This window comes from Actinoplanes sp. 13, assembly GCF_056134165.1.
This window is the reverse complement of the sequence record NZ_JBVYOQ010000019.1, coordinates 57,672-113,431: the sequence shown is the minus strand read 5'-3', so window position 1 is coordinate 113,431 and position 55,760 is coordinate 57,672. Positions and strand designations below refer to the sequence as shown.

At 71.8% G+C, this 55,760-nt stretch carries 58 protein-coding genes, 1 pseudogene and 1 riboswitch (2 of these 60 cut by a window edge); of the genes and pseudogenes, 26 read left to right on the top strand and 33 right to left on the bottom strand.

From position 1 onward, the window contains the following. The 13 genes from AC0NH5_RS29905 to AC0NH5_RS29845 all read right to left on the bottom strand — a co-directional run. Positions 1-741, bottom strand: partial view of a Gfo/Idh/MocA family protein gene (locus AC0NH5_RS29905; RefSeq protein ID WP_474410064.1) — the 5' portion only. Its footprint begins 450 nt before the window's first position; 741 of the gene's 1,191 nt are visible here — the first part of the coding sequence; its start codon is at positions 739-741; its stop codon lies beyond the left edge, outside the window. Between the two features lie 9 nt (positions 742-750). Beyond that, positions 751-1,788, bottom strand: a complete 1,038-nt coding sequence (locus tag AC0NH5_RS29900; RefSeq protein WP_474410062.1) for a substrate-binding domain-containing protein — start codon at positions 1,786-1,788, stop codon at positions 751-753. A 21-nt stretch (positions 1,789-1,809) separates the two neighbouring features. Further along, entirely contained in the window at positions 1,810-2,820 is a 1,011-nt protein-coding gene (locus tag AC0NH5_RS29895) for an ABC transporter permease (protein ID WP_474410061.1), read from the bottom strand. Then, positions 2,817-4,319: a sugar ABC transporter ATP-binding protein gene (locus tag AC0NH5_RS29890; RefSeq protein WP_474410155.1), complete on the bottom strand. Its 1,503-nt coding sequence runs from the start codon at positions 4,317-4,319 to the stop codon at positions 2,817-2,819. Before AC0NH5_RS29890 ends, AC0NH5_RS29895 begins: the two co-directional genes overlap by 4 nt. A 197-nt stretch (positions 4,320-4,516) precedes the next feature. Next, complete coding sequence (locus AC0NH5_RS29885) at positions 4,517-5,737, bottom strand: ROK family transcriptional regulator (protein ID WP_474410060.1); 1,221 nt, start codon at positions 5,735-5,737, stop codon at positions 4,517-4,519. A 299-nt stretch (positions 5,738-6,036) separates the two neighbouring features. Then, a complete protein-coding gene (locus tag AC0NH5_RS29880) occupies positions 6,037-7,185 on the bottom strand; it encodes a YihY/virulence factor BrkB family protein (protein ID WP_474410058.1) in 1,149 nt (382 codons plus the stop codon). 169 nt (positions 7,186-7,354) lie between these two features. After that, entirely contained in the window at positions 7,355-8,164 is an 810-nt protein-coding gene (locus AC0NH5_RS29875; protein ID WP_474410057.1) for an ABC transporter permease, read from the bottom strand. A 1-nt stretch (position 8,165) separates the two neighbouring features. Beyond that, complete coding sequence (locus AC0NH5_RS29870; protein ID WP_474410055.1) at positions 8,166-8,924, bottom strand: ABC transporter permease; 759 nt, start codon at positions 8,922-8,924, stop codon at positions 8,166-8,168. After that, entirely contained in the window at positions 8,924-9,892 is a 969-nt protein-coding gene (locus AC0NH5_RS29865) for an ABC transporter ATP-binding protein (protein WP_474410054.1), read from the bottom strand. The genes AC0NH5_RS29870 and AC0NH5_RS29865 overlap by 1 nt, the downstream gene beginning before the upstream one ends. A gap of 35 nt (positions 9,893-9,927) precedes the next feature. After that, positions 9,928-10,455 carry a hypothetical protein gene (locus AC0NH5_RS29860; RefSeq protein ID WP_474410053.1) on the bottom strand — a complete coding sequence of 176 codons (528 nt, stop codon included), beginning with the start codon at positions 10,453-10,455 and terminating at the stop codon, positions 9,928-9,930. Next, entirely contained in the window at positions 10,452-12,317 is a 1,866-nt protein-coding gene (gene dnaG / locus AC0NH5_RS29855) for a DNA primase (RefSeq protein ID WP_474410051.1), read from the bottom strand. Before dnaG ends, AC0NH5_RS29860 begins: the two co-directional genes overlap by 4 nt. A gap of 45 nt (positions 12,318-12,362) precedes the next feature. Next, positions 12,363-13,577 carry a deoxyguanosinetriphosphate triphosphohydrolase gene (locus AC0NH5_RS29850; protein WP_474410049.1) on the bottom strand — a complete coding sequence of 405 codons (1,215 nt, stop codon included), beginning with the start codon at positions 13,575-13,577 and terminating at the stop codon, positions 12,363-12,365. 10 nt (positions 13,578-13,587) lie between these two features. After that, the gene (locus AC0NH5_RS29845; protein WP_474410048.1) at positions 13,588-13,944 is read right to left on the bottom strand and encodes a VOC family protein; all 357 of its coding nucleotides are present in this window, start codon (positions 13,942-13,944) and stop codon (positions 13,588-13,590) included. A 117-nt stretch (positions 13,945-14,061) separates the two neighbouring features. Between AC0NH5_RS29845 and AC0NH5_RS29840 the strand changes: the two genes are divergently transcribed. The 8 genes from AC0NH5_RS29840 (at position 14,062) to AC0NH5_RS29805 (ending at position 21,391) form a co-directional block, all read left to right on the top strand. Next, positions 14,062-14,604 (top strand): DUF4388 domain-containing protein, encoded by a 543-nt coding sequence (locus AC0NH5_RS29840; protein WP_474410047.1) that lies wholly within the window; start codon positions 14,062-14,064, stop codon positions 14,602-14,604. Positions 14,605-14,746: 142 nt separating this feature from the next. Then, on the top strand, positions 14,747-15,094 hold the full coding sequence (locus AC0NH5_RS29835; RefSeq protein ID WP_474410046.1) for a roadblock/LC7 domain-containing protein: 348 nt from the start codon (positions 14,747-14,749) through the stop codon (positions 15,092-15,094). A 31-nt stretch (positions 15,095-15,125) separates the two neighbouring features. Continuing rightward, positions 15,126-16,151: a DUF4388 domain-containing protein gene (locus AC0NH5_RS29830; RefSeq protein WP_474410044.1), complete on the top strand. Its 1,026-nt coding sequence runs from the start codon at positions 15,126-15,128 to the stop codon at positions 16,149-16,151. A 38-nt stretch (positions 16,152-16,189) separates the two neighbouring features. Then, a complete protein-coding gene (locus AC0NH5_RS29825; protein ID WP_474410042.1) occupies positions 16,190-16,684 on the top strand; it encodes a roadblock/LC7 domain-containing protein in 495 nt (164 codons plus the stop codon). Between the two features lie 155 nt (positions 16,685-16,839). Then, positions 16,840-17,211: a hypothetical protein gene (locus AC0NH5_RS29820; protein ID WP_043526192.1), complete on the top strand. Its 372-nt coding sequence runs from the start codon at positions 16,840-16,842 to the stop codon at positions 17,209-17,211. 229 nt (positions 17,212-17,440) lie between these two features. Beyond that, complete coding sequence (locus tag AC0NH5_RS29815; protein WP_474410040.1) at positions 17,441-19,066, top strand: family 43 glycosylhydrolase; 1,626 nt, start codon at positions 17,441-17,443, stop codon at positions 19,064-19,066. 75 nt (positions 19,067-19,141) lie between these two features. Further along, positions 19,142-20,215: a DUF2786 domain-containing protein gene (locus AC0NH5_RS29810; protein WP_474410039.1), complete on the top strand. Its 1,074-nt coding sequence runs from the start codon at positions 19,142-19,144 to the stop codon at positions 20,213-20,215. A gap of 81 nt (positions 20,216-20,296) precedes the next feature. Next, positions 20,297-21,391, top strand: a complete 1,095-nt coding sequence (locus AC0NH5_RS29805; protein WP_474410038.1) for an MFS transporter — start codon at positions 20,297-20,299, stop codon at positions 21,389-21,391. A gap of 17 nt (positions 21,392-21,408) precedes the next feature. Here AC0NH5_RS29805 and AC0NH5_RS29800 read toward each other — a convergent pair whose 3' ends face one another. After that, a complete protein-coding gene (locus AC0NH5_RS29800) occupies positions 21,409-22,371 on the bottom strand; it encodes a class-II aminoacyl-tRNA synthetase family protein (protein WP_474410037.1) in 963 nt (320 codons plus the stop codon). A gap of 33 nt (positions 22,372-22,404) precedes the next feature. Next, on the bottom strand, positions 22,405-23,523 hold the full coding sequence (dusB, locus tag AC0NH5_RS29795; protein ID WP_474410152.1) for a tRNA dihydrouridine synthase DusB: 1,119 nt from the start codon (positions 23,521-23,523) through the stop codon (positions 22,405-22,407). Between the two features lie 145 nt (positions 23,524-23,668). Here dusB and AC0NH5_RS29790 point away from each other — a divergent pair, with 145 nt between their 5' ends. Continuing rightward, on the top strand, positions 23,669-24,172 hold the full coding sequence (locus tag AC0NH5_RS29790) for an XdhC family protein (protein ID WP_474410035.1): 504 nt from the start codon (positions 23,669-23,671) through the stop codon (positions 24,170-24,172). Between the two features lie 80 nt (positions 24,173-24,252). Here AC0NH5_RS29790 and AC0NH5_RS29785 read toward each other — a convergent pair whose 3' ends face one another. The 3 genes from AC0NH5_RS29785 to AC0NH5_RS29775 form a co-directional block, all read right to left on the bottom strand. Continuing rightward, positions 24,253-25,632 carry a glycine--tRNA ligase gene (locus AC0NH5_RS29785; protein ID WP_474410033.1) on the bottom strand — a complete coding sequence of 460 codons (1,380 nt, stop codon included), beginning with the start codon at positions 25,630-25,632 and terminating at the stop codon, positions 24,253-24,255. A 68-nt stretch (positions 25,633-25,700) separates the two neighbouring features. Then, positions 25,701-26,246, bottom strand: a complete 546-nt coding sequence (locus tag AC0NH5_RS29780) for a hypothetical protein (RefSeq protein ID WP_474410032.1) — start codon at positions 26,244-26,246, stop codon at positions 25,701-25,703. A 16-nt stretch (positions 26,247-26,262) separates the two neighbouring features. Continuing rightward, positions 26,263-26,604: an antibiotic biosynthesis monooxygenase family protein gene (locus AC0NH5_RS29775; RefSeq protein ID WP_474410031.1), complete on the bottom strand. Its 342-nt coding sequence runs from the start codon at positions 26,602-26,604 to the stop codon at positions 26,263-26,265. 34 nt (positions 26,605-26,638) lie between these two features. On the opposite strand from AC0NH5_RS29775, the gene AC0NH5_RS29770 reads away from it, so the two are divergent. From AC0NH5_RS29770 to AC0NH5_RS29740, 7 genes are all read left to right on the top strand, one after another. After that, positions 26,639-26,893, top strand: coding sequence for a DUF6703 family protein (locus AC0NH5_RS29770; protein ID WP_474410028.1), 255 nt, complete (start codon positions 26,639-26,641; stop codon positions 26,891-26,893). A 61-nt stretch (positions 26,894-26,954) separates the two neighbouring features. Beyond that, entirely contained in the window at positions 26,955-27,884 is a 930-nt protein-coding gene (locus AC0NH5_RS29765; protein WP_474410026.1) for a metal ABC transporter substrate-binding protein, read from the top strand. A gap of 85 nt (positions 27,885-27,969) precedes the next feature. Beyond that, a complete protein-coding gene (locus tag AC0NH5_RS29760) occupies positions 27,970-28,758 on the top strand; it encodes a metal ABC transporter ATP-binding protein (RefSeq protein ID WP_474410024.1) in 789 nt (262 codons plus the stop codon). Continuing rightward, positions 28,758-29,636, top strand: coding sequence for a metal ABC transporter permease (locus AC0NH5_RS29755; RefSeq protein WP_474410022.1), 879 nt, complete (start codon positions 28,758-28,760; stop codon positions 29,634-29,636). Before AC0NH5_RS29760 ends, AC0NH5_RS29755 begins: the two co-directional genes overlap by 1 nt. Further along, on the top strand, positions 29,633-29,932 hold the full coding sequence (locus AC0NH5_RS29750; RefSeq protein WP_474410021.1) for an ArsR/SmtB family transcription factor: 300 nt from the start codon (positions 29,633-29,635) through the stop codon (positions 29,930-29,932). Before AC0NH5_RS29755 ends, AC0NH5_RS29750 begins: the two co-directional genes overlap by 4 nt. Beyond that, positions 29,929-30,342 carry a Fur family transcriptional regulator gene (locus AC0NH5_RS29745; RefSeq protein WP_474410019.1) on the top strand — a complete coding sequence of 138 codons (414 nt, stop codon included), beginning with the start codon at positions 29,929-29,931 and terminating at the stop codon, positions 30,340-30,342. Before AC0NH5_RS29750 ends, AC0NH5_RS29745 begins: the two co-directional genes overlap by 4 nt. A 16-nt stretch (positions 30,343-30,358) precedes the next feature. After that, positions 30,359-30,964, top strand: a complete 606-nt coding sequence (locus AC0NH5_RS29740; RefSeq protein WP_474410017.1) for a hypothetical protein — start codon at positions 30,359-30,361, stop codon at positions 30,962-30,964. On the opposite strand, the gene AC0NH5_RS29735 is transcribed toward AC0NH5_RS29740, so the two are convergent. Both AC0NH5_RS29735 and AC0NH5_RS29730 read right to left on the bottom strand, forming a co-directional pair. Continuing rightward, positions 30,933-31,496, bottom strand: coding sequence for a DUF6328 family protein (locus AC0NH5_RS29735; RefSeq protein WP_474410016.1), 564 nt, complete (start codon positions 31,494-31,496; stop codon positions 30,933-30,935). The two genes, AC0NH5_RS29740 and AC0NH5_RS29735, sit on opposite strands and share 32 nt — an antisense overlap. A 30-nt stretch (positions 31,497-31,526) precedes the next feature. Then, the gene (locus tag AC0NH5_RS29730; RefSeq protein ID WP_474410014.1) at positions 31,527-32,339 is read right to left on the bottom strand and encodes an alpha/beta fold hydrolase; all 813 of its coding nucleotides are present in this window, start codon (positions 32,337-32,339) and stop codon (positions 31,527-31,529) included. Positions 32,340-32,468: 129 nt separating this feature from the next. Continuing rightward, positions 32,469-32,573, top strand: a riboswitch (TPP riboswitch). A 70-nt stretch (positions 32,574-32,643) separates the two neighbouring features. Between AC0NH5_RS29730 and AC0NH5_RS29725 the strand changes: the two genes are divergently transcribed. From AC0NH5_RS29725 to AC0NH5_RS29690, 8 genes are all read left to right on the top strand, one after another. Further along, positions 32,644-33,234 (top strand): ECF transporter S component, encoded by a 591-nt coding sequence (locus AC0NH5_RS29725; protein WP_474410012.1) that lies wholly within the window; start codon positions 32,644-32,646, stop codon positions 33,232-33,234. Between the two features lies 1 nt (position 33,235). After that, positions 33,236-34,726, top strand: a complete 1,491-nt coding sequence (locus tag AC0NH5_RS29720) for an ABC transporter ATP-binding protein (protein WP_474410011.1) — start codon at positions 33,236-33,238, stop codon at positions 34,724-34,726. Between the two features lie 2 nt (positions 34,727-34,728). After that, positions 34,729-35,526, top strand: coding sequence for an energy-coupling factor transporter transmembrane component T family protein (locus AC0NH5_RS29715; RefSeq protein WP_474410150.1), 798 nt, complete (start codon positions 34,729-34,731; stop codon positions 35,524-35,526). A 73-nt stretch (positions 35,527-35,599) separates the two neighbouring features. Continuing rightward, complete coding sequence (locus AC0NH5_RS29710; RefSeq protein ID WP_474410009.1) at positions 35,600-37,309, top strand: histidinol-phosphatase; 1,710 nt, start codon at positions 35,600-35,602, stop codon at positions 37,307-37,309. Further along, positions 37,306-37,821, top strand: coding sequence for a hypothetical protein (locus tag AC0NH5_RS29705; protein WP_474410008.1), 516 nt, complete (start codon positions 37,306-37,308; stop codon positions 37,819-37,821). Before AC0NH5_RS29710 ends, AC0NH5_RS29705 begins: the two co-directional genes overlap by 4 nt. Positions 37,822-37,845: 24 nt before the next feature. After that, positions 37,846-38,775 carry a 5,10-methylenetetrahydrofolate reductase gene (locus AC0NH5_RS29700; protein ID WP_474410006.1) on the top strand — a complete coding sequence of 310 codons (930 nt, stop codon included), beginning with the start codon at positions 37,846-37,848 and terminating at the stop codon, positions 38,773-38,775. 252 nt (positions 38,776-39,027) lie between these two features. Beyond that, positions 39,028-39,324: an MTH1187 family thiamine-binding protein gene (locus AC0NH5_RS29695; RefSeq protein ID WP_474410004.1), complete on the top strand. Its 297-nt coding sequence runs from the start codon at positions 39,028-39,030 to the stop codon at positions 39,322-39,324. Further along, entirely contained in the window at positions 39,321-39,995 is a 675-nt protein-coding gene (locus tag AC0NH5_RS29690; protein WP_474410003.1) for an HAD family hydrolase, read from the top strand. The genes AC0NH5_RS29695 and AC0NH5_RS29690 overlap by 4 nt, the downstream gene beginning before the upstream one ends. A gap of 512 nt (positions 39,996-40,507) precedes the next feature. On the opposite strand, the gene AC0NH5_RS29685 is transcribed toward AC0NH5_RS29690, so the two are convergent. Both AC0NH5_RS29685 and recO read right to left on the bottom strand, forming a co-directional pair. Continuing rightward, positions 40,508-41,290: an isoprenyl transferase gene (locus tag AC0NH5_RS29685; RefSeq protein WP_474410002.1), complete on the bottom strand. Its 783-nt coding sequence runs from the start codon at positions 41,288-41,290 to the stop codon at positions 40,508-40,510. Further along, complete coding sequence (gene recO / locus AC0NH5_RS29680; protein WP_474410000.1) at positions 41,287-42,063, bottom strand: DNA repair protein RecO; 777 nt, start codon at positions 42,061-42,063, stop codon at positions 41,287-41,289. The genes AC0NH5_RS29685 and recO overlap by 4 nt, the downstream gene beginning before the upstream one ends. A gap of 107 nt (positions 42,064-42,170) precedes the next feature. On the opposite strand from recO, the gene AC0NH5_RS29675 reads away from it, so the two are divergent. Continuing rightward, entirely contained in the window at positions 42,171-42,941 is a 771-nt protein-coding gene (locus AC0NH5_RS29675; RefSeq protein WP_474409999.1) for a DUF4097 family beta strand repeat-containing protein, read from the top strand. Here the strand turns inward: AC0NH5_RS29675 and AC0NH5_RS29670 are convergent. The 8 genes and pseudogenes from AC0NH5_RS29670 to AC0NH5_RS29635 form a co-directional block, all read right to left on the bottom strand. Next, entirely contained in the window at positions 42,928-43,968 is a 1,041-nt protein-coding gene (locus AC0NH5_RS29670; protein ID WP_474409998.1) for an acyltransferase family protein, read from the bottom strand. The two genes, AC0NH5_RS29675 and AC0NH5_RS29670, sit on opposite strands and share 14 nt — an antisense overlap. An 83-nt stretch (positions 43,969-44,051) precedes the next feature. Then, positions 44,052-44,924 (bottom strand): annotated as a pseudogene (gene era, locus AC0NH5_RS29665) (GTPase Era); the annotation flags it as partial. 491 nt (positions 44,925-45,415) lie between these two features. Further along, positions 45,416-45,799 carry a cytidine deaminase gene (locus tag AC0NH5_RS29660; RefSeq protein WP_474409996.1) on the bottom strand — a complete coding sequence of 128 codons (384 nt, stop codon included), beginning with the start codon at positions 45,797-45,799 and terminating at the stop codon, positions 45,416-45,418. Continuing rightward, entirely contained in the window at positions 45,792-47,207 is a 1,416-nt protein-coding gene (locus AC0NH5_RS29655) for a hemolysin family protein (protein ID WP_474409995.1), read from the bottom strand. Before AC0NH5_RS29655 ends, AC0NH5_RS29660 begins: the two co-directional genes overlap by 8 nt. A 2-nt stretch (positions 47,208-47,209) precedes the next feature. Beyond that, positions 47,210-47,680, bottom strand: coding sequence for an rRNA maturation RNase YbeY (ybeY, locus tag AC0NH5_RS29650; RefSeq protein ID WP_474409994.1), 471 nt, complete (start codon positions 47,678-47,680; stop codon positions 47,210-47,212). A gap of 23 nt (positions 47,681-47,703) precedes the next feature. Beyond that, on the bottom strand, positions 47,704-48,780 hold the full coding sequence (locus AC0NH5_RS29645) for a PhoH family protein (RefSeq protein WP_474409993.1): 1,077 nt from the start codon (positions 48,778-48,780) through the stop codon (positions 47,704-47,706). Positions 48,781-48,928: 148 nt separating this feature from the next. After that, entirely contained in the window at positions 48,929-50,332 is a 1,404-nt protein-coding gene (locus AC0NH5_RS29640) for a serine hydrolase domain-containing protein (protein ID WP_474409992.1), read from the bottom strand. Next, positions 50,329-50,676, bottom strand: coding sequence for an HIT domain-containing protein (locus AC0NH5_RS29635; protein ID WP_474409990.1), 348 nt, complete (start codon positions 50,674-50,676; stop codon positions 50,329-50,331). Before AC0NH5_RS29635 ends, AC0NH5_RS29640 begins: the two co-directional genes overlap by 4 nt. 69 nt (positions 50,677-50,745) lie before the next feature. Between AC0NH5_RS29635 and AC0NH5_RS29630 the strand changes: the two genes are divergently transcribed. After that, positions 50,746-53,124 carry a beta-glucosidase gene (locus AC0NH5_RS29630; RefSeq protein ID WP_474409989.1) on the top strand — a complete coding sequence of 793 codons (2,379 nt, stop codon included), beginning with the start codon at positions 50,746-50,748 and terminating at the stop codon, positions 53,122-53,124. A 257-nt stretch (positions 53,125-53,381) separates the two neighbouring features. Here AC0NH5_RS29630 and AC0NH5_RS29625 read toward each other — a convergent pair whose 3' ends face one another. The 3 genes from AC0NH5_RS29625 to hrcA all read right to left on the bottom strand — a co-directional run. Beyond that, positions 53,382-54,116: a 16S rRNA (uracil(1498)-N(3))-methyltransferase gene (locus AC0NH5_RS29625; protein WP_474409987.1), complete on the bottom strand. Its 735-nt coding sequence runs from the start codon at positions 54,114-54,116 to the stop codon at positions 53,382-53,384. Between the two features lie 407 nt (positions 54,117-54,523). Beyond that, on the bottom strand, positions 54,524-55,660 hold the full coding sequence (gene dnaJ / locus AC0NH5_RS29620) for a molecular chaperone DnaJ (RefSeq protein WP_474409985.1): 1,137 nt from the start codon (positions 55,658-55,660) through the stop codon (positions 54,524-54,526). 34 nt (positions 55,661-55,694) lie between these two features. Further along, a protein-coding gene (gene hrcA / locus AC0NH5_RS29615) for a heat-inducible transcriptional repressor HrcA (protein WP_474409984.1) crosses the window boundary here: on the bottom strand, positions 55,695-55,760 show its 3' end. The gene runs 957 nt beyond the window's last position; 66 of the gene's 1,023 nt are visible here — the last part of the coding sequence; its start codon lies off the right edge, out of view; the stop codon is at positions 55,695-55,697.

Genomic DNA, 55,760 nt, shown 5'->3' with positions numbered 1-55,760 from the left:
GTCGACCGTGACCTCCCCGACCGTGGCGCCGTTGGCCGCGGCGGAGAGCCCGGACGACGCCGACGGCAGCGGCCGGGTCCGGATGAACGTCTCGGTCAGTGCCGACACAGCGGTGATCGACTGGCCGGTCACGAACTGGGTGAGGTCGACGATGTGCGCACCGATGTCACCCAGGGCGCCCGAGCCGGCGATCTCCTTGCGCAGCCGCCAGACCAGCGGGAACTGCGGATCGACGATCCAGTCCTGGAGGTAGGCGGCTCGCACGTGACGGATCGTCCCGATCCGCCCGGACGCGACCAGGTCCCGCATCAGGGCCACGGCCGGCACCCGCCGGTAGTTGTAACCGCACATCGCGCGTACACCCTGAGTTTTCGCCTTGGCCGCGGCCGCCGCCATCTCCCGCGCCTCGGCCACCGAGTTGGCCAGGGGTTTCTCGCAGAGGACGTGCTTGCCGGCGGCAAGCGCGGCCAGCGCGATCTCAGCGTGGGTGTCACCCGGCGTGCAGATGTCCACCAGATCGATCTCGTCACTGTCCACCACCGACCGCCAGTCGGTGGTGTGCCCGGCCCAGCCGAGCTTCGCGGCCGCCTCCGCCACCTGATCGGCGGAGCGGCCGCACACCACCGACATGCCGGCGTTGAGCGGCAGGTCGAAGACGCGGTTGACGGTGCGCCAGGCCTGCGAGTGCGCGGCCCCCATGAACGCGTAGCCGACCATGCCGACTCGCAGGTCCTGCGACATGTTGTCCCCTTAGAAGCCGAGCTTGCTGTACTGGGCGGCGTTCTCCTTGGTGATCGTCTCGGAGGCGAGCATGATCTCCTTGGGCACCTGGAGCTCGACCAGGTCGCTCATCCCCTTGCCCTGGGCGATCAGCCGAGCCAGCGAGATCGCCGAGGAGGCCATCGACGGGCTGTACGTCACGGTTGCCTTCAGGACGGTGTCGTCCTTGACGATCCCGTCGATCGCGGCCTTCGAGCCGGCGCCGCCGACCATGAAGAACTCGCTGCGGTTCGCCTGACTGATCGCGGCCAGCACGCCGACGCCCTGGTCGTCGTCGTGGTTCCAGAGCGCGTCCATCCTGGGCAGCGCCTGGAGGAGGTCGGTGGCAGCCGCCTGACCGCCGTTGACGGTGAAGTCGGCGGCCCGGCGGTTGGCGACCTTGAAACCGTAGACCGCGAGCGCCGCCTTGAAGCCCGCGGAGCGTTCCTGGGTGAGCTCCAGCGAGTCGATGCCGGCGATCTCACCGATGATCGGACTGGCCACACCCTTGGCCTTGAGCTGCTCGCCGATGTAGGAGCCGGCGGCCAGCCCCATGCCGTAGTTGTCGCCCTTGAGCTGCAACCGGAACGCGTCCTGCGACGGGAAGGCGCGGTCCAGGTTGACCACCGGGATGCCGGCCCGCATGGCCTCCTCGGCGGCCGAGTTCAGCTCCTTGCCGTCGTGCGGCAGCATCACGATGATGGTCGGCTTCTCGGCGATCATCGTGGCGACCGCGGCACGTTGGGCGGCCGCGTCGGCACCCGCCTCGGTGATCTTGAGTTCGACGTCCGAGTACTGCGCGGCCTGGGCCTTCGCGTTGTTGGTGATCGCGGCGATCCAGCCGTGGTCGGCGGCGGGTGCGGAGAACCCGATCACGACCTTCTCGCCGGGGGCGGCGTTCTGGTTGCTCGCGTTCGTGTTGACCTGGGCGTTGTTGGAGGTGTCGTTGCTGGTGCAGGCGGTCAGCAGGGCGCCGGTGCCGACGGCAGCGCCGCCGAACAGAACGCGCCTACGGGACAATGAGGACATTATTGCTCCCGTCTCAGGTTTCTAGCGCTTGAAAAGTTGGGTGAGCGAGGAGAAGCGGAACTGCTGGATCAGGACGGCGGTGACGATGATGCCGCCCTTGACCATGTTCTGGACCTCCGTGGGGAGGTTGTTGATCGCGAACAGGTTGGTGATGGTGGAGAAGACAAGCACGCCGAGGACGGCGCCGACGATCGTGCCGCGACCGCCACTGAGCAGGGTGCCGCCGATGATCGCCGCGGCGATGGCGTCGAGCTCGTAGAGGTTCGCCGTGCCGGCCTGCGCGCTCGTTGCCTGCGAGGTCAGCATGATCGCCGCGATGCCGCAGCAGAGTCCGGAGAGGACGTAGAGCAGCAGCGAGTGCCGCTTGACGTTGATGCCGGCCAGCCGGGCGGCTTCCGGGTTGCCGCCGACCGCGACGGTGCGCCGGCCGAACGTGGTCCGGTTCAGCAGCACCCAGCCGGCCACCGCGACCAGCGCGAAGAGGATCACCAGCAGCGGGATGCCGAGGATCCGCGTGGTGGCGATTCCGTTGATCGTCTCGTTGGTGGAAATCTGCGTCTGCTTGCCGGAGATCTGCGCGGCGAGACCCCGGGCGGCCACCAGCATGGCGAGCGTCGCGATGAACGGGACGAGCCTGCCGTACGCGATGAACAGCCCGTTGACCAGGCCGACAGCCATGCCGACGATGATCGCGGTGAAGATCATGCCGGCGGCGCCGAAGCTCTGGGTGGCCACCGTGGTGCACCACACGCCGGCCAGCGCGATGATCGCCCCGACCGAGAGGTCGATGCCACCACCGATGATCACGAAGGTCATTCCGACCGTGACCACGCCGATCGCCGACGCCTGCTGCAGGATCGTCAGGATGTTGTTGCGGACCCAGGACGGGTCGCCGTACAGCTCCGGGCGCGTGGCTATCCCGATGATGATCAGGACCACGAGGACGCCGACCAGGCCCAGATTGCGGATGGTCCCCTCGTCGAGACGCCGGACCTCGCGCTTCTTCTCGGTACGCAGCGTTTCTGTGATCATGCCGGCTCTCCTTCCAGCAGCGACCCCGCCATGACGAGGTTGAGGACGGTGTCCTCGTCGATCTCCTCGGCCGGGGCTTCGTGAATGAGCCGGCCCTCCCGCATCACCAGCACCCGGTCCGCCAGCCCCAGCACCTCGGGCACCTCGCTGGAGACCAGCAGCACGCCCACGCCGTTCTCGGCGAGACCACGGATCACCTGGTAGAGCTCGGCCCGGGCGCCGACGTCCACGCCCCGGGTCGGCTCGTCGAGCAACAGCAGCCGGGTGCCGCCCAGCAGCCACCGCCCGACCACGACCTTCTGCTGGTTGCCGCCGGACAGGGTGCGCACCGGGCGGACCACCCCGCGCGGCCGCAGCTCCAGCGACTCCGCGGTCTTGTCGGCCGCGGCCCGTTCCCCGCCGGCGTCGGTGAACCCGGCCTTGGCGAACCGGGAGAAGGTCGCCAGCGTCATGTTCTTGTAGATCGGCTCGTCCAGCAGCAGCGCCTGACTCTTGCGCTCCTCGGGCGCCATGCCCATCCCGGCGCGCACCGCCGCCTGGACGCTGCGGATCGCCCGGCCCGCGACGGTGACCGTCCCGGAGTCCGGCCGGCGGGCGCCGAAGATCGTCTCCATCAGCTCGGAGCGACCGGAGCCGACCAGTCCCGCGATGCCCACGATCTCGCCGGGGCGCACCGTCAGGCTCACCTCGGCGAACTCACCGGCCCGGGTCAGGTCGTCGACCACGAGCAGCGGCTCGGCCTCGGCGGTGGGCCGGCGGGGCGGGAACACGTACTCGATGGAACGGCCGGTCATCCGGCTGACCAGCTCGCGGGTCGGTGTGGTGCGGGCCGGCAGGTTGGCCGCCGTGGTGCGCCCGTCCTTCAGCACCGTCACCCGGTCGCCGATGTCACGGATCTCGTCCAGCCGGTGCGAGATGTAGATGACCGCGATCCCCTGCGCGGTCAGCTCCCGGATGATCCGGAACAGGTTGTCCACCTCGTCGTGGGCCAGCACCGCGCTCGGCTCGTCCATCACGATCAGGCCGGCGTCGTGGGAGAGGGCGCGGGCCATGCTGACCACCTGCTTGGCGGCGGCGGGCAGACTCCGCACGGCCCGGCGCGGGGAGATCTCGGCATGGCCGAGCCGGGTCAGGATCTCCTTCGTCCTGTACGCCGTGTCGCGGCGCCGGGTGAAGCCGGCGCGGCTCGGCTCGTGACCGAGGAAGGCGTTCTCCGCGACCGAGAGGTCGTCGACCAGGTCGAGCTCCTGATAGATGGTGGCGATGCCGGCCCGCATCGCGGCCTGGGGCGTCGCCGGAGCGAACGGCTCACCCCGCCAGGTGATCTCGCCCGCGTCGGCGTGGTGCACACCGGCCAGGATCTTGATGAGCGTGGACTTGCCGGCGCCGTTCTGGCCGAGGAGACAGTGCACCTCACCGGCGCGCACCTCCAGCCGGACGCCGTCGAGGGCGCGGACGCCGGGGAACTCCTTGACCACGTCGTGCAGGCGAAGGACGATCTCGCCCTCCGGACGGGTGGCGCCGTCGCCGGCCGGACTGGTCACTTCCTGCTCCTCCGGCTGGACGTCATGGCGAGGCGACTCCGGGCGGACGCCGTCACGGGACTCCTCCGGGCGGAGGTCGTCACGGGGCTCCTCCGGGCCGAGGTGGTCGCGGGACTCCTCCGGGCGGAGGTTGTCGCGGGGCTCCGGGGTGGTCATGACGCCTGCTCGAAGGCCGCGTCGCTGGCGAGCACCGCCGCGCCGGTCACGCCGGCGCGGCTGCCCAGCTCGGACAGGACGACCGGGAGGTTGCCGGTGGCCAGCGGCAGCGAGCGACGGTAGACCACGCTGCGGATCTCGGCCAGCAGCACGTGCCCGAGCTGCGCCAACCCACCCCCGATGACGATCATCGACGGGTTGGCGAACGAGACCAGCGTCGCGAGCACACCGCCGACCCGCCGGCCGCCGTCGCGGATCAGGCGGATGCAGGTGAGGTCGCCCTCGGCGGCACCGTCCGCGACGTCCTTCGCGGTGATCATCGGCTCCGCGTCGGCCCGCACGGAGCGGTGGGAGCGGGCCGGCCGAGCGGCGGCGAGCCGGGCGGCCAGCGCGGGCGACTCACCGGACCGGGCCGCGGCGAGCGCGTCCCGGGACAGGGCGGCACCGCTGAACAGCGCCTCCAGGCAGCCCGAGTTGCCGCACGAGCAGGCCGGGCCACCCGCCTCGACCTGGATGTGCCCGATGTCGCCGGCGCATCCGTCCACTCCCCGGAAGACCGCACCGGCCAGGTGGATGCCGCAGCCCACACCGGTCCCGATCTTCACGAAGAGGAAGTCGTCGACGGAGTGTGCGACTCCGCCGTGCCGCTCGCCGATGGCCATTATGTTGACGTCGTTGTCCACCACCGCGGGGCAGCCGTGCTCCCGGGCGAGCAGCTCGCGCACCGGGTAGCGATCCCAGCCGGGCATGATCGGCGGTGACACCGGCACCCCGTCACGGAAGCTCACCGGACCCGGGACGCCGATCCCGACCGAGTGGAGACGGTCGTAGACCCCGTCGATGCGGGCCTTGGCCAGCAGGTCGTTGACCCGCTGCAGGGTGGGCCGCGGACCGGACCGGATGTCGGCGCCCTCCCGGTAGGCCGCGAGGGGCTCCAGCCTGCCGTTCGTCACCTCGACGTCGATCGAGGTGGCGCCCAGGTCGACCGCGGCGAACCGCAGCTCGGGGTGCAGCTCGACCAAGGTGGACCGGCGGCCACCGCGGGAGGCCGCCATCCCGGCCTCGGCGATCAGCTCGGCGGCCACCAGGCGCTCCACCTCGGCGAGCAGCCGGGGGCGGCTCAGCTCGAGGCGGTCACCCAGCTCGGCCCGGGAGACCGGGCCCTCGTCCCGCAGGAGGCGCAGGATCCGCTGGTGGGGTGCATCGGTCAGGAACAACGAACACCTCCGATGAGTGGTGCCCGTCACAGTAAGCTAGTTCCGTCTTCGAGGTCCATACCTTCTGCATGATCAAAAGAAACTTTTGCATAACGAGCCGAAAGTTTGGTCGACACAAAGCTCCGGAAGGCAGGCCGAAGCGATCGGCCCGGCACGTAACCCGGCCCGGTCGCCGAACCGGACCGCAGGCCCCGCGGCACGGACTTCGGTAACTGCCACACCCGGCGAACGCCGGCTGGGCAAACAGAAAGCCGCTCCATCCCCCAAGGGATGGAGCGGCTTCGCGGGGAGCCGGGGCGTCAGTTCTGACTGAGGCCGTGCTCGCTGCCCTTCTTCAGCTTGCGGGAGTCCCGCAGCTCGAGGAACGGCTCGTCGTCGGCCGGGTGACCGGCCGCGATCGCCCGGCCGCGCTCCAGCTCCGCGTCCAGCTCGGCGCCGAGCATGATGGCGATGTTGGAGATCCAGAGCCAGACCAGGAAGGCGATGACACCACCGAGAGCGCCGTACGTCTTGTTGTAGTTGGCGAAGTTCGCCAGGTAGAGCGCGAACGCCGCGGAGGCCGCCACCCACAGCACGACGGCGAAGATGCCGCCCGGGCTGACCCAGCGGAAGCCACCGGTCTTCGCGTTCGGCGAGGCCCAGTAGAGCACCGCGAACATCAGGCTGACCAGCATCACCAGGACCGGCCACTTGGCGATGTTCCAGGTCGTGACGGCGGCCTCGCCGAGACCGATCCGGTCACCGACCACCTGGGCGATGTCACCGGTGAAGATGACGATGGCGGCGGAGGCGACCAGCATCACGCCGACCAGCGCGGTGACGCCGACCCGGATCGGCAGCGTCTTCCAGACCGGCCGGCCCTCGGGAACGTCGTAGATCGCGTTCGACGCGCGCATGAACGCGGCGATGTAACCGGACGCCGACCAGAAGGCGACGGCCAGACCGATGATCGCGGCGAGCCCGGCGGTGCTCTGGTTCTGCACCTGGTTGAGCACAGTGTCGACCATGCTGCGCAGCTGTTCGTTCGGGGCGATCTCGCCGACGGCGTCGCGGACCGCGGCCTGGCCGTCGGTGCCGACCATGCCGAGCAGTGAGACCAGCACGATCACGGCGGGGAAGATCGACAGCACGCCGTAGTAGGTCAGCGCGGCCGCCCAGTCCGAGATGTTGTCCTCGGAAAACTGCTTGAAGGTGCGCTTCACGGCGGCAAGGATTCCCTTGCCTTTCAGCTGGGCCGGGCTGTCCGGACCGGCGTCCGGGCCCGGCGCCGACAGCTCGGGGTCCCGGTCCTCGCCGGTGCGGGTGGTCGCCGCCGCTTCCGTGTCGTAGTCGGAGGCGCCGGTGCGCCGCGCCTTGTCGGCGTCGGTGCCGGCCTTTTCGGTGCCGACGGCTGAACCCCCCGACGAGTGGCGGGTCGGCTCTTCATCGGACTTGTGCCCGAGTCTCATCGCGGGACTCCCTTCCAGTGAGGCAACAGCACCCGGTCGTTCGGCACCGCGATCCCTGCTGACGTGCGGGAACAACCTTCTGACCTGATGCCCGCCCACGACGCCGCCTAACCTCTTTCTCCGGCAAGGCGGCCCGATCGGGACGTCAGGCCGGAAAAAGTCCCCTCGGTCAGCGGCAGAGCAGCCGCTCCATCCGGCGGCCGGCGATCGTCAGGCCCACCGCCACGAGCACAGCCAGGTAGACCACGTCGAGCACCTGCACCCACCCCAGCGTCCCGGTGGTGATCCCACGGATCAGGTCCACCGAGCGGTAGAGCGGGGTGACCTCGACCAGCCAGCGCAGCACCGCGGGATAGGCCGTGGCCGGCACGAAGGTCCCGGAGAACAGGAAGAGCGCGAACTGCGCCGACCCGATCAGGTCGAAGTCCTGCCAGCTGCGGATCAGCGTGGACACGGTCATGCCGAGCGCCCCGAACGCGAAGCCCACCAGGATCGTCGCCGGGAAGGCGGCCAGCGCGCGCCCGGCGGTGGTCAGGTCCATCCACACCATGATCACCAGGAACGCGGCCGAATAGATGCTGCCGCGGATCATCGCCCAGGCCAGCTCCCCCAGAGCGATCTCGATCGGCCGGATCGGCGTGGCCAGCATGCCGTCGTACAGCCGCATGAACTTCATCTTGCCGAAGAAGTTGAAGGTGGTCTCGGACAGCGCCCCGCTCATGGCCGAGGCCGCGAGCATCGCCGGGGCGACGAACTGCGCGTAGCCCACCACCGCGCCGCCGGGCAGGATGATGTCGCCGATCAGCGCGCCCACCCCGACCCCGATCGAGAAGAGGTAGAGCACCGGCTCCAGGAAGCCGCCCAGCATGACCAACCAGTACGCCGAGCCGAGCGCGACCACGTTGCGCTCGGCCACCGAGGCGGACCGCCGGGTGGCGCCCGAGAACGCGACCCGTTTCGCCAGACGCAGCGTCAGCACGTCACACCACCAGCCGCTTGCGGAATCGCCGGACCGTCAGGAGCCACCCCACCGCGGCCCACGCCGTCAGATAGAGCAGCTGCCAGAGCCCGTCGAGCCCCGGCCAGACGCCGAGCGTGGCGGCCCGGGACAGATCCACCCCGTGCCAGAGCGGCAGCGCCCAGGCGATCCAGCGCAACACGCCGGGCAGCGACTCGATCGGGAAGAACACCCCGGAGAACAGCGACATCGGCAGCACCGCGAACCGCATCAGGATGGCCAGATAGCTGTCGCTGGTGACACTCGCGCTGTATGCCATCACGGGGCCGGCGACGGCCAGCCCGGTCAGCGCGGCGATCGGCAGCACCGCGACCGCCCAGACCGAGTGCAGGGTGCCGAAGGCGGCGGCGATCAGCAGGAAGGCGCCGACGCTGAGCAGCACCCGGAAGACCATGAACGCCAGGTGCCCGGTCACGATGTCGACGACCCGCAGCGGCGCCGCGGCCTGCGCGAAATAAACTTTCAGCCACTCGAAGTAGCTCAGCACCGGCCAGGTGGACTCGCCGATCGCGGTCTGCACCGCGGTGGAGGCGATCAGGCCCGGGACGATCCAGTCCAGGTAGGGCACGCCGGCCACGCCACCGGTGACGTAGGCGCCCACCCCCAGCCCGAAGCCGAGCATGGTGAGCAGCGGCAGCACCAGCGTGGAGAGCGCGCTGGCCCGCCAGGTCCGCCGGTAGTTGACCAGGTGATATTCCAGGACGTAGGCAGAGGCTGCCATCAGTCCACCAGCGTCCGGCCGGTGAGGTGCAGGAACACGTCCTCCAGGCTGCTGCGCCGGACCAGCGCGGCAGCCGGGCTCAGCGACCGCCGGTGCACCTCGGCGAGAGCCGCGTCGCCGTCGGAGACATAGAGCAGGACCCGGTCGGGCAGCACCTCGACGCGCTCGGCGATCCCGTCCAGCTTCTCCGCATAGGCGCCCTGATCGTCGGTGGTGAAGCGCAGCTCCACCACCTCACGCGTGGAGTGCCGCTCGATCAGCTCGCGCGGCGACCCCTCGGCGGCAATCCGCCCGCCGTCCATCACCACGAGCCGGTCGCAGAGCTGCTCGGCCTCGTCCATGTAGTGGGTGGTCAACACCAGCGTCACGCCCTGCTGCTTGAGCCGGAACAGCCGCTCCCAGACCAGGTGCCGGGCCTGCGGGTCGAGGCCGGTGGTCGGCTCGTCGAGCAGCACGATGTCGGGCTCGTTGACCAGCGCACGGGCGATCGTCAGCCGCCGTTTCATGCCGCCGGAGAGCGGCTCCACCTTGCTGTCGGCGCGCTCGCCGAGCTGCACGAAGTCGAGCAGCTCGGCGGCGCGGGCCCGGGCCACCTTGCGCGGGATGCCAAAGAACCGGGCGTAGGTCGTCAGGTTCTCCCGGACGGAGAGCTCGACGTCCAGGTTGTCCAGCTGGGGGCAGACCCCGAGCCGGGCCCGGATGCGCGGGCCGTCGCGCCGCGGATCCATGCCGAGGATGGTCAGCACCCCGTCGGTCGGCGGCGAGACACAGCCGATCATCCGCATGGTCGAGCTCTTGCCGGCGCCGTTGGGCCCGAGGAAGCCGAACGCCTCGCCGGCCCGCACGTCGACGTCGATGCCGTCGACCGCGGTGAAGTCGCCGAACCGCTTGACCAACCCGCGCGCATGAATGAGCGAGCCTTCAGTCCGGTCAGGGGCGGTGGCGGGGTGGTTGGAAGGGGAACTCACGACTCGACCCTACGGAGGGGGTACGACAGGTTTTCTCAATCGCTGGGCGACGTGGCCGCCTGCGCCGCCGCGACCAGCTCGTCGGTCGCCTCGACCACCTCGGTCTGCGTCACCGGCGTCCCGGAGTCGTAACGGACCGCCCAGCTCAACCCGTTGCGCCCGGCCACCCGGCGGCCGACCACCCGGACCGCGCCGTCGGGCAGCAGGTGGTGCGTCGTGTAGGCCACCGAACGGGTGACCCGGGTGCGCACCTGATCCGGCACCTCCCCCGGCTCGAGCAGGAGGTAGGAGCTGACCGGCCCGTCCACCAGCACGGCGTAGCCTTCCCGCACCTCGGCCACCTCGGCCGGCGTGATCCGCAGCTCCCGCCCGGACCAGGCGACCTTGTGGATCTCGTGCCAACCGAGCCGCGCGGTCGCCCCGGGCAGCCACAGCCCGTGGTTGGTGACCACGACCACGGCCGGTGACGACTCGACCGGGCACCACGCGAGCACCCGTTCCTCGGCCTCCAGCGGAGGACGTGCCTCCACGGGGAGACGGGGACGCCGACGGAAAAGCTTCACAATCCACCTGCCGCCTGTTCACGCAGGGCACGAGCCTGCTGTTCCAGCGAGAAGAGCTCACCGGCGAGCGCGAGGTACTGATCCTTGTGCGCCACCGGGTTGAGCCGCTGCACCTTGGACTTGAGATCGCGGATCCGGGTGGTCAGCGCGCCCCCCTGCAACCGGGCCAGGGTGATCTGCACATACCGCGGATCGACCGCCCCGTCGACGTAGAGCGGCTCCACCGCCAGCTCACTGACCAGCGCCTGCCCGCCGAAGTCGGCACACGAGTCGCGTACCTTCTCGATCCAGACCGCGCCGCCGGTGGCCGAGGCCGCGCCACCGGCCTGGGCGACCGCCTCGCGAACCGCCTGCAGCACCGGGTCACCGTAGTTCTCCGCCCCGAGCGCATCGAACATCGGGCCGGCCAGCACCGGCTCCTGCAGGGCCAGCTTCAACGACTCCCGCTCGACCAGGCGCTGCGGCGAGTCGGCGGCCCCCTGCGGGCCACGTCGCTGCGGCGGGCCCGAATCCGACCCGCGCACGGCGTTGTTCACGGCACGCTGCACCGGCTCCAGGTCCATGCCGAGGTCGCCGGCGAGCTTTCTCGCGTACTCCGGGCGCTTCTCCCGGTCCTTGATCTTGGCGACCAGCGGCGCCGCCCGGCGCATCGCCTCCACCCGGCCCTCGACGGTGTCCAGGTCGAAGCGGGAGATGACCTGCCGCAGCGCGAAGTCGACGAGCGGCTCCCGGCCGGCGATCATGTCGCGTACCGCCAGGTCGCCGCGGGCCAGCCGCAGCTCGCACGGGTCCATGTTGTCCGGTGAGACCGCGATGAAGGTACGCCCGACGAAGCGCTGATCCTCCTCGAAGGCCCGCAGCGCCGCCTTCTGCCCGGCCGCGTCCCCGTCGAAGGTGTAGATGATCTCGCCGGTGAAGCTGTCGCTGTCCATCAGCAGGCGCCGCAGCACCTGGATGTGATCCACGCCGAACGCTGTCCCGCAGGTCGCCACCGCGGTCGGCTCCCCCGCCTCGTGGCAGGCCATCACGTCGGTGTAGCCCTCCACGATCACCGCCCGCCCGCGCTTGGCGATCTCCCGCTTGGCGTGGTCGATGCCGTAGAGCACGTGCGACTTCTTGTAGATCGGCGTCTCCGGCGTGTTCAGGTATTTCGGGCCGTCGTCGTCGTCGAACAGCTTGCGCGCGCCGAACCCGATCACGTCACCGCTGAGGTCCCGGATCGGCCACAGCAGCCGCCGCCGGAACCGGTCGATCAGCGAACCGGACCGGGCCGGCTTGGAGAGGCCGGCCGCGGTCAGCTCTTCCGCGGTGAACCCCTTCAGCCGCAGGTGCTTGCTGAGCGCATCCCAGCTGTCCGGGGCGAACCCGCACCCGTACTTCTCGGCCGCGTCCCGGCCGAAGCCCCGCTCGGCCAGGAACTCGCGGGCCTTGCGCGCGTCCGGCGAACCCAGCTGATCGCGGTAGAAGTCGACGGCAGCGGTGTGCGCGGCCAGCAGGCGCTGCCGCTGCCCGGCCTGCGGGCGCGGCGTGACCGGCCCGCCGGTGTCGGTGTCGTACCGCAGCTGGAGGCCGGCCTTGCCGGCGAGCCGCTCGACCGACTCGATGAACGACAGATGCTCGGCGTCCATGAGGAACTTGATGGCGTCGCCGCCCTGGCCACAGCCGTGACAGAAGTAGACATTTCGGGCAGGTGAGACGTTGAACGACGGCGTCTTCTCGTCGTGGAAGGGGCACAGCCCCTTCAGGTTGCCGCCGCCGGCCGACCGCAGCGTCACCGTCTCGCTGATCACGTCGACGATCGAGCTCCGGTCACGGACCAGCGCGATGTCCTCGTCCTTGACCCTGCCCGCCACGGCATACATCCTGCCTCGCGCCGGCCGGGAGCCGCCAGCAGGGTGCCATCCGGCTCAGCGCCGCGGCGCGACCAGCGATCGGTGCCAGGCCACCGCGGCGGGATCGGTCAGGGACGCGACCTGGTCGATCACCACGCGCAGCGCCGCGGCGTCGTCGGCTGCCGCCGCATGCTGCGGCCGGAAGAGCGGATCCAACCTCTCCGGGGTACGCGTCAGCGCCTCCACCAGCTCCATCAGGATCACGCGCTGCTGGTCGTACCAGTGCTCGGCGGCCCGGCTGCGCATCACGTAACGCAGCGCCATGCCCTTGAGCAGCGCGCACTGGACCCGGACCGTGCGCGGGACCACCAGGTCGGCGTCGTACCGGCGCATCGGGTCGGTGCCGAACCGGCTGTGGGTGGCGCCCACCGCGGAGGATACGAACCGGCCGGTCAGCACGCTGGTCATCCGTTTGAGCGCGACCTGCGCCGGATAGCTGTTGTCGTAATCGGCGACCGCGGCCACCGCCGGGTCGGCCAGCAGCTGGTCGAGGACCGCACCGAGCTCGTCGGCCGGCTCCTCGGAATAGGTGGCGGCCACGTCGGCGCAGAGCGCGGCCCGCTCGCCGGCGTCGTCGAGCAGCGGCCGCAGGCTGAGGTAGCCGCCGTGCACCCCGTCCTCGACGTCGTGCACGGAGTACGCCACGTCGTCCGCCCAGTCCATCACCTGGGCCTCCAGGCATCGGCGCTCGTCGGGGCGGGACTCGCGCAGCCACTCGAAGACCGGCCGGTCGTCCGGGTAGACGCCGAACTTGCGGTACCCCGGCTTGCGGAACCACGGGTACTTCGAGCAGGCGTCCAGCGAGGCCCGGGTGAGGTTCAGGCCGGCGCCCGGCACCTTCGCCTCCAGCCGGGTGAGCACCCGCAGGGTCTGCGCGTTGCCCTCGAAGCCGCCGCACGCCTGGGAGACGGCGTCCAGGGCGGCTTCGCCGTTGTGCCCGAACGGCGGGTGGCCGAGGTCGTGGGCGAGACCGGCGACGTCCACCACGTCCGGGTCGCAGCCGAGCCGGGCGCCCATCTCGCGGGAGATCTGGGCGACCTCCAGCGAATGGGTCAGCCGGGTCCGCAGGAAGTCGTCCGACCCGGCGGTGTGCACCTGGGTCTTGGCCGCCAGCCGGCGGAACCCGGCCGAGTGCAGCACCCTGGCCCGGTCCCGCTGGTACGGCGTACGCCCGTACCCGCTGTCCTTGGCGGGCTCGGAGGCCCACCGCTGGGCGTCCGCGGCCGTCATGATCCCTAGGTTAGAGGGGACGAGAGCTCAGGACGCAGAACTCGTTGCCCTCCGGGTCGGCGAGCACCACCCAGGGGACGTCGTCGCCCTGACCGATGTCGGCCGGCCGGGCGCCCATCCCGACCAACCGCTCCACCTCGGCCTCCTGGTCGTCCGGCCGCAGGTCGATGTGCAGCCGGTTCTTGACCACCCGGGGGTCGGTGCCGATGCCGAACAGCAGCCCCGGCAGCTCGCCGGGGGTGCGGCGGATCTCCACCTCGTCGTCCGCCTCGTGCACGATCACGTAGTCGAGCGCCTCGGCCCACCACCGGGCCAGGCGACCCGGGTCCTCGGCGTCCACCACGATCTGCTCCCACCGGCTCGGCATGCGACCCCCTGCATCGATAGATGACGATGACGGTACGCGAACCCGGGCGGGTGACCCGGGCGGACGGCGCACCGGCCGTGCGACGGCCCGGCTCGACGGTCGCCCCAGCATGCGTTCGTGATTCCTGGTTCACCGGCGACCGCGTCGATGCGGCGCCTGCTCACCGAGCTGGGCGAGTCGAGCCGGACCGGCGCGCTGCACGTCGGTGGTACCCCGGGCGGGGTCTTCTATCTCATCGCCGGCCGCATCACGTACGCCGAGACGCCGGCCCGCCCCGGGCTCGGCGAACGCCTGATCGGCTCCGGCCGGCTCTCTCCGGAAGGCTGGCGGGCCGCGTACCGCGAGGGGCGCGGGGCGCACCGGGTCGGCCGGGTCCTGGTCCGCGACGGCCGGCTCGGGCAGAACGAGCTGGCGCTGCGCGTGCTGGCGGTGATCACCGACGCCACCCACGCGCTGCTCCAGCAGGAGCACGCCCCGGCCCGTTTCGTGCCCGGCGAACGGCACTGGCTGGGCCCGCCGGCCGGGGTCGAGCTGGGCCCACTCGGGCACCTGAGCGCCGCCCGGCTGCGGGCGGTGCCCGGCCTGCGCCGCCCGGAAAGCCGGCTGCCCGTGTCCGCCGGGGCCACGCGACGGGATCGACCGCCGCCGACCGGACCATGACGCACAGCCCGTGCGACTTCCCCGCTGAGTGTCACCGGAGGATGGCCCACGGTGGCGACACGGGAGAACGGGCGTCACCGAGGCAACGACGGAAGCGCTGAGGAGTGAAGTGCCCGGCGTCGATCACTGTCTACAGGAGGCCATGACGATCCCCGGCGCGGTCGGGGCCAGCATCGTCGACTACACCACCGGGTTCCCGGTCGCGACGACCGGGGCCGCGCCCAACGAGGACCACGAGGCCGCCGCGGCCGGCACGGCCGAGGTGGTCCAGGCCGCGAACAGCCGGTCGCTGTTCGTCTCGGCCGTACCGCACGACCTGCTCGAAGACCTGATCATCACCACGGCCGGGGGCTACCACCTCCTGCGGCTCGTCCGGACCGAGTTCGACAGCCGGCTGGTGCTCTACGTGTGGCTGGACCGGGTGCGCGGCAACCTCGCCGTCGCCCGCCGCATGATGCAGCGCCTCGCCGACGAACTGATCACCACCTGATCACCACCCGCGAAGAGATGGAGTTGCTGAGGTGGCCACCTCGAAGACGCCCGCACCCGGGAGCCTGCTGACGCAGGTCTCCGGTGAGCGGCAGACCGGAGCGCTGGTGGTGGGTGGCCACCCCGGCGGCGCGGTCTACGTCTTCGAGGGCCGGGTCATCTACGCCGAGTCGCCGGCCGCGCCGGGCGTGGGCGAGCTGCTCACCTCGTCCGGGCGGCTGGCCGGGCGCACCTGGCAGAACGCGCTGGACATCGGCACCTCCACGGCCCGGGTCGGCCGGCTGCTGGTCGAGCAGGGCCATCTCACCCAGGGCGAACTGGAGCTCTGCGTGCTGGGCGCGACCTACGACGCGGCGTACTTCGCGCTGGCCGAGCCCGGCCCGGTCGAGTTCCTGCCCGGCGCGACACACTGGATCGGCACGGTCGTGCACATCGACGCGGCCGCGATCAACCGGGAGGTCCGGCGCCGGGCCCGGCTGCTCGCCGAGATCCACCCGAACCCGCGGATCGACACCGCGCCGGTCGCCCCGGTCACCCGGGCGCCGCGGGAGCGGGTGATCCTCAGCGCGCTGCAGTGGGAGCTGCTGGTGCACGCCGACGGCCAGCGCACCCCGGCCGACCTCGCCCTGCTGCTGGGCCGCGCGGGCTTCGCGACGATCCAGGAGCTGCGGCGCCTCGCGGCGCTGGGTCTCATCGAGACACCTGAGGTACGCGCGAACGACACCGCCGACGTGGTCCGGCTGCCGCATCCACGAGGCGACGCCGTGCCGCTCGTCGGGCCGGTGACGGACGGCGGTGACGCTCCGGGCGTACCCGTCATCAGTGGTCCGGAAGTCACGACGGCCCGGACCACGCCGCTCAACAGTGACCCGCCGGTGGCGCCGGCCGCCACCGGGGAGAGCAACGCGGGGGTGTTCCGGCCGCCCCGGCTGGCCCGCCGCAAACCCGGCGCGAAGCTGCCGAAGGACCTGGCGGCCGCCGACAACCCGCCGGTGCACCAGGGCACCGACGAGGTTCTGCTCAAACGCATACGCACCGCGCTGAGGGCACTGCGGTGACGCGCGCACCCCCGACCACGCGAAGGAGCGAGGAACCGATGACGGTGGATCCGGCGGTACTGGAGGAGCTCAGCCGCCTGCGCAGCAAGGTGCCGGAACTCTCCGGGAGCGTGCTCGCCACCGCCGACGGTCTGGTCGTGGCGCACGACTCGCACGGCCTGGAACCGGACACGCTGGCCGCGCTGGCCGCGGCGCACCTGGCCCTGGCCCGGCGGTTCGCGCACGCCGTCGATCACGGTGAGCTGCGGGAGTCGGTGGTGGAGTGCGACGGCGGCTACATCACGTCGTACACCGCCGGGCCGAACGCGCTGCTGACCGTGGTCACCTCCGGCGACGCCAACCTCGCCATGGTGCACCTCGAGGCGCGCCGCTGCGTACGCCGCCTGGTCCGCATCCTGGCCCTGGCCTCGGCGCCGCCGCAGCACCTGCGGCCGGAGATCCCCACGCAGGCCGGCCCGTCGACGCCGCTGGCCCGGCGGACCCCGATGGCCACGCTGCCGGACATGGCCCGTCGCCGCCAGGCGACCGGCTGACCGGCTGTTACGCAACCCCGACCCGCGGCCCCGGCCGCACCGCGCGGCCCAGCCGCATCGAAGGAAGGCGTGGCACCCGCCGCGCCGCACCAAGCGCCGCTGTCCGCCGAAGGGCCGCGGGCTGCCATCCCACCGCAACGGAGGAACGAAATCCCATGCCTGACATGGACACCGCACTCAAAGAGATCATGGAGATCGACGGCTGCATCGGCGTCGCCCTCGTGGACCACACCAGCGGCATGGCCCTGGGCACCCTGGGCGGCGGGAAGGACCTCGACCTGACGGTCGCCGCCGCCGGCAACACCGACGTGGTGCGGGCGAAGCTGCGCGCGATGGAGATGCTCAACCTCTCCGAGAAGATCGAGGACATCCTGATCACGCTGGACACGCAGTACCACATGATCCGGCCTCTCACGAGCCGGTCCGGCAAGGGCCTGTTCCTCTATGTGGCGCTGCGCCGGGACCGGGCCAACCTCGCGATGTCCCGGCACCAGCTGCGCCGCATCGAGAACGACCTCGACGTCTGAGCCCGGCTCGGCAGGCGTGATCCGCCACCCCCTGGCGGGGAGGGCAGGCACCGCCCTCCCCGCCCCGCCTGCCCCGCGAAACTCGGCAGATCTGAAGTGAGGCTTGGGCAGCTTGCCCCTTGCCGTCACATCGAGGCCCGTGCATGCTGTCTTTGCAGCGCTGCAAAGACAGCCTCCCAAGATCGGCGCGTAAGCGCCGGGCCGCACGCGCCTACCCGTAAGGACCCGAGTGAACCTGCCCCGGTGGAGACGTTGCGCGGCCCTCGTCGCCGCGGCCCTGATGGCCCTGACCCCGACCGCACCGGCCCGGGCCGCGGAGCAGACGGGTGGGGACCGGGTGAACCCCGACCCGATCGCCCACGACCCGACGGTGATCAGGCAGGGCCGGTACTACTACGAGATCATCACCGGGGACAGCGCCACCCGCACCTACCTGCCTGTCCGCCGCTCCACCGACCTGATCCACTGGACGTCGGCCGGCACGGTCTTCACCACGCCCCCGGCCTGGGTCGTCGACGAGCTCGGCACCACCCCCGCCGACTTCTGGGCGCCGGACATCACCTATCTCGACGGCGAGTTCCACCTCTACTACGCCGCCTCCGCGTTCGGCACCAACAACTCGGTGATCGGCCTGGCCACCACGAAGTCCCTGGCCCACCCCGACTGGGTGGACCGCGGCATGGTGCTGCGCACCCGCACCGGCGACACCGTCAACGCGATCGACCCGGACGTCAGCTTCGACCGGTCCGGCCGGCCCTGGTTGTCGTACGGCTCGTTCTGGGACGGCCTGCGGATCCGCCCGCTCGACCCGGGGACCGGCCTGACCGGGGACACCGAGCACCGGCTCGCCTCCCGAGGCGGCGGCGCGCTGGAGGGCCCGTCGATCACCCACCACGGCGGTTGGTACTACCTGTTCCTCAGCTTCGACTTCTGCTGCCGGGGCGTCGACAGCGACTACCGCGTCATGGTGGGCCGCTCCCGCTCCATCACCGGCCCGTACGCCGACCGCGACGGCGTGCCGCTGCTCCAGGGCGGCGGCACGCAACTGCTCGCCGGCTACAACGGGTTCGCCGGGCCGGGGCACGGGGACGTCTACGGCGATCTGTTCGTGCATCACTACTACGACGCCGCGGACGGCGGCGCCCCCAAGGGCTCGGTGCGCCGGATCTCCTGGGTGGACGGGTGGCCGAGGCTCTCCGACCCGCTCAGCGGCAACCGCGGCTCCGGGCACGGCCCGGCCCCGATGCGGCTGATCCACCGGGACAGCGGCGCCGCCCTGGCGAACACCTCCTGCGGTCACGAGGGCGCCGACATCACGCTGGCCACCGTCGCACCGGACGACCTGTGTCAGCAGTGGCGCCTCGACCCGCGCGGCAACGGCCTGGTCAGCCTGACCAACCGGCAGAGCAACAAGGTCGCCGAGGTGGCCGCCTGCGTCGACGCGGACGGCGCCCGGGTCGCGCAGTGGGGCTGGCTGGCCAACGACTGCCAGCGGTTCCGGCTGACCCCCGCGGACCCGGGCTGGTCGCGGATAGTCAACCCGCTGCGCGGCCGGGCCCTGCAGCCGGCGGCCTGCGGCGGGGCCGGCGCGGCGGTGCAGACCTGGACGGCCGGCCCGTGTCAGGAGTTCCGCCCGGAGCCGGTCGGCGAGGTGCTGCTGACCGATCCCGCGAACACCCGGCTGATCGGCAAGCGGTGGCGGTTCCGGCACGTCAGCGACGGCTGGTACCGGATCACGGATGTTCGGGGCGGGTCCCTCGGCGGCACCGTGTGGCGCCTCGAGGTGGCCGGGGACGCCTACCGGTTGACGAACCGGCGGGGAGAGACGACGACGGTGCTCCTGCATTCTCCGTGATCGTCCGGCCGCTCGGCGGTCACGGCGCCGGGGTCCTGGCCGGGAACCAGGACCCCGGCATCTACCATCTGCTGCATGACGGCCCGTGAGATCGTCGACCGGGCCCGGGCCGGAGACCTCGACCACGAGACCGCCCTCGACCTGCTGACCGGTGCGCCCGCCGCCGAGGTGGACGCTGCCCTCGACCAGGCCCTGCGGGAGCAGTTCGACAGACTGTTCCGCGCCGGCTGGCAACCGCTCGAACTGCACCGGGTGGTCGCCCGCAAAGGCAACCCGATCCAGGCGGGGCTGGTCACCGAGGCGGCCACCGCCTTCCTGCGCGGCAAGGAGCCGGTCGACGAGCGCTGGCGGGACCAGGCCGGCCGGCTGCCCCGCAGCGAGCGGAGGAAGGACCGCGTCGCGGTTCTGGACGCGGGGCTGGGCCTGCTGGCGGAGCTGCGCCGGCTGCCGGGCATCGAGATCCTGATCCCGCCGCCGGGCACCCCGGCCACCACCGTGCACCACCACGCCGACCGGCGCATCCTCGACCGGGTCCGGGCCCTGCTCGCCAAGGCGGAGGCCACCGACTTCCCGGCCGAGGCGGAGTCGTACAGCGCCAAGGCCCAGGAGCTGATCACCCGATACCGCATCGAGGAGGTCAGCGCCCCGGCGGTGGACATGACGCCGTTCGCGCGCCGGATCGGCGTGGACCACCCGTACGAGAGCGAGAAGGCGAGCCTGCTGGACGCGGTCGCCCGGGCCAACACCTGCCGCACGGTCTGGTCGCCGGAGCTGGGCTTCAGCACGATCTTCGGATACGACGCCGACATCGACGCGGTCGAGTTGGTCTACACATCCCTGCTGGTCCAGGCGAACCGGGCGATGACCCGGGACGAGCCGGGCAAGGGCCGGGCCCGGGTGAAGGCGTTCCGGCGGTCGTTCCTGGTGGCGTACGCCGTCCGGATCGGCGAACGCCTGCGCCGGGCGGCCGAGCGCGAACTCGCCGGGCACGGCAACCTGCTGCCGGTGCTGCGCAGCCGGGAGATCGAGGTGCGTGAGGCGGTGGAGAAGGTCTTCCCGCGCACGGTCCGGGCCCGCGGCCGCCGGGTGGACAGCCTCGAAGGATGGGACTCCGGCCGGGCCGCCGCCGACGAGGCCGAATTGCCTTGACCGGCGGGGCACAATCAAGGAATGCACCCTCCTCGACGCTGACCTCAGCTGCTCCACGCGGTGCGCGCCTGTGAAGAGGGCGTGCTCCTCTACCCGGTCTACGCGCTGCTCTTCGCGGACACCGGGCTCACCACCGGCGAGATCTCGTCGCTGTTCGCGATCTGGTCGGTGGTCGCGTTCGCCTGCGAGATCCCGGCCGGCGCGCTGGCTGACGTCTGGTCACGCAAGCGCCTCTACGCGCTCGGCCAGGCGGTCACCGCGGCCGGCTTCGCTTCCTGGCTGATCTGGCCGTCCTACACCGGTTTCGTGCTGGGCTTCGTGCTGTGGGGGCTGGGCGGCGCGTTCGCCTCCGGCACCCTGGAGGCGCTGGTCTTCGACCGGCTCGGCGGCGATCCGGCGGCTTACGCGCGCCTGATCGGCCGGTCCGGGACGACCGGGCTGCTCGCGATGCTCGCGGCCACCCTGCTGGCCACGCCGGCCTATCTCGCCGGCGGCTATCTGCTGGTCGGCCTGGTCAGCGTCGCGACGGTCACCCTGGGCGGCCTGCTCGCGCTGCGTCTCGACGAGAAACCCCTGCGCGGTACGACCGGCGAAGCCGATCCCGGGGAACCCACGGCGGACCTCGGTTACCTGGCCGTGCTGCGGTCCGGGCTGCGCGAGGTCGCGGGCAGCCGGCGGGTCGCGCGGGCGGTGCTGGTCGCCGCCGCGGTGCCCGGGTTCAGCGCTCTCGACGAATATCTGCCCCTGCTCGCCCGGGAGATGGGTGCGCCGACTTTCGCCGTACCCCTGCTGTTCGCTCCGACCGCCCTGGCCATGGCCGCCGGCAGCACCCTCGCCGGTCGCCTGCCGCCCACCTCGCCGCGCCCGCTCGCGGTGGCCCTCACCCTCGCGGCCGCGCTGCTGGCCGGTGGCGCGCTCACGCCGCACGTGGCCGGCATGATCGCGGTGTCCGCGGCCTTCGGCCTGCTCCAGTTCGCGATGGTGCACGCCGAGACCCGCCTCCAGGAGACGATCACGGGCCCGGCTCGGTCCACCGTCCTGTCGATCAGCGGGTTCGCCGCCGAGGTGGGGGCGGTCGTGTTGTACGCCGCGTTCGCGCTGCCTCTGTCGCTGCCGGTCCTTTACGCGATCGCGGTCGTGCCGCTTCTGGGCACAGCGTTGCTGGCCCGCCGCTGAACCCTGTGTGCGTAGCTTCACCAGTCCGGGCCGCCACCGCTGCCACCGCCGCCACCGCCGCCACCGCTGTCGCTGCCACCGCTCCCGCTGTCGTCCCAGGAACCGATGATCGAATTCGGCCTCGGCGAGCTGTCCGGCAGCGTCCCACCGGCTACGTCGGATGATCCGCCGCCGACCGCCCTCCGCCTCTGCCCCGGCTGGCCGTCGAGCTCTGACTCCGGGCTCCGGCCCACATCGCGGAGCACCTCCTCGGCGTCCTCGCGACGACCGCCGGCGGCGAGAGCCCGCGCCGCCCGCACCTGATGGATCACGAACAGCGGCGGCTGGTCGCCGCGGTCGTGTGTCGTCCGCCGGTGCGCCGCCATCGCCTCGTCATAGCGTCCCGCCTCGGCCAGCAGCGCGACGAAATGCTCGGTCCGGCGCGGCGTCCCGGCGAAACGCCCCAGCAGCGCCGCCTGGAACGCGACCGCGTCCGGTCCCCGCTGCACCTCCAGGAGCGCGACGAGTTCCTCCAGTTGCCGCTCGTCCGCGGTCTCACCGAGCCGTGCCCGGACCGCGTCGAGCTCCGCCGCACGGCCGTGTCGTCGCAGCAGGGCGGCCAGCGCCGGGTACGCCTGCGGGCTGCCCTCCGCCAGCGCCGCCCGCAGCACCTGTTCGGCCCGGATCGGATCGCGCCGGGCGACCCGGCCGGCCAGCCGGGCGTGCCCGGCCCAGTCCGGCGGCCCGCTCGCCAGCCGATAGCGGATCGCGAGCTCACCACCGGGCCAGGTGACCGGAATGTGCCGCACCGCCGCCCGCCGGGCCACCGCACCGGCTGCCGCGCCGATCGCTGCCGCTAGGGCCAGCACCACCGGCTCGACCGAAAGCGCCCAGGCGGGCGCTGCGGACACGGCGAACGGCACGACGGCGGCGGCCGCCCGAAGACCCTGGACGAGCAGCACCGCCGACCGGACCGGGATCCCTCCGACGTGTCGGCGCATGCCGCCATCCTGCCCGGCGCTCGCCTGGCGGGATCAGCCGCCGGACTCGTCGGTCTCGGCGCCCTCCGGGACGGTGTCGTCGTCCCGGCTGTCCAGCCAGCCGTGCGGCAACGACACCTTGCCGGGAGCGTTGACCCGGCCGCGCGGCTGACCCAGCGCGTCGGCCGGGAACGGCACCGCCGGGTCCAGCTTGGCGAGCAGATCGTCCAGCTCGGCCAGCGAGGAGATCATCGCCAGGCTGCGGCGCAGGTCGCCGCCGACCGGGAAACCCTTGAGGTACCAGGCGACGTGCTTGCGGAAGTCCGCGCAGCCGTGCTTCTCGTCCTCCAGCGCCTCGACCAGCAGCTGCGCATGCCGAGAGATGATCTTCGCGACCTCGCCGAGGGTGGGCAGCACCGGCCGGTAGCCGGCGCCCCGGGTGAAGGCGGCCTCCAGGTCGGCGAAGAGCCACGGCCGGCCCAGACACCCGCGCCCGACCACCACGCCGTCGCACCCGGTGTGCTCGACCATGCGCAGCGCGTCGGAGCCCTCCCAGATGTCGCCGTTGCCGAGGACCGGCACGTCCAGCGCCTGCTTGAGAGTGGCGATCGCGTCCCAGTCGGCCTTGCCGGAGTAACGCTGCTCGGCGGTCCGGGCGTGCAGGGCCACCGCCGCCACACCGGCTTCCTGCGCGGCGAGACCCGCCTCCACGTACGTCAGATGATCGTCGTCGATGCCCTTGCGCATCTTCACCGTGACCGGGATCCCGTAGGGCCGGGCCGCCTCCACCGCCTGCGTGACGATGCGCCCGAAGAGCCTCCGGCGCCACGGCAGTGCCGACCCGCCGCCACGCCGCGTCACCTTCGGCACCGGGCAGCCGAAGTTCAGATCGATGTGATCGGCCAGGTCGTCCTCGCCGATCATCCGGACCGCGGCCGCCGTCACGTCCGGGTCCACCCCGTAGAGCTGCAGGCTGCGGAAGCCCTCGTCCTCGGCGAACGCGATCATCTTGAGCGTCTTCGGGATCCGCTCCACCAGCGCCCGCGTGGTGATCATCTCGCAGACGTAGACGCCGCCGCCCTGTTCCCGGCAGAGCCGCCGGAACGCCACGTTGGTGATGCCCGCCATCGGCGCGAGCACTACGGGTGGATTGACGGCGTGGTCGCCGAGCATGAGTGGTGCGGTCACGCGTTCCAGGGTGACACGCCACCCCACCTGCCTCCGAATCGCGGGCCCACCCGGCTGGCAACCACGCACGAAAAACGGCCGAGGATCATGTCCCGCTGCCGGCCCGGGCTGCGGGAGGCGGGGCGGGTGGATGTCTGGCAAAGTCGGCGGGATGGGTGAGGAGTTGAGTCCGCGGCGGCTGGTGGCCGTCTTCGAGTCCCCGGTGTCCGAGGCGCTGCTGCGGTTCGGCCTCGACCTCGGCTTCAAGACTGTGCTGGTGGAGCCGGATCCGACGCGCCTGGCCGGGACGCCGCGGCCGCACGGTGACACCTTCGTCAGCGACCTCTCGGCGGCGGCGCTGGACGAGCACACCGATGTGGTGCTGACCGACCATCACCGCAGCGAGATCGGGCTGATCCTGAAGGAGGCCCTGGCGCTGCCGGCCCGGTGGATCGGCATCGTCGGCAACCCGCGGCACGAGGGTCCGCACCCGGCGGCGCTGCGGGAGCTGGGCGTGCCGGAGGAGGAGATCGCGCGGGTGCGCCGGCCGGTGGGGCTCAACATCGGCAGCCGGACCGGCCCGGAGATCGCCCTCGCGATCCTGGCCGGGCTGATCGCCGACCGCAACGGCCGCCCCGGCGGGTTCGAGTTCTGACCGCAGCCAACCTCGGACGCGGCCGGCACCAAGCACAGCCGACGCCGGGGCGCCCTCGCAGGCGCCCGGCGTCGACCGGCTCAGCAGCCGGGCAGGCGCTTGATCAGGTAGTCCTCGATCTGGTCGAGCGACACCCGCTCCTGCTTCATGGTGTCGCGGTCCCGCACGGTCACCGCGTTGTCGGTGAGCGTGTCGAAGTCCACCGTGACGCAGAACGGCGTGCCGATCTCGTCCTGCCGGCGGTACCGCCGGCCGATCGCCTGCGAGTCGTCGAACTCGACGATCCAGCGCTTGCGCAGGTTGGCCGCCAGCTCGCGGGCCTTCGGCGACAGTTCCGGGTTGCGGGACAGCGGCAGGACGGCGACCTTGACCGGCGCGAGCCGCGGGTCGAACCGCATGACCGTGCGCTTGTCGACGCCGCCCTTGGTGTTCGGCGCCTCGTCCTCGTCGTACGCCTCGAGCAGGAAGGCCAGCACCGCGCGGGTGAGTCCGGCCGCCGGCTCGATCACGTACGGCACCCAGCGCTCGCCCTTCTCCTGGTCGAAGTAGGAGAGGTCGACACCGGAGTGCTTGGAGTGCGTGGACAGGTCGAAGTCGGTGCGGTTGGCGATGCCCTCGAGTTCGGCGAAGTCGGTGCCGCCGAACTGGAAGCGGTACTCGATGTCGACGGTCCGCTTCGAGTAGTGCGAGAGCTTCTCCTTGGGGTGCTCGAAGAAGCGCAGGTTGCTCTCGGACAGGCCCAGGTCGCGGTACCAGTTCCAGCGTTCCTGCAGCCAGTACTCGTGCCACTTCTCGTCGCTGCCGGGCTCGACGAAGAATTCCATCTCCATCTGCTCGAACTCACGCGTCCGGAAGATGAAGTTGCCCGGGGTGATCTCGTTGCGGAAGCTCTTGCCGATCTGGGCGATGCCGAACGGCGGCTTCTTGCGGGCCGCGGTGGCCACGTTGTTGTAGTTGACGAAGATGCCCTGCGCCGTCTCGGGCCGCAGGTAGTGCAGGCCCTCCTGGCTCTCGGTGGGGCCGAGGTAGGTCTTCATCAGGCCGTTGAACATCTTCGGCTCGGTGAAGGTGCCCTTGTTGCCGCAGTTCGGGCAGTTCAGCTCCTGGAGCGAGGACGGGAGCTTGCCGTGCTTGGCCTCCCACGCCTCCTCGAGGTGGTCGGCCCGGAAGCGCTTGTGGCAGGACTGGCACTCGGTCAGCGGGTCGACGAACGCGTCGAGGTGGCCGGAGGCGGCCCAGACGTCGCGGGCCAGGATCACCGCGGAGTCCAGTCCGACGATGTCGTCACGCTGCTGGACCATGGTCCGCCACCACTGCCGGCGGACGTTCTCCTTCAGCTCCACGCCGAGCGGACCGTAGTCCCAGGCCGAGCGGGTGCCTCCGTAGATCTCGCTGGAGGGGAAGACGAAGCCTCGGCGCTTGGCCAGGCTGACGACGGCGTCGATACGGTCGGCAGGCATGTGCTATTTCCTCCTACGCCGGCTGGGTGTCGGCGGGGAAATGAGTGCGGACAGGACGAAAAGCGAGGTTACTCCTCGACGTCGCACACCTCGAACGCGCCTGTTGTGGTGTTCTGCGCGATGCGGGCCCGGAGGCGGTCCACGTCGCCGTCGGAGTAGGTCACGTCGACCGGCACGTTGAAATTCACCAGATCGAGATCACCCACATCGTACGACCGGAGCGGCTCTTCGGCGGACATCCGTGCGGTGTACTCCGCCTGACTCTCGTCGGCTTGGGCGTCGCGGCACAACTGCTCGTACGCCTCGGCGAAGTCGCGGTCCTGAACCGACTCCATGTATCGCTCGACGACCACGGTGGCCTGCTCGTTGATGGCGTCGTCAGCGGCCGAGCCGAGGCCGAACAGCGCGGCGGCGCCGCCACCGCAGACCAGCAGCAGCACACCGGCGCCGATGCCGAGACCCACCCCGATGCGGCGGCCCTTGCCCTCGACCGGCGGCGCCGGGAACGGTGGGTGGACACCCGGGCCCGGCGGGGGCGGCGGCGCCGCACCGCCCGGCGGGGGCGGCGGGAACTGCCCCGGGAAGGGCGGCGGTGAATAGGGCGCCGTACTCATGTCCCCAGCCTAGTTCTCAGCGCCACGGCTCGGCTGCCCGGTCGCTGCCGGTGATCACCACGGACTCGCCGGGCGCGGCCTCGGCGAGGGTCTCGAACGCCGACGGCTCGTCGAGCGACACTGCCAGCAGCGGGGTGGCGTTCACCTTCACCTCGTACGCGCCGAGGGCGCGCCGGTAGGCTCCGACGGACTCCCACTCGGTGACCAGGGTCCAGGCGGCGGTGTCCTCCAGGGCGCGGGCGAGCCGGCCGGACCGGTAACCCCGGCAGCCCGCCAGCGCGGTGAGCGCGGCGTGCGCCTGGGAGACGAAGCCGTCCTGCGTGTCCGGCGGGACGTGGAAGCGGTTGAGCACCAGCATGTGACAAGCGTACGCACGCCAGGAGGAGCCGCCAGTGACACCGTCCGACAACCTGCTGCGCCGCCTGTCCAGGGTCAGCCCCACGGCGGCCTTCCTCGGCGCTCTGGCTCTCTTCCTGGCCGGCCTCTTCCTGCCCGGGATCATCGGGGCGCTGCTGCTGGCCGCGCTCGCGGCCGGCCTGGGCGCCCTCACGTTCACCACCTGGCCGGTGCAGACGCCGCCGACCCGGGTCGTTCGGCTGGTGCTGCTCAGCCTTCTGGTCGTCGCGGTGGTGTCCAAAGCGCTGTGAGAGCCGGAGGAAATCCATGCGCTTTTGACAATCATTGTCATTATCGACGACAGTTGCTGGCATGATGCGCCGCCTGCTCCCCGCCCTGGTCCTTCTGGTCGCCCTGACCGGCTGCGGAGGGACGTCGAGCGACGACGGCAAGCTCTCCGTCGTCTCCGCCTTCTACCCGCTCCAGTTCGTCAGCGAGCGGGTCGGCGGCGACGCCGTCAGCGTCACCAACCTCACCAAGGCCGGCGCCGAACCGCACGACGTCGAGCTGAGCGCGAGTCAGGTGGGCCAGGTCACCGACGCCGGCCTGGTGGTCTATCTCGGCGGTTTCCAGCCCGCGGTGGACGAGGCCGTGAAGCAGAACGGCGGCGAGCGCGGCTTCGACGCCGCCTCGGCGGTGCCGATGCTGACTGCCGCCGAGGCCGACGCCCACGCCGAGGAGCACGCCGGCGAGGAGGCGGAGGCGCACGCCGAGGAGAGCGGCGGCACCGACCCGCACGTCTGGCTGGACCCGACCCGGCTGGCCACCATCGCGGACAAGCTCGCCGAGCGGCTCGGCAAGGCCGACCCGGACCACGCGGCGGACTACACCGCCCGAGCAGCCGCGCTGCGCACCGAGCTGACCGCGCTGGACGGCGAGTTCACCCAGGGGCTCAAGACCTGCGCGCACCGCGAGATCGTGACCAGCCACACCGCGTTCCACTACCTGGCCGACCGGTACGACCTGGACCAGATCGGCATCACCGGCATCGACCCGGAGGCCGAGCCGTCGCCGCAGCGCCTGGCCGCGGTCGCCGCCGAGGCCAAGGAGCTGGGCGCCACCACGATCTTCTTCGAGACCCTGGTCAGCCCGAAGGTCGCCGAGACCATCGCCCGCGAGGTCGGCGCCGAGACCGCGGTGCTCGACCCCCTGGAGGGGCTGACCGACGAGAACCTGGACTACTTTTCGGTGATGCGGACCAACCTGGCCACGCTCACCAGCGCCCTGGAGTGTTCGTCATGACCGACTGCACCGAGCGGCACCCGGCCGCACCTTCCCCGCGACGCCGCACGCGAGGGCCAGGAGGGCATGGCCAAGGAGGCCCAGCATGACTGACAGCGTGGTCGACGTCCGGAACGCCGCGGCCGGTTACGACGGGCGGGAGATCCTCCGGGACGTCTCGCTCAGCCTGCCTCCCGGCGACGTGGTCGCGGTGCTCGGCGCCAACGGCTCCGGCAAGTCCACGCTGATCCGGACCATCCTCGGCCTGGTGCCGCTGCGGCGCGGCGAGATCGAGTTGTTCGGCACGCCGCAGCGCCGGTTCCGGCAGTGGGCCCGGATCGGCTATGTGCCGCAGCGCCTCGGCGCCGGCAGCGGGGTGCCCGCCACGGTCGGCGAGGTGGTCGCGTCCGGGCGCCTGGCCCGGCGCGGGATCTTCCAGCTGCCCGGCGCGGCGGACAAGACGGCGGTCCGTGACGCGCTGACCGACGTCGGCCTGCTGGACCGCATCGACGACCCGGTGGCCACCCTCTCCGGGGGTCAGCAGCAGCGCACCCTGATCGCCCGCGCGCTGGCCGGCCGGCCCGACCTGCTGGTGCTGGACGAGCCGAACGCCGGCGTGGACGCGGCGAGCCAGGAGGCGTTCGCCGCGGCGCTGACCCGGTTCGCCACGGCCGGCGGCACGATCCTGCTGGTGCTGCACGAGCTGGGCCCGCTGCGGCCGCTGATCGGGCGGGCCGTCGTGGTGCACGACGGCCGGATCGCCTACGAGGGGCCGTCCCCGGAACCGGCCGGCCACCACGCCGAGCCGGATCACGACCACGTGCACCCGCACGCCGACGAGGTGGCGGCCGGCATCTGCGAGTGGGCGCCGACCGAGGGGACCAGAACGTACTGATGGAGCTTCTCGCGTACCCCTTCATGCTCCGCGCCCTGGCCGGCGCGTTGATCATCGGTCTCACCGCGCCCGCCCTCGGTATCTACCTGGTGCAGCGCCGCCTGTCGCTGATCGGGGACGGGATCGGGCACGTCGCGCTGACCGGTGTCGGGGTCGGCCTGCTGACGAACAACTCCCCGGTGCTCACCGCGGTGGTGGTCGCCACGATCGGGGCGGTCGGTGTGGAGCTGATCCGCGAGCGCGGGCGCACCTCCGGCGACCTGGCGCTGGCGCTGCTGTTCTACGGCGGCATCGCGGGCGGCGTGGTGCTGGTCGGGCTCTCCGACGACAAAGGCAACTCGAACCTGATGCAGTACCTGTTCGGGTCGTTGATCACCACGTCGCCGCAGGACATCGCGGTGATCGGCGGGCTCGCGGTGGCCGTGCTGGCGGCCATGCTGCTGCTGCGGCCGGCGTTGTTCGCGCTCTGCAACGACGAGGAGTATGCCCGGGTCAGCGGCCTGCCGGTGCGCACGCTCAACATCCTGCTCGCGGTGACCACCGCGGTGACCGTGACGATCGCCATGCGCACCGTCGGCCTCCTGCTGGTCTCCGCGCTGATGGTGGTCCCGGTCGCCGCCGCTCAGCAGGTCACCCGCGGCTTCCGCAGCACCATGGCGGTGGCCATGCTGATCGGGCTGGGCTCGGCCGCGGCCGGGGTGCTGGTCTCGGCCGAGGCGGACACCGCGCCCGGCGCCACCACGGTGCTGATGGCACTGGTGGCCTTCCTCGGCACCACGATCGGCGGCATGATCCGGCGGGCGCTGCGCCGGCACTCCCGCCCGCCGGTGACGGCGGAGCCACCGGACGTCGTGCTAAAAACGGTGGGACAACCATGACGACCACCGGGTACGAAGCGTACGAATCAGCCGGCGCGCTGCTGCGCGCCCTCTCCGCCCCCATTCGCGTCGCCATCGTGGTCGAGCTCGGCACGGGTGAGCGATGTGTGCACGATCTGGTGGAGAAACTGGGCGCCCCGCAGCCGCTCGTCTCGCAGCACCTGCGGGTCCTGCGCGGCGCCGGTGTGGTGCGCGGGGTGCGGCGCGGCCGGGAGATCGCATACTCCCTGGTGGACGAACACGTCGCGCACATCGTCACCGACGCCGTGAGCCACGCCAGGGAGAGCCGACAGTGAACCCGCCAGTCAACTCGGACGCCGCGCCCCGCAACACCAAGCAGCGCAGCGCGGTCAGCGCCGTCCTCGCCGAGACCGAGGGCTTCCACAGCGCGCAGGACCTGCACGCGATGCTGCGGGAGCGGGGCGAGCAGGTCGGGCTGACCACGGTGTACCGGACGTTGCAGGGACTCGCCGACGCCGGTGAGATCGACGTGATGCGCCCGCCCGGCGGCGAGCACCTGTACCGCCGGTGCAGCCAGGGGCACCACCATCACCTGGTGTGCCGGTCCTGCGGCCGGACCGTCGAGGTGGCCGGCCCGGCGGTGGAGTCCTGGGCGGACAAGGTGGCCGGTCAGCACGGCTTCGTCGACGTCTCGCACACGATGGAGATCTTCGGGACGTGCCCGGAGTGCGCCGCGAAACGGTGAGTGCGACCCTTCCGGGGTGAAGCTCTACGCCGACCGGCTGCCCACCGTGATCCGCCAGCTCCTCACCGACGTCCTGGTCGTGCTCTGGATCTATCTGTGGATCCGGGTCGCACTGTGGATCAACGACCTGGTGCAGAAGCTGGCCGTGCCCGGCCAGAAGCTGGAGGGCGCCGGCAGCGGCATCGCCGACAACCTGGCCGACGCCGGCAGCAAGGTGGGCCGGGTGCCGATCGTCGGTGACGAGCTGACCGCGCCGTTCACCGGCGCCGCCGACGCCGCCCGCGCCATCGCCGACGCCGGCCGGGAACAGCAGCAGTTCGTCGATCAGCTGGCACTGATCCTGCCGCTGGTGGCGATCTCCGTCCCGGTGGCGCTGGTGCTCTTCGGATGGCTCCCGGCACGGCTGCGCTGGATGCGCCGGGCCGGTGTCGCCGCCGCCGTCCGCGACGATCCGGCCGGCCGGGACCTGCTGGCGCTGCGTGCGTTGGCCGGCCGGCCGCTCAACGAGCTGGCGCGGCTCGGCCCGGACATCGCGCAGAGCTGGCGGGCCGGCGACACCGGCGCGGTGAACGCGCTGGCCGAACTGGAGCTCAGGCAGCTCGGTCTGCGGCGCCGTCGCTGACGTCGTCGTTCTCGTCCTCGTCCTCACCCCAGTTGCGGTGGGCGAACGGCAGCGCCACCCAGTACGCCAGGAACCAGATGGCGGTGGCCACGGTCAACGCGATCGCCCACTTCCAGTCCAGCACGTAATCGGTGATCAGCAGGACGCTGCTGACCATCGAGACGAGCATGAACGCCAGCCCGGCGGACGCCACCTTGTGCGCGTACCGCACCAGCTCGGGCTTGCGGCCCTGCCGGAACAGCGCGCGGTGGAACGCGACCGGCGAGATGATCAGCGCGGTGGCGAACGCCGCACTGATCAGCGCCACGATGTAGGTGTCCTTCTGGAAGTTCGTGGCCTGCGGGAAGCCGCTGCTGAACGGAAGGGTCAGCAGGAACGCGAAGAGGATCTGCACGCCGGTCTGCGCGACCCGCAGCTCCTGCAGCAGGTCAGCGAAGTTCCGGTCCCAGCGCTGCTTCTCGGTCTCGCCACCGGAGTGACGCGATGGCTCTTGGGGTGAATGTTCTCGGGGAGTGTGGGTGTCGACCGCCATGTCGCGCAGCCTTCCCGATCCGGCTCATCATCAAACGCCGATCCGTGCCAGCACGGCGTCCGCCAGCTCGCGCGGCGCCTGTTCAGGCACCCAGTGGCTGACACCCTTCATGGCCACCAGCTGATAGTCGGCCTCCACCCAGTCGGCGGTCCGGAGGGCGGCGGTCAGTCCGACCACACCGTCCCGGTCGCTCCACACGTAGGTGGTCGGCACCTTCACCACGCCCACCCCGGCCACCTGGTCCAGGGAGAAGGCCCGGTACCAGTTCAGCCCGCCGGTGAGCCGGCCCGGCTCCCGCATCGCCTCGACGTACTGCTCGGCGTGGTGCAGCGGGCGCAGCATCCAGCGCAGCACGGTGGCGTTCCGGCCGAGCAGCAGCCGTTCCGCGGCGCCGGACTGGAAGACCTTGAAGTACGCGAACCGGGCGCGCTGCGACGGGCGCACCCGCAGGGCCAGCATCAGAGCGCGGGGGTGCGGCACCGAGATCGCGGTGAGCGTGCGGAGCCGGTCCGGGTGGCGGGCGGCCAGCAGCCAGCCGATGTGCGCGCCCCAGTCGTGGCCGACCACGTGCGCCTTCTCCACGCCGAGGTCGTCGAGCACCGCGAGGGCGTCGGCCACCATCTCGTCCAGCCGATAGGCGGACACTTCGTCGGGCCGGGCGCCCGCCGTGTAGCCGCGCTGGTCCATGGCGTAGGTGCGCAGACCAGCGGCGTGCAGGCGCGGCGCCAGCAGGTCGAACTCCCGGTGGTCCTGTGGGAAACCGTGCAGCAGGAGCACCGGCTCGCCGTCCTCGGGCCCGCCCGCGTACACGTCGAACGTCAGCCCCCGAGCCTTGACCTCCATGTGATCGCTCCCTCCCTGTTCCCGGCCGTTACCTGGTGTTAGCGTCATCGAAGCACATCCACCGAAGGTAGTCCGCCTCCGACGGAGATCCGCGCCGTGCGCGGTTCGAGGCCGGGGACGGGTGAAACTTCGATCCGACAGGGGAGCGCACAGCGCTGAGAGTGCGGGTGAACCCGCAGACCCTCGTACCTGATCTGGGTAATGCCAGCGCAGGAAGTTCGGTCCACTCCAGCCGCGTCGTGCCCGGGCATCGCCGCCCGGTGCCGCGGCGTGCGTCTCCTCCCGGTACCCGCTGGGAGGCGTCATGAAAGACAGCACCACCAACCGCTGGCGAACGATGGACATCGTGATCGCCTCGGTGATCGCCGTGGCGTTCGGCGTGATCTTCTGGGCCTGGAACACGGTCTGGGCGGTCACCGAGAGCGCCTTCGCCTTCTTCCCGCCGGCGCAGGCCCTGCTCTACGGGATCTGGCTGATGCCGGCCGTCCTCGCCGGCCTGATCATCCGCAAGCCGGGCGCCTCGCTCTACACCGAGCTGGTGGCGGCGATCGTCTCCGCGCTGCTCGGCAACGCGTGGGGCCTCACCGTCATCCCGCAGGGGCTGGTGCAGGGCCTCGGCGCGGAGCTCGTCTTCGCGGCGCTGCGCTACCGGTCGTACCGTCTGCCGGCCGCCCTGCTGGCCGGCGCGATGACCGGTGTGAGCGCCGCGATCTTCGACTTCTTCGCGTGGAACTCGGAGACCGACCTCTGGTCCTACCGCGTCCCCTACGCGCTGATCACCGTGATCAGCGGCACGATCCTGGCCGGTCTCGGCAGCTGGGCGCTGGTCCGGGCGCTGGCGCCGACCGGGGTGCTGGACCGGTTCGGAGCGGGCCGGGAACGGGAACTGATCTGACATGAGCGAGGTGCGGCTCCGCGGCTTCGGGTGGCGGCACGCCGGGCGCCGCGCCTGGGCGGTCCGCGGGCTGGACCTGGACATCCGGCACGGCGAGCGGGTGCTGCTGCTCGGTCCCTCCGGGGCCGGCAAGAGCACGCTGCTCGCCGCGCTGGCCGGTCTGCTGCCCGAGGACTCCGGCGAGGCCGAGGGCACGATCGAGATCGATGGACTGGAGCCACGGAAGGCCTCCCGGGTTTCAGCGGGTCCTCCGCGCCGTCCGGAGGACCAGGCGCCGGTAACAGCACAGTCGCCGGTGGGCATCGTCTTCCAGGATCCGCAGACCCAGCTGGTGATGGCCCGCAGCGGGGACGACGTCGCGTTCGGCCTGGAGAACCGGGGTGTACCCGCCAAGGACATCTGGCCACGGGTCTCCGACGTGCTGGATCGCGTCGGCTTCGCGTACCCGATCAACCGGCTCACCGCCGCGCTCTCCGGCGGCGAGGCGCAGCGTCTCGCACTCGCCGGCGTCCTCGCCCTGCGGCCCGGCCTGCTGCTGCTGGACGAGCCCACCGCCAATCTCGATCCGCAGGGCGCCGAGCTGATTCGCGAGGCGGTCGGCCGGGCCACCGGGCCGGAGACCACGCTGATCATCGTCGAGCACCGGGTGGCGGAGGCCCTGCCGCTGGTCGACCGCGTGGTCGTGCTGGAGCCGGGTGGTGGGGTGCGCGCCGACGGCGCACCCGACGTGATCTTCGCCGCCTTCGGCGACAAGCTGGCGGACGAGGGCGTCTGGGTGCCCGGTTTCCGCACCTCGCCGGTCAAGGCGGCGCCGAACCAGGCAAACCCTCCTTTGGTACGCGCGGAGCACGTCACCGTGGCCGGTCGTCTGGCCCCCGTCTCGGTCTGTGCCGCGGCGGGCGAGGTGCTGGCCGTCACCGGGCCCAACGGCGCCGGCAAGTCGACCCTGGCGCTGCTGCTCGGCGGACTGATCGCGCCCACCTCCGGGCGGATCGAGGGGTTCGGTGACCGGCGACCGCCGCACCGGTGGCGGGCCACCACGCTGACCCAGCGGATCGGGTCGGTCTTCCAGAACCCGGAACACCAGTTCGTCACCGGGCGGGTCGCCGACGAGCTGGCGCTCGGGCCGCGCCGGATCGGCCGGTCCCCGGCGGAGGTCCGGCGGATCGTCGACGAGCTGCTGGACCGGCTGCGCCTGAGCCGGCTCGCCGAGGCCAACCCGTACACCCTCTCCGGCGGAGAGGCGCGCCGGCTGAGCGTGGCGACCGCGCTGGCCACCGCCCCCCGGCTGCTGGTGCTGGACGAGCCCACGTTCGGTCAGGACCGCCGCACCTGGCGGGAGCTGGTCGACCTGCTGGCCGCGCTGCGGACGCAGGGGCACGGGATCGTCGCGGTCACCCACGACGACGCTTTCGTGCGTACCCTCGCTGATCGGATGTTGGCCCTCGGAGAGCCGGCGCCGGACCCCCTGCCGCGGAGGACGCGACCTTGAGCCTGTCGCTCGCACCCATCGCGGACGTGTCCGCGCCGCTGGCGCGCCGCAACCCCGTCGCCAAGCTGGGCGCCGCCCTGCTCTTCTCGCTGCCGCTGATCGCGACGGTGGACCCCTTCACGCCGGCTGCCGCGCTGGTCGTCGAGCTGGCCCTGCTGCCGCTCTTCGGGGTGCGGCTGCGGCTGCTGCTCCGGCGGGCGGCGCCGCTGCTGCTGACGGTGGCCGGGGTGCTGGTCACCATGGTGCTGTTCGCCGCCGACCGCAGCGGCGAGACGCTGGTGTCACTCGGGCCGATCGACATCACCACCGGCGTGCTGGCCACCGCCGGCGCGCTGGCGCTGCGGATCTTCGCGGTGGCGCTGCCCGGCCTCATCGTGCTCGCCACCACCGACCCGACCGATCTGGCCGACGCGCTGGTGCAGAACGCCAAGGCGCCGGCCCGGTTCGCGATCGGGGCGCTGGCCGCGTTCCGGATGGTGCCGCTGCTCGGCCAGGAGTGGCGGGCGCTCACCCTCGCCCGCCGCGCCCGTGGTGTGGACGCCGGGCGCAACCCGGCAGCCACCCTGCGGCTGTTCGTGTCGACGGCGTTCGCCCTGCTGGTCGGCGCGCTGCGGCGCGGCGTGCGGCTGGCGGTGGCGATGGACGCGCGCGGCTTCGACTCCGGCACGCCCCGCACGTACGCCCGCCGGCAGCTCTTCACCGGCGGGGACACCGCGCTGGTGGTCTGCGCCGGGCTGGCAGCCGCGGCGATCCTGACGCTCTCCGTCGCCTGGGGATTCTTCCGGCCGATCGTCGGTTGATCTTTTCGATCGTTCGCCGGGTGGTCATCGGATCGCCAGCGGCCGTTGTCCTTCTCGGACGAAGGTGACGCGCATGGGTCACGGCCACGATCATCATCATCACGTCGAGGACGCCACCGGCGCCGACGTTCCGCCCGCGCTCGACCTGAGCGTCCCGGACACCGAGCTCTCCCCCGGCGACGCCACCCGTCGCCGCTTCCTTCTCGGAGCCGGCCTGCTCGGCGCCGGCGCGGCCGCCTCGGTGCTGGCCCGCCCCGGCGCCGCCGCTGCCGCCGGGCTCCCGCACACCCACGACCACGCCGGTGGCGGCTCGGCCAAGGGCGGCTTCCGCTGGCTCGCCGGCGACCACCACATCCACACGCAGTACAGCTCGGACGGTCAGTACCGGGTCATCGACCAGGCGCTGAAGGGCCACGCGTACGGCCTGGACTGGCTCGTCATCACCGACCACGGCAGCGCAACACACGCCAAGATCGGCGTCGACAAGGTCAACCCGGACATCCGCAAGACCCGCGCCGAGCTGCCCGAGCTGCTCACGTTCCAGGGCCTGGAGTGGAACATCCCGGCCGCCGAGCACGCCACCGTCTTCGTGCACCCGGGCAAGAACGAGGTCGACGTCCTCAAGCAGTTCGAGAACGCCTACGACGGGTCGCTGCTGCCGGCCACCAACACCGCCGCGCAGAACGAGGCCATGGCGATCGCCGGCATCAAGTTCCTCGGCGAGCAGGTGCGCCGCCGCAAGATCGACGGCGCGCTGTTCCTGGCCAACCACCCGGCCCGGCGCGGCATCGACTCGCCGCACGAGATCCGCAACTGGCGCGACGCCGACCCGACCGTCGCGGTCGGCTTCGAGGGCGCCCCGGGCCACCAGGCCGCGGGCATCCCGGCGCCGAACGGCCGCGGCGGCGCGCGCGGCTTCTACGACAACAACCCGTCGGCCGCGTCGTTCCCCGGCTACCCGCTGGAGAGCTACCGCACCTGGGGCGGCTTCGACTGGATGACCGCCACCGTCGGCGGCCTCTGGGACAGCCTGCTCGCCGAGGGTAAGGCGTGGTGGATCACCGTCAACTCGGACAGCCACGTCAACTACCTGGACCAGACCGAGCGCGGCCCGGGCAGCGACTTCGCCGCCAACGGCAAGTACAACGACCCGGTCTACGCCGGGACGATCAACACCGGGGCGGGCGACTTCTGGCCGGGCTTCTACGGGCGTACCAACGTCGGGTCGTCGTCGTTCTCCTACCGAGCCGTCATGGACGGCCTGCGCGCCGGACGCGTGTGGGTCGACCACGGCCGGCTGATCAAGGGCCTGGACGCCCGGGTCCGCGTCGCCGGCGACCGTCGCACCGCGCACGGGACGCCGCTCGGCGGTGTGCTCCAGGTCCGGCGGGGCACCTCCACCGAACTGGTCCTCGAGATCGACCTCCAGGACGTGCCGAACTGGGCGGGCTTCGTCCCGGCGCTCAAGCGGGTCGACGTGATCGTCGGCACGGTCACCGGCCCGGTCGCCGACAAGGACGCGTTCACCACCCCGAACACCAAGGTGGTCAAGTCCTTCGAGATCTCGCAGACCAGCGGGAAGATCACCCTGTCGTACGCGCTGGGCCGCCTCGACAAGCCGTTCTACCTGCGGGTGCGCGGGACCGACGGCAACCGCACCCAGCCGGGCCTGATGGGCACCGCGGTCGACCCGTACGGCCCCCAGCTCGACGTGATCGGCTCCGCCGACCCGTGGGGCGACCTGTGGTTCTACACCAACCCCATCTGGGTCCTCCCCCGATGACTGCACTTCCGATGGCGCCGGCTGCCCCCGCAGCCGGCGCCGCCCGGATCGTCGGGATCAGTTTCGGTCACCGCACCCTGGCCGAGGCCGACCACTGGATCCAGTCGCTGTCCCCGGCGCCGGTGCTGGCCTGCACCCACCTGGTCACGTCACCGTTCCCGCACGTGGCGATCAGTGTCCTCACCGGGCACGACCTGCCCGGCCCACCGGAGCTGTCGGGCGCCGCCACCCTCGCCGCCGCCGGGCAGTCCGGGCGTGCGGTGCGGTTTCCCGGCGTCGAACGGCTGACCGGCGAACTGACGGTCAGCGAGATCCTGCAGCGCAGCTCGATCTCCCGGGTCGAGGTGCTCGGCAGCGGGCCGGCGGACCCCACGACGGTGGTGGAGACCGGCGACTTCGTCCGCCCGCAGTTCCGCGACGGCGAACTGGTGCTGGTGACCACACCGGCGGCCGGCGGACGGCTCGTGCCGTTCGAAAGGCGGGATCCCACCCCCTGCTGTGCCGACCACTGATCGGACGCTTTCTAGGCTGAGGTCATGTCGGGGATCCTGTTGCCACAGATGCTGGCCGAGGCGCGCAGCGGCGTGCTGCTCTTCAGTCTCACGCCGCCGCGCCGTAGCACCACCGAAGAACGGATCAAAGAGATCGCCGAGGCCACCCTGCAGCGCCTCGGCGGTCTCGACCTGGACGGCCTGCTGCTGTACGACATCGACGACGAGTCCGACCGCAACCCGGACGAGCGGCCCTTCCCGTACCTGCCGACGCTGGACCCGGCCCGCTATTACGCCGAGCACCTGACCGGCTGGCGGAACCCGGTGGTCATCTACCGCTGCGTCGGCAAGTACTCCGTCGACGATCTGCGGGACTGGATGACCGGCGTGGACTCCCGGGTCCTCAGCGTCTTCGTGGGCCCCTCCTCCGGCGGCAAGCCGGTGCGCTGCGGCCTGCGCGAGGCACAGGAACTGCGCGCCGCCGTCCGGCCCGACCTGCCGCTGGGCGCCGTGACGATCGGCAAACGCCGCGACGAACACCTGCGCATGCTCGCCAAACAGGAGAACGGCGTCTCGTACTTCATCTCGCAGGTCGTCTACCAGGTCAACGAGACGAAGAACCTGATCAGCGACTACTTCTACGAGTGCCGCGCCCGGGGCGTCGCACCCCGCACCCTGATCTTCACGCTGTCGCTCTGCGGATCCCTGAAGACCCTGGCGTTCCTGGACTGGCTGGGCGTCGACGTCCCCCGCTGGCTGCAGAACTCGCTGCGGCACTCCCCCGACCCGCTCGCCGAGTCGTACCGCCAGTGCACGGCGATCGCCCGCGACCTGGCCGACTTCTGCGAGAACCTGGGCATGCCATACGGCTTCAACGTCGAGAACGTGTCGATCCGGCGTACCGAGATCGAGGCCACCACCCAGCTCGCCAACGAGGTGGCCACCCTCCTCCGCGAGCGAGACCGACGCCCCTGACCCGCCCGCCGCGCCCGCGGAGAGTGGGTGCTCAAGGTGCCGACGCGGGCCGGCGCCGATCTCACCCGGTCGGTACTTCACCGGTTCGCGGACCGACGGCAGTCAGTCGACCGGGTCCGGCACGAGGACCCCATCGAGTCGGCTGGCCGGTCACCTTCGCCACCTGGGCGAAGTCGTTGTCGAAGTGGAGAACGCCGGGGACGGTCGTACACCTTGATCGACTCAAGCGGTGAGGGCTGGGAGGATGGGGGCATGCTGGTTGCCTTTTCCGTCACGCCGATCGGCGCGGGCGACTCGGTCGGTGATGCGGTGGCCGAGGCCGTGCGGGTCGTCCGGGCCTCCGGCCTGCCGAACCGGACCGACGCCATGTTCACCACCATCGAGGGCGAGTGGGACGAGGTGATGGCCGTCGTGAAACAGGCGGTGGACGCCGTCGCGGCGGTCTCGCCGCGGGTCAGCCTCTCGCTCAAGGCCGACGTCCGGCCGGGTGTCACCGGCGCGCTGACCGCCAAGGTGGAACACATCGAACGGGTGCTGAACCAGTCGTGAGGCGCCTGGTGATGTGGGACATCGACTACACGCTGCTGCGCGGCGGCGGGGTCGCCGCCCGGGCCTGGAAGGCGGCGTTCACCGAGCTGACCGGGGTGGCCTGGCGGGACACACCGGTCTTCGGCGGGCGCACCGACCTGGCCATCTGCGCCGAGGTGTTCCGCGCGCACGGTGTCACCGACTGCACGCCGGAGCGGTTCTTCGCCCGCTACGTCGAGAAGATCGCGGCGAGTCGGCACGAGTTCGCCGAGCAGGGCTCGCTGATGCCGGGTGTCCGTGAGGTGCTGACCCGCCTCGGCGACGATCCCGGTGTGGTGCAGACGCTGGTCACCGGCAACGTCCCGGAGGTGGCCGCGGCGAAGGTGGCGGCGTTCGGGCTGGACGGCTCGTTCGACGCCGAGGTGGGCGGTTACGGCACGGACGACAGCGTCCGCGCCACCCTGGTGCGGCGCAGCCTGGAACGGGCCGAGGCGAAGTACGGCGAGGCGTTCCGCCCGGTCGTCATCGGCGACACGGTCAACGACGTGTCGGCGGCGCTGGCCAACGGGGCGGTCGCGGTCGCGGTGGCAACCGGTGCCACGGCGGCGGCCGAGCTGGCCGAGGCCGGCGCGCACACCGTGCTGCCCGACCTCAGCGACGTCGAAATCGCGGTCCGCGCCCTGACCACCTGACCCCCCAAGCGCCCACCCAGCGTGGGGACTTGAGGTTCGCTCCGCACCCAAAGTCCCCACACAAGGGCTCACCCCCGCACCGTGGGGACTTAAGGCTCACTCCGCACCCAAAGTCCCCACACGCGGGCTCGACCCAGGCAGCGCGGCGGGCGTGGCGTGGCGTGGCGCAGCGGAGACGGGGCGGGCGCGGCGAGGCGCGGCGCAGGGTGCGTGGCGTGGCACGGTGCGGCGGGACGGGCGGGCGCAGCGCGGCGGGGCGTGGCACAGGGCAGCGCGGCGCAGGGCGCGTGCCGTGGCACAGGGCGCAGCGTCGCGGGGCGTGGCGTGGCACGGTGCGGCGGGACGGGCGGGCGCAGCGCGGCGGGGCGTGGCACAGGGCGGCGCAGCGCGGCGCAGGGCGGCGCAGCGCGGCGCAGGGCGCATGGCGTGGCACGGCGCAGCGTGGCGGGGCGTGGCGTGGCGTGGCGAGCGCGTCGAAGGTGGCTGTGGGAGCGGCTCGGTGGGCCGTCCGGTCAGGTGGGGCTGACCGGGTTGGGCAGCGCCCCGCCGAAGCGCCGGTCGCGCTGGGCGTAGAGCTCGCACGCGTACCACAGGTGGCGCCGGTCGAAGTCGGGCCAGAGGGTGTCCAGGTAGACCATCTCGGCGTAGGCCGACTGCCACAGCAGGAAGTTCGACGTGCGCTGCTCGCCGGAGGGCCGCAGGAACATGTCGACCTCGGGAACCTCGGGGTGGTAGAGGTATTTCGCGATCGTCTTCTCGGTGACCTTGTCGGCCTTCAGCTTGCCCGCCGCCACGTCCCGCGCGATGGCCGCCGCCGCGTCGGCGATCTCCGCCTGGCCGCCGTAGTTGACGCAGAACTGCAGGGTGAGCGTCTTGTTGTGCCGGCTCATCTCCTCGGCGGTCTGCAGCTCGGAGATCACGCTTTTCCACAGCCGGCCGGCGCGTCCCGACCAGACCACCCGCACGCCGAGCTCGACCAGCTGGTCGCGGCGCCGGCGGATGACGTCGCGGTTGAAGCCCATCAGGAAGCGCACCTCCTCGGGCGAGCGCTTCCAGTTCTCGGTGGAGAACGCGTACGCCGAGAGGTACGGGATGCCCAGCTCGATGGCGCCCTCGACGGTGTCGAAGAGCGAGTGCTCCCCCTGCTCGTGCCCCTTGGTGCGGGAGAGCCCCCGTTCCTTGGCCCAGCGGCCGTTGCCGTCCATCACGATCGCCACGTGGCGCGGGACCGCGGCGGCGGGCAGTTTGGGCGGCCGGGCACCGGAGATGTGCGGGGTGGGCGGGCGCGGCGTCAAGGGTTCAACTCCCGTCGATCGACAAGCGGCAGCGAGCGCAGCGCCCGCTCCATGTGCCATTGCAGGTGGGCGGCGACCAGGCCGCTGCACTCCCGGCGGACCGGGGACTCGGTGGCGTCGGCGAACGCCCAGTCGCCGACGGTCAGCGCGTTCATCAGGCCGAGGGTGACCGGGCTGGGGTGGGCGGCCCCGGGCGGGCGGCAGTCGGGGCAGACGGCGCCACCGGCCGGCACGGCGAAGGCCGCGTGCTGCCCGGGGGTGCCGCAGACGGCGCATTCGGTGACGGCGGGCGCCCAGCCGGCGAAGGCCATCGCGCGCAACAGGTAGGCGTCCAGCACCAGGCTGCCCGCGTGCTCGCCGGCCGCGAGGGCCTTGAGCGCGCCGAGGGTGAGCTGGAAGAGCCGCAGCGCGGGCTCCCGCTCGACCGGGGTGAGCCGCTCGGCGGTCTCGCAGATCGCGCTGGCCGCAGTGTAACGCGGGTAGTCGGCGAGGAAGCTCTTGCCGAACAGTGTCACCGCCTCGACCTGGCTGACCGAGTGCAGCGAGCTGCCCAGCCCTTCCGGTGAGCCGGCGAGCTGCAGGTCGATGTGGCCGAAGGGCTCCAGCCGGGCGCCGAAACGGGACGAGGTGCGGCGCACACCGCGGGCGACCGCGCGCAGCCGGCCGTGCCGGCGGGTCAGCAGGGTGACGATCCGGTCGCTCTCACCCAGTTTCTGCACACGCAGAACGACCGCGTCGTCGCGGTAGAGCTGGCGGCGGTATCCGGCGGGCACCCCGTCATTCTGCCCGGTGCCTACGACATACCCTGACCCGGATCTCAGGGTCGGCTCGGGGACGGGACCCATGGTGCCCGGGTGACCCGGGAAATAGCGTCACCATCATGAGCCGACGAGTTGTCGTTACCCTCGCCGCCGCTGCCTCGCTGATCGCGCTGGCCGGCTGCGACGGCGTGGTGGGCGCCAAGATGACCTTCGACGACTCGGAGAAGGTGAAGGTCACCGAGATCGTGCTGACCGGCGGCAGCGCCGACGTGCTGGTGACCACCGGCACGGCCACCGAGACCCGGATCCAGCGGGAGGTGCGCGGCTCCACCAATCCCGGCCCGTCGTACCAGCTCACCGGCACGGTGCTGACGCTGGCCTCGGACTGCGGCTCCAGCTGCTACACGTCCTACCAGATCGATGCGCCGGCCGGGGTGGCTGTCCGCGGCGAGCTGCGCTCCGGTGACGTGCAGCTCGACCAGGTCGGCACGGTCGACCTGAAGGTGACTTCCGGCGACGTCGGCGTGCACCAGGCCACCGGCCCGGTGAAGGTCCGCGCGACCTCCGGGGACCTGATGGTGGACGGCGCACCGGAGGTGGAGGTGGAAGTCACCTCCGGCGACCTCAGCGCGCTCGATATCGCCGGCCCGATCACGGCACGCGCCACCTCCGGCGACATGGTGCTCAGCATCATCGAGCCGGCCTCGGTGACCGCCGCGGTGAGCAGCGGCGACCTCGGCGTCACCGTGCCGGCCGGCGGTTACCGGGTGCGCGCCGACACCAGCAGCGGCGACGAGATGATCGACCCGAGCATCGGCATCGACCCGAAGGCGGCACACCTGCTCGATCTGCGCACCCGCAGCGGCGATCTGAATCTCATGATCCGCTAGAGCTGGACGCGAGCACCCCCGCCCCGGCCGGTGCCGGCGACACGGGCACCGGGACGCGCCGCCCCGGCCACATCGCCGGGCGCCGCCCGGCCGCCCAGTCCTCCACCCAGCCGACCAGCGCGATCACCACGGCCAGCAGCGCGACGACCGCGATCGCCCGCCACCCGATGCCCACCGCCCCGTGGACCGGCAGCCCGTGGCGCTCGCCCACCTGCGTCACCCCGACGATCAGCGGCACATGCCACAGATAGATCGTCAGGGCCCGCGCGTTGAGCAGCGTGATCGCCCGGTGCTCCCGCACCATCGGCGAGATCCGCAGCGCCACCAGGATGAACGCGGCCGACCAGAGCGCGTTGCCGAGCGGGATGTCGTTCAGGTCGTACCCCCGCGGTCCGGGGTGTGTCACCACCCATACCGCCGCCGGCACCGCGATGACCGTGGCCAGCGTCGCCACCGTGCGCCGGCTGAGCCGTGCCAGATGCCCGTCGTGGTGGGCGAAGCCCAGCAGCCACGCCCCGCCGTAGAGAGCGAGGTCGCGGGCGACCGGCGGCACTGTGAAGTGGCCCAGTTCCAGCACCGCCAGCGCCGAGTACGGCGTCAGCACCGCGACGACCGGGAAGCGGCGGAACAGCGGCAGCAGGACCGGGGAGAGCAGCACCAGCCACAGGAAGTCCCGCAGGTACCAGGCGTGGCTCAGCGACTGCATCCACCACCCGGTCGCCTCGGGGTCGACGATCGGGAAGCCCCACAGCAGCAGGCGCGCGTCCCACGGCGTGCCGGCGACCAGCATGGTCGGCACGGCGATCACCGCGATCACCCACAGCGACGGGAGCAGCCGCCGCAGCCGCCGCTCGACCGACCACACCCCGAACCGGTCCAGCGAGGCCGCCATCAGCGATCCGGCCAGGGCGAACATCACCGACATCGCCGGGAAGACGACCGTGAAGGCCGCCCATCCGGTCAGGTGATAGGTCACCACTCGGACGGTTGCGACGGCGCGCAACAGATCCAGGTACCGGTTTCGCATGGCCAAAGGTGTTACCCGGAGCCACCCTTATAGCACAAACTGCGGTGAATTATCCCATAGTCAGGCTATGTCCATGTTTAGATCTAGAATCCGAGTTTACGAAGCTGCTTCGGATCCCGCTGCCACTCCTTGGCGACGCGCACGTGAAGATCCAGGTAAACCTTCGTACCCAGCAGCTGCTCGATCTCCGCCCGGGCCCGCGAGCCGACCTCCTTGAGTCGCGTGCCCTGTGACCCGATCACGATCGACTTCTGGCTGTCCCGCTCCACATACAGATCGGCGTAGATCTTGGTGAGCCGGCCCTCCACCATCATCTCCTCGACCAGCACCGCGATGGAGTGCGGCAGCTCGTCCCGCACACCCTCGAGCGCCGCCTCGCGGATCAGCTCGGCGATCAGTACCTGCTCGGGCTCGTCGGTGAGGACGTCGTCCGGGTACAGCTGCGGCGACTCCGGCAGGTGCTTCACCATCAGGTCGGTGAGGTTCTCCACCTGGTGCCCGGAGACGGCGCTGACCGGCACCACCTCGGCGAAGTCGTAGAGCTGGGCGACGGCGAGCAGGCGCTCCGCCAGGGTGGCCGGATCGACCAGGTCGACCTTGGTGACCACGGCGATCACGGTGGCCTTGAGCTCGCTGATCTCCGCCGAGATGAACCGGTCGCCGCGGCCGATCGGCTCGTCCGCCGGGAAGCACACCCCGATCACGTCGACCTCGCTCCACGTCTCGCGGACCAGGTCGTTCAGCCGCTCGCCGAGCAGCGTGCGGGGCCGGTGCAGGCCCGGCGTGTCGACCAGCACCAGCTGCGCGTCCGGCCGGTGCAGGATGCCCCGGATCACGTGCCGGGTGGTCTGCGGCTTGCTCGAGGTGATCGCGATCTTCTGACCGACGATCGCGTTCGTCAGCGTCGACTTGCCGGCGTTGGGCCGGCCGACGAAGCAGGCAAAACCGGCACGATAGACATCGTCCTGGAGCTTTTCGGCACGCGCGGCCTTGTGCCGGTGCTTGCGGGGGGAGACACCCTTGGGGGTACGCGTATCCGACCGCTCCGCGGAAGCCTTCGACCGTCCCCGGGCAGCCGGTGGGGACTGTGCTTCACGCGTACCCGAAGAGCCTCCGCCGGAACGACCACCGCGCGAGCCGGCGCCGGACCCACCGGTCGCGCCCCGCTCGCCCGACGGACCGCCCCGCGCCCCGCCGTGCCCGCGTCCCCGCTGCTCCGCGCCCTGCGATCGGCCCTGCGATGCGCCCTGCGATCGGCCCTGCGATGCGCCCTGCGGCCTGCCCTGCGATGCGCTCTGCGATCTGGCCTGCGATGCGCCCTGCGATCTGCCCTGCTGTGAGGTGCCCTGGCCCGCCGCCGTGCGCCGCGCCGCGCGCCGCTCCTGCCGGCGCAGTTCGTTGCGCTCGCCGGCGGTCAGGCGCCGCTCCCCGGGGTTCTGCTCCTGGGTCATCGGGTGACCGTGCCGAGCAGCGCGCCGTCCGGGCCCGCCACGTGGATCGGCGCATCCTCGGCCAGGTCCCGCACCGCCGCGTGGCCCGCGCCGTCCAGCGTCGACGCCTCGGTCACCACCGCCGCCGCCTCCAGCCGGGTCGCCCCGGACGCCGCCGCCTGCGCCACCGCCAGCTGCAGCGCGGTCACCGCGAGGCTGGGCAGCGTCACCGTCGCCGCCGCGTAGGTGCGGCCGTCCTGGTCGCGCACCGCCGCGCCCTCGACCGCACCGGCCCGGGCACGCGAACTGCGGGCCAGGGTGACGAGCTTGGCGTCCTCGGCAGTCAGCACAGCGCCGTCCGCGCTCGGAACGGTTGCGGGGGCGTTGGTCTGCTCAGGCATCAGCGGGTTGTCTTTCCTCGGTCTCGGCAATGTCGTCGTCGTTCTGCTCGGCCGCCGGCTCCGGTTGCACCCGGCGCACCAGCACTGAGTCGATCCGGTTCCGCCGGCCGGTGGCGCCCTCGGCGGTCAGGTGCAGGCCACCGACCTCCGCGTGGGCGCCGGGGATCGGGACCCGGCCCAGCGTCTGCGCGAGCAGGCCGCCGACCGTCTCCACCTCGTCGGCGGGCAGCTCCACGCCGAACACGTCGCCCAGGTCCTCGATCGGGAGCCGGGCGGCGACCCGGACCGAGCCGTCCTCCAGGTGCTCGATCGGCGGGCGCTCCACGTCGTACTCGTCGGTGATCTCGCCGACGATCTCCTCGAGGATGTCCTCGATGGTCACCAGGCCGGCGGTGCCACCGTACTCGTCGACCACGATCACCAGGTGGTTGCGGGCCGCCTGCATCTCGGAGAGCAGGTCGTCGACCGGCTTGGACTCCGGCACGAAGGTCGCCGGGCGCATCGCGTCGGCCACCGCCTGCGCGGTCACCGCCGGATCGCCGGACTGGGTCCGCCGGATCACGTCCTTCAGATAGAGCACGCCCAGCACGTCGTCGACGCTCTCGCCGATCACCGGGATGCGGGAGAAGCCGGATCGCAGGAAGAGGAAGAGCGCCTGCTGCAGCGTCTTCGGCGCTTCGATCCACACCATCTCGGTACGCGGGACCATCACCTCACGGGCGATCGTGTCCCCCAGCGCGAACACCGAGTGGATCATCTCCCGCTCGCCGTGCTCGACCACCCCGCGCTGCTCGGCCAGGTCGACCAGCTCACGCAGCTCCACCTGGCTGCCGAACGGGCCCTCCGGGAAGCCCTTGCCGGGCGTCACCGCGTTGCCGATCAGGATCAGAAGTTTTGCCAGCGGGTTCAGCACCTTGCCGAGCCAGCGCACCAGCGGGGCGGTCGCGCGGCCCACCGCGTACGCGTGCTGGCGGCCCAGCGTGCGCGGCGCGACACCCACCACCACGAAGCTGATCAGCGTCATCGCGCCGGCCGCGACCAGCGCCGCGCGCCAGCCGACACCCCAGGTGTCGACCGCGACCAGCGCGACCATCGTGGTCGCGGTGAGCTCGCACAGCAGCCGGAGCAGCAGGAGCAGGTTGACGTAGCGGACCACGTCGGAGGCGACCGCGGCCAGCGCGCCCGCGCCCCGGCGTCCCTCCCGGGCCATCTCCGCGGCGCGGGCCGAGGAGACCGTGGCCAGTGCCGCGTCGGTCATCGACGCGAAGCCGGCCAGCAGCACCAGCAGCACCGCGACGATGATCAGTTGCAGGTCGGGCAGGCCGGCCGAGACCGGAGCCGCCGCGAACGTCGCGAGATCCGTCAGGCCGCCGTCAGCCGGCGGGACGGACCCATGGGCGGGCTCCATGGTCAGCCGGCCTTGCGGCCCGCGCGCCAGCTCTGCAGAAGCTTGTTCTGCAGCGCGAACATCTCCCGTTCCTCCTCCGGCTCGGCGTGGTCGTAGCCGAGCAGGTGCAGCGCGCCGTGCACGGTGAGCAGATGCAGCTCGTCGGCCGCCGAGTGCCCGGCCGCGGCGGCCTGCTTCGAGGCCACCTCCGGCGCCAGCACGATGTCGCCCAGCAGGGCCGGCTCACCGGCGCCCGACTCGCCGGGCCCGTGGTCGACGCTGCCCTCGTCCATCGGGAAGGCCAGCACGTCGGTCGGACCGTCGCCGCCCATCCACCGATGGTTCAGCTCGGCCATGTACTCGATGTCGACGAGCAGGATCGACAGCTCGGCGAGCGGGTTGACCCCCATCTCGTCGAGCGCGTGCCGGGCAACCGCGAGGATCGCGTCGGTGTCGACCTCGACTCCCGACTCGTTGGCGATCTCGATGGACATAGTGGCGCGCTTACCCCTTGTGACTAGCGCCGGCGGCCCGGCGAGCGGCCACCGCTGGCAGCCCGGCCCGGCACGGCGTGAACGGAATTAGTCTGTTGTTCCTGCACGGCGTCGTACCTCGCGTAGGCGTCGACGATCTCGGCGACCAGCCGGTGCCGCACCACGTCGGAGCTGGACAGCTCCGCGAAGTGCACGTCCTCCACGCCGCGCAGGATCTCCCGCACGACCTTGAGGCCGCTGGTCGTGCCGCCGGGCAGGTCGACCTGGGTGACGTCGCCGGTGACCACGATCTTGGCGCCGAAGCCGAGCCGGGTCAGGAACATCTTCATCTGCTCGGGCGTGGTGTTCTGCGCCTCGTCGAGAATGATGAACGCGTCGTTGAGGGTGCGCCCGCGCATGTACGCCAGCGGCGCGACCTCGATCGTGCCGGCCGCCATCAGCCGCGGGATCGACTCCGGGTCGAGCATGTCGTGCAGGGCGTCGTAGAGCGGCCGTAGGTAGGGGTCGATCTTCTCGGTCAGCGTGCCGGGCAGGAACCCCAGCCGCTCACCCGCCTCGACCGCCGGCCGGGTCAGGATGATCCGGCTGATCTGCTTGGCCGTCAGCGCCTGCACGGCCTTGGCCATCGCCAGGTACGTCTTACCCGTACCGGCGGGGCCGATGCCGAAGACGATGGTGTTCTCGTCGATGGCGTCGACGTACCGCTTCTGCCCCAGCGTCTTGGGCCGGATGGTGCGCCCGCGCCGGGACAAAATGTTGAGGGTGAGCACCTCGGCCGGGCGCTCGGCGGTGTTGGCCTCGAGCATGGCGAGGGTGCGCCGGACCGCGTCGACGGTCAGCGTCTCACCCTTCTCGATCAGCTCGATCAACTCGGAGAAGAGGCGTTCCGCCGTCGCGTTCTCGGCGGGCTCACCGGTGATGGTGATCTCATTGCCGCGGACGTGCACGTCGCTGCCGACGGACCGCTCGATGAGACGGAGGATCTCGTCCTTGGCGCCGAGCAGGTTCACCATGATCTTCGGATCGTTCACCGAGATCTTGGTCTGCGCCCGCACCGGGCCGGACGAGCCCGTGCTGGAAGAATTCGGCGTACCGGTCATAGGGCGGCCCTGGGGGCCTCCGCCACCTGCTCTCTAACTCTTCGTCGTCCCGGACGGGGCGGCGTGCTCAAGGATCGTGCCATCCTATCCGCTCGGCCGCCCGCCCGCCGATGCCATTATCGCGCGGCTGTTCCCCCGGATCGCCGGCTCACGCCGGTTCCGCCCCGGCCGACGCCGGCACGCCGTCGAAGGCCTCCTGCAAACGGGTGAACCGGTACGTCGCCCAGTGCATCCGCACCACCGCCCCGGACTCGTCCCGGGTCAGCCTCAGCAGCTCGCCCGCCTCCCGGCCGGAGATCGTGCGCAGCACGTCCGGCCGGTCCGGCAGCTCGGCGAAGACCGCGGGCGGGCGGTCCGCCGGCGCCTCCGCGATCCGGGCCTGCAGCTGCCCGTCGTGCCAGCCGAAGATGAACTCGGAGCCCTCGCTCCACCACCGGCCGAGCACCGACCGGAACCGGGCGGGCGCGGGCGGCGCCGGACTCCACGGCCGGATCTCGGCGGGGTCCAGGTCGGTGGTGAGCCGCAGCAGCTCGTGCACCAGCTCGTTGGTCTGACCAGCGGTGCCCGACGAGCCGAGGACCGCGCAACCCAGCGCGCCGGGGTTGCCCTCGCCGCCGCGCCGGCCGTAGACGCCGGCCAGGAAACCGGGCATCGCGCCGTCGTGGCCGACGTGGGTCACCCGTTTGCCGTCCGGCACCAGGATCAGGCCGAGCCCGAAGCCGGCCGCCCAGAGCGAATCGTCGGTGGTGGTGAGCGGCCAGCGCATCTCGTCGACGGTGCCGGCGGCCAGCACCCGGCCGCGCGGATCGACGGTCGCCGGGTCGGCCAGGAAGGCGGCCCACCGGGCCATGTCGGCCGCGCTGCTCCAGAGCTGGGCGGCCGGCGCGACGCCGCCCAGGTCGACCGGCGGCTCGGGGCGGGCGGCGTCGGAGTACGCGTCGACCAGATATCCGACGACCGCCTCGGCCGGCCGGTCCACCGTGGTGGCGGTCAGGCCGAGCGGGGTGAGGACCCGTTCGGTGAGGATCTGCTCCCAGGTGCCGCCGCGGACCTTCGCCACCGCCTGGCCGAGCACCGCGAGACCGAGGTTGGAGTAGTGGAAGCGGCGGGCGTTGGGCAGCACCCGCTCGGCCCGGTCCAGCTCCGCGAGCATCCGGGCCGCGTCCGGGGCGATCAACGTGTCCCAGACGTCGCCGTACGGCTCGCGCTGGAAGCCCGCGGTGTGCGAGAGCAGCCGGCGGACGGTGGCGTCGCCGTGTGCGGGCACGTCGAGGTACGCCGAGATCGGCGCGTCGAGGTCGATCAGGCCTTCGTCACGGGCCTGCATGACGAGCACCGCGGTGAAGGTCTTGGTGACCGAGCCGATCCGGAACCGGCTGCCCGCGCCGAGCGGGTGCTCCGGGTTGCCGGAGTCGCCGACGGTGCAGACCCAGGGCTCCCGGTCGGCACGGTGCAGGGCCACCGACAGCGCCGGGATGCGCCCGTCGGCCTGCGCCTTGCGGGCCGCCCGTTCGTAGCGTGCGGCGGGCGCGGGGGTGGGGACGCTGGTCACTTGCCGGCCAGCATCGGGCCGAGCGGGGCGCCGCCGACCACGTGCGCGTGGACGTGGAAGACCTCCTGGCCGCCGTGCCTCCCGGTGTTGAAGATCACCCGGAATCCCCCCGCCAGGCCCTCCAGCTCGGCTACCTTCGCGGCGGTGGCCAGCACGTCCGCGGCGGCGGCCGGGTCGGCGGCCAGCGCGGTCACGTCGGCGTGGTGTGCCAGCGGAATCACCAGGACGTGGGTGGGCGCCTTCGGGTCGATGTCGCGAAAGGCCAGGGTGGTCCCGGTGCGGTGTACGACGGTCGCCGGGATCTCGCCGGCCACGATCCGGCAGAAGAGGCAGGAGTTTTCCACCTGTCGGATCTTAGGTGTTGCGGATTGAATGGTCGGCGGATCCTCGTACCTGATTGTGGGAGCGCTCTCATGCCTGATTTAGATCACCTTCTCCAGAAATTGACTCTGGCCGAGAAGGTGTCCCTGCTGACCGGACAGGACTTCTGGTCACTGCCGGCCGTCCCCCGGATCGGCCTGCAGTCGCTGATCATGTCGGACGGCCCGGTCGGGGTCCGTGGCACCGGCTACACCCCCGACGACCCGTCCGTGGCGCTGCCCAGCCCCACCGCACTCGCCGCCACCTGGGACGTCGCACTTGCCGAACGGGCCGGGCGGCTGCTCGGCCAGGAGTCCCGGCGCAAGGGTGTACACCTGCTGCTCGGCCCGACAGTGAACCTGCACCGCACCCCCCTCGGCGGCCGGCACTTCGAGTGCTACTCGGAGGACCCACTGCTCACCGGCGAGATCGCGGCCGGTTTCGTGGCGGGCGTCCAGGCGCACGGCGTCGGCACCACCGTGAAGCACCTGGTCGGCAACGACTTCGAGACCGACCGGATGACGGTGGACGTGCGTATCCCGGAACGGGCCCTGCGCGAGCTGTACCTGGCGCCGTTCGAGCGGGTCGCCGCCGCCGGCGGGTGGGGCGTGATGAGCGCCTACAACGGGGTCAACGGGACGACGATGTCCGCGAACGGCCGCATCCAGGAGGAGATCCTGAAGCGTGAGTGGGGCTTCGACGGGATCGTGGTGTCCGACTGGCGGGCCGCCCGGGACACCGTGGCGACGGCCCTCGGCGGGCTCGACATCGCCATGCCGGCGATGGACAACCCGTGGGGACCGGCGCTGGTCGAGGCGGTCGAGTCCGGCGCCGTGCCGATCGAGGTCATCGACGAGAAGGTACGGCGGGTGCTCCTGCTGGCGGCGCGGACCGGCGCCCTGGAGGGCTTCCTGTCGAAGGACCAGGACCCGCTCGACGAGGACGGGCCGGCGGTCGCCCACGAGGTCGCCGTCCGCTCCTTCGTGCTGGCCCGCAACGCCGGCGACACCCTGCCCCTGAACCCCGGCACGGTCTCCCGGGTCGCGGTGATCGGCGCGCTCGCCACCGACGCCCGGGTGCTCGGTGGCGGCAGCGCGCAGGTCACCCCGCAGCACGTCATCTCGCCGCTGGACGGGATCCGCCGGGCGCTGCCGGGCGTCGACGTCGCGTACGCGGTCGGCGCCGACCCGCGCCCGTTCCTGCCCGCCGCGCAGGGCCCGGAATGGGCGCCGTTCCGGTTCCGCGTGGAGGACCACGAGTTCGGCGTGGAGACGGCCACCGTCCGGTGGCTCGGTGACCCGCCCGGCGGCCTCGACGTCGCCCACATCACCAGCCTGGAGCTGCGCACCGAACTCACCCCGACGACCGGCGGCGAGCACGTGCTGGCGATCTCCGGGTTCGGCGCCTTCGAGCTGACCGTCGGCGGCGAGACGCTCTACCAGGGCTCGCTGCACCCGCCCGGCACCGGCCGCGCGGACCTGCTGCTGCACCCGCGCGAGCAGCGGTTCACGCTCGACCTGTCGGCCGGCGTGCCGGTACCCGTCGTGTTGCGTCAGATTTTCGAGCCCGGGATGGCGCACTCGGCCTCCACCACGCTGGGTCACCGGCCGCCCGGTCCCGACGAGGACGGCCTGATCGCGGAGGCCGCCGAGTTGGCGGCGCGCTCCGACATGGCGGTGATCGTCGTCGGCACCACCGAGCAGGTCGAGTCGGAAGGCTTCGACCGGGCGTCGCTGGCCCTGCCGGGACGGCAGGACGAGCTGGTCTCCCGGGTGGCGGCGGCCAACCCGCGCACCGTCGTGGTGGTCAACGCCGGCTCGCCGGTGCTGCTGCCGTGGGTCGACGAAGTGGCGTCGGTGCTGCTCACCTGGTTCCCCGGGCAGGAGGCGGGTGCCGCGCTCGCCGACGTGCTGACCGGGGCGGCCGAGCCCGGCGGCCGGCTGCCGACCACCTGGCCGCGCACCGAGCAGGACTGCCCGGTGCTCGAGGTCCGCCCCTCCGGCGGCGCCCTCGGCTATGACGAGGACGTCTTCATCGGCTATCGGGGATGGTTGCGCTCATCGTCTCGCCCGCTGTTCGCTTTCGGTCACGGCCTCGGATACACCACCTTCGGGTACGGGGAACTGACCGTGACCGGAAACGTGGCGACGGTCACTCTCACGAACACTGGAGAGCGCACGGGGAGTGAGGTGGTGCAGGTGTACCTCTCCTCCGCGGACCCGGCACCGGTCGAGCGGCCGCAGCTCTGGCTGGCCGGCTTCACCACGGTCACCGCCCAGCCGGGCGAGACGGTGACCGTGCGGATCCCGCTTCCGGAACGCGCCTTCCAGGTGTGGGACGGCGGCTGGAAGACGGTGCCCGGCACCTACACGGTCACCGCGGCGCACGCTCTCGACGACCCCCGCCTCACCGCCGGCCTGACCCTCCCCTGAGTCGAGGGACCGGCTCCGGGCGTGACCCCCTCACACCCGGAGCCGGCCCACCAGCGTGTGAACTTCGGGTCCGCCCGTGGGCGCAACTTCACACACACCCACACGCAGCCCCGCCAGCGTGTGAAGTTCGGGCGCCCCCGTGAGCGCAGGCCCCGCCCGACTGTGTGAAGTTCGGGTGCCCCCGTGAGCGCAGGCCCCGCCCGACTGTGTGAAGTTCGGGTGCGCCTGTGGGCGCAACTTCACACACAGGTTGGGGGTTACCAGCGGCCGAGGCGGGTGGCGAGCACGGAGAGGGCGGCGACCCCGGCGGTCGACGTTCGCAGCACCGTGTCGCCCAGTTTCACGGCTGCGGCTCCGGCCCCGCGGAAAGCCTCCAGCTCGGCGTCGCTGATCCCACCCTCCGGGCCGACGACCAGCACGATGTCCCCGGACTCGGGCAGCGGTGTCACGGTCAGCCGCTCGGTCGCCTCCTCGTGCAGCACGAACGCTGCCGCCGCGCCGGACAGCCGGGTCAGCACCTGCTTCGTGGAGCAGTCCGGTTCGCCGGCGACGGTCGGCAGCCAGGAACGCCGGGCCTGCTTGGCGGCCTCCCGGGCGGTCGCCGTCCACTTCTCGCGGGCCTTGAACCCGCGGTCACCCCGCCACTGCGTCACCGACCGGGACGCCGCCCACGGCAAGATCTCGTCCACGCCGGTCTCGGTCATCGCCTGCACAGCCAGTTCGCCCCGGTCACCCTTGGCGATGCCCTGGACCACGACGAGGCGCGGATCGGCGGCCGGCTCCTCGGCCGTGCTCAGGATCATCAGGTCGACGCTGCCCCGGCCCACCCCGGTCACCTCGGCCCGGGCGGTGCGGCCGCGCCCGTCCGCGAGGATCAGCGTCTCCCCCGCGCGCAGCCGCTGCACCGTGGCAGCGTGATGCCCTTCCGGCCCGTCCAGCGTGAACGACGAACCGGTGGGCAGGCTATCGACCAGAAACAGCGGTGCGGACACTCCCGCAACCTACCGAAGCCGCCGCCCCACACCAACGAACCCTCACCCGCACGGGCACACCTGGGGCCAGTCGCAGTAACCGGGTGGGCGCGCAGGGCTGCCACGAGGGCGCCCTGACAACACTGGCGGCCTGCCGCACCCACTCGGCCGGCGCGCAGGGCCGCCGTGAGCGCGCCGGCCAGCGCGGGGAGCAAGCCGGGCGTGCGGCGGGTGGGCGTAGCGGGGTTGGGCGCAACCACTCACGCACGTCGCCGGGTGGCGGTGAGCGTTCTGGACGCGCAGCGGCCAGCTCGCCGCCGCGCGGCCCTCGGCGGGAGCAGCGGTCTGTACCCACCACCCCGCTACGACATCGAACTTCTGATCGTGAGCGGAAGCGGCGCGACAAGGGCGAGCAGCTGATCGCGGCGTCAGTGGCCGTTGAAGGCGTCTCGCATCCGGCTGAAGAAGCCGCCCTGCTTGCTCAGCTCGGCCACGTCCTCACCGCGGGTCTTGGCGAAGTCGCGCAGCATGCGCTCCTGGTCGGCGGTGAGCTTGGTCGGGGTCTTGACGTCCAGGTGGACGAAGAGCTCGCCGCGCCCCTGGCCGCGCAGGTGCGGCACGCCTTTGCCACGGATGCGCAGCGTGCTGGCCGGCTGGGTGCCGGGCTTGACCTCGATGTTCTCCTCGCCGTCGAGGGTCTTGATGGTCATCCGGGTGCCCAGCGCGGCGGCGGTCATCGGGAGGGTGACGCGGCAGTGCAGGTCGTCGCCCTTGCGGGAGTAGACGTCGTGGGGCCGTTCGTGGATCTCCACGTAGAGGTCGCCGGCGGTGCCGCCGCCGGGGCCGACCTCGCCCTGCTGGGCCAGGCGGATGCGCATGCCGTCCTCGACGCCGGCCGGGATCTTCACGGTGAGCGAGCGGCGGGTGCGGATGCGGCCGTCGCCGGCGCAGGTGGGGCAGGGGCTGGGAATGACGGTGCCGTGGCCCTGGCAGTTCTGGCAGGGGCGCGACGAGACGACTTGGCCGAGGAAGGTGCGCTGCACCGACTGCACCTCGCCGCGGCCGGCGCAGACCTCGCAGGTGGCCAGGTGGGTGCCGGGTGCGGTGCCGGCACCGGAGCACTGGGTGCAGAGGACCGCGGTGTCGACCGTGATCGGCGCTTCCACGCCGAAGGCGGTCTCCACCAGGTCGAGTTCGAGGCGCAGGATGGCGTCGGCGCCGGGCCGGGTGCGCGGGCGCGGTCCGCGCGAGCCGCCGCCGGCCGCGGTGCCGAAGAACGCGTCCATGATGTCCTGGAAGCCGACGAACGGTCCGGCGCCGCCGGGGCCGCCGCCCGCGCCGCCGCCGGGCGCCAGGGGGTCACCGCCCAGGTCGACGATCTGCCGCTTCTGGTCGTCGGAGAGGACCTCGTACGCCGCGTTGATCTCTTTGAACTTCTCGTGCGCCTCGGGGTCCGGGTTGATGTCCGGGTGGTACTGCCGAGCCAGTTTGCGGTAGGCGCGCTTGATCTCGTCGTCGGTGGCTTCCCGGCTGACGCCGAGAATTCCGTAGTAGTCCTTGGCCACGGGGTTTGGAGTCCTCAATGTCTGCGCGAATCCGTCAATTCTGTGCCAACAGGTCGCCAACGTACCGTGCCACTGCACGAACAGTAGCGATGGTGCCCGG

Excerpts from the sequence above, each read along its gene's own strand:
- AC0NH5_RS29670 (WP_474409998.1), bottom strand. The coding sequence starts at position 43,968 with ATGCGAAACCGGTACCTGGATCTGTTGCGCGCCGTCGCAACCGTCCGA.
- AC0NH5_RS29810 (WP_474410039.1), top strand. The coding sequence starts at position 19,142 with ATGACGGCCCGTGAGATCGTCGACCGGGCCCGGGCCGGAGACCTCGAC.
- AC0NH5_RS29775 (WP_474410031.1), bottom strand. The coding sequence starts at position 26,604 with ATGCTGGTGCTCAACCGCTTCCACGTCCCGCCGGACACGCAGGACGGC.
- AC0NH5_RS29630 (WP_474409989.1), top strand. The coding sequence starts at position 50,746 with ATGCCTGATTTAGATCACCTTCTCCAGAAATTGACTCTGGCCGAGAAG.
- AC0NH5_RS29785 (WP_474410033.1), bottom strand. The coding sequence starts at position 25,632 with ATGCCTGCCGACCGTATCGACGCCGTCGTCAGCCTGGCCAAGCGCCGA.
- AC0NH5_RS29705 (WP_474410008.1), top strand. The coding sequence starts at position 37,306 with ATGACTGCACTTCCGATGGCGCCGGCTGCCCCCGCAGCCGGCGCCGCC.
- AC0NH5_RS29750 (WP_474410021.1), top strand. The coding sequence starts at position 29,633 with ATGACGACCACCGGGTACGAAGCGTACGAATCAGCCGGCGCGCTGCTG.
- AC0NH5_RS29735 (WP_474410016.1), bottom strand. The coding sequence starts at position 31,496 with ATGGCGGTCGACACCCACACTCCCCGAGAACATTCACCCCAAGAGCCA.
- AC0NH5_RS29660 (WP_474409996.1), bottom strand. The coding sequence starts at position 45,799 with ATGCCTGAGCAGACCAACGCCCCCGCAACCGTTCCGAGCGCGGACGGC.
- AC0NH5_RS29870 (WP_474410055.1), bottom strand. The coding sequence starts at position 8,924 with ATGGCAGCCTCTGCCTACGTCCTGGAATATCACCTGGTCAACTACCGG.
- AC0NH5_RS29725 (WP_474410012.1), top strand. The coding sequence starts at position 32,644 with ATGAAAGACAGCACCACCAACCGCTGGCGAACGATGGACATCGTGATC.
- AC0NH5_RS29700 (WP_474410006.1), top strand. The coding sequence starts at position 37,846 with ATGTCGGGGATCCTGTTGCCACAGATGCTGGCCGAGGCGCGCAGCGGC.
- AC0NH5_RS29730 (WP_474410014.1), bottom strand. The coding sequence starts at position 32,339 with ATGGAGGTCAAGGCTCGGGGGCTGACGTTCGACGTGTACGCGGGCGGG.
- dnaG (WP_474410051.1), bottom strand. The coding sequence starts at position 12,317 with ATGTATGCCGTGGCGGGCAGGGTCAAGGACGAGGACATCGCGCTGGTC.
- AC0NH5_RS29760 (WP_474410024.1), top strand. The coding sequence starts at position 27,970 with ATGACTGACAGCGTGGTCGACGTCCGGAACGCCGCGGCCGGTTACGAC.
- AC0NH5_RS29835 (WP_474410046.1), top strand. The coding sequence starts at position 14,747 with ATGACGATCCCCGGCGCGGTCGGGGCCAGCATCGTCGACTACACCACC.
- AC0NH5_RS29710 (WP_474410009.1), top strand. The coding sequence starts at position 35,600 with ATGGGTCACGGCCACGATCATCATCATCACGTCGAGGACGCCACCGGC.
- AC0NH5_RS29900 (WP_474410062.1), bottom strand. The coding sequence starts at position 1,788 with ATGTCCTCATTGTCCCGTAGGCGCGTTCTGTTCGGCGGCGCTGCCGTC.
- AC0NH5_RS29720 (WP_474410011.1), top strand. The coding sequence starts at position 33,236 with ATGAGCGAGGTGCGGCTCCGCGGCTTCGGGTGGCGGCACGCCGGGCGC.
- AC0NH5_RS29800 (WP_474410037.1), bottom strand. The coding sequence starts at position 22,371 with ATGCGCCGACACGTCGGAGGGATCCCGGTCCGGTCGGCGGTGCTGCTC.
- AC0NH5_RS29695 (WP_474410004.1), top strand. The coding sequence starts at position 39,028 with ATGCTGGTTGCCTTTTCCGTCACGCCGATCGGCGCGGGCGACTCGGTC.
- AC0NH5_RS29645 (WP_474409993.1), bottom strand. The coding sequence starts at position 48,780 with ATGACCGGTACGCCGAATTCTTCCAGCACGGGCTCGTCCGGCCCGGTG.
- AC0NH5_RS29825 (WP_474410042.1), top strand. The coding sequence starts at position 16,190 with ATGACGGTGGATCCGGCGGTACTGGAGGAGCTCAGCCGCCTGCGCAGC.
- AC0NH5_RS29850 (WP_474410049.1), bottom strand. The coding sequence starts at position 13,577 with ATGACGGCCGCGGACGCCCAGCGGTGGGCCTCCGAGCCCGCCAAGGAC.
- dusB (WP_474410152.1), bottom strand. The coding sequence starts at position 23,523 with ATGCTCGGCGACCACGCCGTCAATCCACCCGTAGTGCTCGCGCCGATG.
- AC0NH5_RS29675 (WP_474409999.1), top strand. The coding sequence starts at position 42,171 with ATGAGCCGACGAGTTGTCGTTACCCTCGCCGCCGCTGCCTCGCTGATC.
- AC0NH5_RS29895 (WP_474410061.1), bottom strand. The coding sequence starts at position 2,820 with ATGATCACAGAAACGCTGCGTACCGAGAAGAAGCGCGAGGTCCGGCGT.
- AC0NH5_RS29845 (WP_474410048.1), bottom strand. The coding sequence starts at position 13,944 with ATGCCGAGCCGGTGGGAGCAGATCGTGGTGGACGCCGAGGACCCGGGT.
- AC0NH5_RS29755 (WP_474410022.1), top strand. The coding sequence starts at position 28,758 with ATGGAGCTTCTCGCGTACCCCTTCATGCTCCGCGCCCTGGCCGGCGCG.
- AC0NH5_RS29765 (WP_474410026.1), top strand. The coding sequence starts at position 26,955 with ATGATGCGCCGCCTGCTCCCCGCCCTGGTCCTTCTGGTCGCCCTGACC.
- AC0NH5_RS29780 (WP_474410032.1), bottom strand. The coding sequence starts at position 26,246 with ATGAGTACGGCGCCCTATTCACCGCCGCCCTTCCCGGGGCAGTTCCCG.
- AC0NH5_RS29790 (WP_474410035.1), top strand. The coding sequence starts at position 23,669 with ATGTCTGGCAAAGTCGGCGGGATGGGTGAGGAGTTGAGTCCGCGGCGG.
- ybeY (WP_474409994.1), bottom strand. The coding sequence starts at position 47,680 with ATGTCCATCGAGATCGCCAACGAGTCGGGAGTCGAGGTCGACACCGAC.
- AC0NH5_RS29880 (WP_474410058.1), bottom strand. The coding sequence starts at position 7,185 with ATGAGACTCGGGCACAAGTCCGATGAAGAGCCGACCCGCCACTCGTCG.
- AC0NH5_RS29820 (WP_043526192.1), top strand. The coding sequence starts at position 16,840 with ATGCCTGACATGGACACCGCACTCAAAGAGATCATGGAGATCGACGGC.
- AC0NH5_RS29655 (WP_474409995.1), bottom strand. The coding sequence starts at position 47,207 with ATGGAGCCCGCCCATGGGTCCGTCCCGCCGGCTGACGGCGGCCTGACG.